Origin of the sequence: Pseudomonas putida (genome assembly GCF_001636055.1) — a bacterium.
In the GTDB taxonomy this organism is placed as follows: Bacteria; Pseudomonadota; Gammaproteobacteria; order Pseudomonadales; family Pseudomonadaceae; genus Aquipseudomonas; species Aquipseudomonas machongensis.
Genome location: NZ_CP011789.1, coordinates 4,436,494 through 4,493,537, shown reverse-complemented (window position 1 = coordinate 4,493,537; position 57,044 = coordinate 4,436,494). Strand labels below are relative to the sequence as shown.

Sequence of the window (57,044 nt, the reverse complement as noted above, 5' to 3'; positions counted from 1 at the left end):
GCCACAACGACTCGAGCGGATCGCGCTGCTCGCGCTGCGAGTCGGCTTGTTGCCGTGGGGTGTCCTCGCGTTGCAGCTTGGCCTGCAGCGGGATGAACTCCTGGCCGTGACGCAAGGGGATCTCGGTTTGCCAGGTGGTCTGCTGGTTGCCGCTCTCGGTGGTACCGGTCTGCTGCAGGCTGGCCAGTTGATGACTTTGTACCCGCGAAATGGCGGCGGCGGCCAGGCGCAGCAGTTGCTGCAGGTCGCCTTTTTCTTCCAGGCTTTGCAGCAGACGTGAGGGCAGGGGGAAGGTGCCGGGCTGCGGGCGGCTGCTGACTTGGTCGAGCATGCCCAGGGCGCTGCGGGCCATGCCCGGCAGGACCTGGGCCAGGGCGGTGGCGGCCAGCGCCGGATTGAATGTAGGGTTGCCCGGAACGCTCGGCAAGACTTGCGCCACCAGGCGCACCAGTTGCGCCTTGAGGTCTGGAGCCACTCCCGCGCCAAGGCCGCCGAGCAGCTTGGCTTCGAGAAACGCGCCACTGTTGTTCAGCGCCTGGGCGATGCTCTTGGCGTCGCCCAGCTGTGCGGGGGTTGGCAGGCTGGCCAGCAGGCGCGCGGCGGTAGCGCTCAGCTCGCTGTTGCCAGCGGGGGCGCTGGCGATCTGCTGCAAGGCGTTGAGCAAGGTTGGCAGCGACGCCTGGCGGCTGGTTTGGGTCAGCAGTTGCTGGGCGATGGTCAGTTGGTCCTGGCGCCCGCTCAGGGGTACGAAGCGCAGCGACTGGTCGCCTTGCACCAGCGCGCTGAGCAGGCTGCCGACCGCCAACGGACGTGGGCTGTCGATGGTCAGGGTGGCGCCGGCCTGGCTGCTGTTGAGCAGACTCACCAGCGAGCGGAACGCTGTGCTCTGCGCCGCGCCGCCGGGCAGTGCCTGGCTGGTCAGCACCTTGCCTTGCAGCAAGGTGCCGATCGGTATCTTGCCGGTGTCGAGCTGAGTGAGGGTGGCGATGTTGCTGGCGCTGGCCTGTTGGAAAACCACCGCCAGGCGGTTGCTATCGGCTTGGCCGAGCGTGATCTGGCTGCCGGGGGGCAGGGGCTGGTTGGCACTGGCCTGCACCTGGGTCTGGTTGCCGTTGGGCAGGCTCAGGCGCAACAGCATCATGAAGTCCTGGCCTACCTGGCGCAGGTTCAGCACTTCGGCCTGGGCAGTCTGGCCCGGGGGGATCAGGCCGGGTTGCGCTTGACTCAGGCGCAGCAGCTCACCGGTCAGGCTGGCCTTGGCCACCTGCGCTGCGAATGCGCTTTGTGCGCCGAGACTATTGATTTCCGTCATGATTGTATACAACCTGTCGAGCCAGCCCTCTTGGCAGCGGGATGGCACATGTAATAATGCCGGTCGCGTTGCCACTGCCAGTATAACGGCCAGTGGCAGGGCGACTTGAGACAAGGGTGTTGATCTGCGGTGTTTCATTCGCGGGCAAGCCCGCTCCCACAGGATCGCTGCTGCCTCTGTGGGAGCGGGCTTGCCCGCGAAGAAGGCGCATTGCTCGACACGCCATGAACAGCATAAGGCGAAACCGTGACCCTCCACCTCCAAGCCGCGAACCTTGCCTGCGAGCGCGACTGGCGACTGCTCTTCGAGCACCTTGACTTCGAACTGCGCCCCGGCGACATGCTGCAGGTCAGCGGCCCCAATGGCAGCGGCAAGACCAGCCTGCTGCGCCTGTTGGCCGGCCTGATGCAGCCGACGGCAGGGCAGATCCTGCTCGATGGCCGCGCCCTCGGCGAGCAGCGCCATGCTCTGGCCAGTATCCTGCTGTGGATCGGGCATGCTGCCGGGATCAAGGAGTTGCTGACGGCCGAAGAGAACCTTGCCTGGCTCTGCGCCCTGCATCGACCCGCGACCCGCGAGGGCATCTGGACGGCTCTCGAGGCGGTCGGCCTGCGCGGATTCGAGGATGTGCCTTGCCACACCCTCTCGGCCGGCCAGCAGCGCCGCGTCGCCCTGGCCCGCCTGTACCTGGACTGCCCGCCACTGTGGATCCTCGATGAACCGTTCACCGCCCTCGACAAGCAGGGGGTGGCCCAGCTCGAAGCGCACCTGGCCGCGCACTGCGAGCAGGGGGGCACGGTGGTGCTGACCACCCATCACAACCTCGAGCACAGACCGTCCGGCTACCGTGAACTCAACCTGGGGCAGTGGGCGGCATGAGCGTATTCCTTCTGTTGCTGCGCCGCGAAGCGCGCCTGTTGTTCCGTCGCCCGGCGGAGCTGGCCAACCCGCTGGTGTTCTTCGCCATCGTCGTGGCGCTGTTTCCGCTGGCGGTCGGCCCCGAGACGCAATTGTTGCAAACCTTGTCGCCTGGACTGGTCTGGGTCGCGGCCTTGCTCGCGGTATTGCTGTCGTTGGACGGCCTGTTCCGCAGCGATTTCGAGGATGGCTCGCTGGAGCAGTGGGTGCTATCACCGCATCCACTGCCATTGCTGGTGCTGGCCAAGGTTCTGGCGCACTGGACCTTTTCCGGGCTGGCGCTGGTATTGTTGGCGCCACTGCTGGCGCTGATGCTGGGTTTGCCAGTCGCCTGCCTGCCGGTGCTGCTCGGCTCGCTGCTGCTCGGCACTCCGGTGCTGAGCTTGCTGGGGGCGGTGGGCGCGGCGTTGACGGTCGGGCTCAAGCGCGGTGGTTTGCTGCTGGCGTTGCTTATTCTGCCGTTGTATATCCCTGTATTGATCCTGGGCAGTGGTGCGTTGCAGGCGGCGTTGCAGAATATGCCCGCGACCGGACACCTGCTCTGGCTGGCCAGCCTGACCGCCCTGGCCGTGACACTGACACCCTTTGCGATAGCGGCCGGCCTGAAGATCAGCGTCGGCGAATAACGAGTCCCGGGCACCGAAGCCCGGCAAAGACCCTGGATGTACCCTGATGAAAATGAGCTGGACGTGGTTCCACAAACTGGGTTCCCCCAAATGGTTCTATGCCATCAGCGGCCGCATGCTGCCGTGGCTGACCATCGCTGCGGTGCTCCTGCTGCTGGTGGGCATCGCCTGGGGCCTGGCTTTCGCCCCGCAGGACTACCAGCAGGGCAACAGCTTCCGCATCATCTATATCCACGTCCCTGCGGCCATGCTCGCGCAGTCCTGCTACGTGCTGCTGGCGGTCGCCGGTGTGGTGGGGCTGGTGTGGAAGATGAAGCTGGCCGACGTCGCCCTGCAGTGCGCCGCCCCCATCGGCGCCTGGATGACCGCAGTGGCGCTGGTCACCGGGGCGATCTGGGGCAAACCGACCTGGGGCAGCTGGTGGGTGTGGGACGCGCGCCTGACCTCGATGCTGATCCTGCTGTTCCTGTACTTCGGCATCATCGCTCTGGGCCAGGCCATCAGTAACCGTGACAGCGCCGCCAAGGCCTGCGCGGTGCTGGCCATCGTCGGCGTGGTCAACATCCCGATCATCAAGTACTCGGTGGAGTGGTGGAACACCCTGCACCAGGGCGCCACCTTCACCCTCACCGAAAAACCGGCCATGCCCGCCGAGATGTGGCTGCCGCTATTGCTGACGGTGCTGGGGTTCTATTGCTTCTTCGGCGCCGTGCTGCTGCTGCGCATGCGCCTTGAAGTGCTCAAGCGCGAAGCGCGTGCCAGTTGGGTGCGCGAAGAGGTGCTCAGCAGCCTGGGCCGGGAGATCGTGCGATGAGTTTCGCCTCTTTCAGTGATTTCCTCGCCATGGGCCATCATGGCCTGTACGTGTGGTCGGCCTATGGCATCTGCCTCACGGTACTGGCGATCAATGTCGCCCTGCCGCTACTGGCCCGCCGCCGCTACCTGCAAGAAGAGGCGCGCCGTCTGCGCCGGGAGAACCACCAGTGAATCCGCAGCGCAAGAAACGTCTGTTGCTCATCCTCGGCCTGCTGGTCGGCGTCGCCGTGGCCCTGGGCTTTGCCCTGAGTGCCCTGCAGCAGAACATCAACCTGTTCTACACGCCCACCCAGATCGCCAACGGCGAGGCACCGCAGGACACACGCATTCGCGCCGGCGGCATGGTCGAGAAGGGCTCGGTGCAGCGCTCGGCCGACTCGCTCGACGTACGCTTCGTGGTCACCGACTTCAACAAATCGGTGCCGATCACCTACCGTGGCATCCTCCCGGACCTGTTCCGCGAAGGGCAGGGCATCGTTGCCTTGGGCAAGCTCAACGCCGAGGGCGTGGTGGTGGCTGACGAGGTGCTGGCCAAGCACGACGAGAAGTACATGCCGCCTGAAGTGACCAAGGCGCTCAAGGAGAGCGGCCAGGCCGCCACTGCCGGCGAGGTCAAGCCATGAACGCTGCCCTGGTGATCCCCGAGCTTGGCCAGTTGGCGATGATCCTGGCGATCTGTTTTGCCGTGGTGCAGGCCAGCGTGCCGCTGCTCGGTGCCTGGCGTGGCGACCGTCTCTGGATGAGTCTGGCGCGCCCTGCGGCCTGGGGCCAGTTCGCCTTCCTCGCCTTTGCCTTCGCCTGCCTCACCCACGCCTTCATGACCGACAATTTCTCGGTCGCCTATGTCGCCCACAACTCCAACACCGCACTGCCCTGGTACTACAAGTTCAGCGCTGTGTGGGGCGCCCACGAAGGCTCGCTGCTGCTCTGGGCGTTGATCCTGGGTGGCTGGACCTTCGCCGTGTCGGTGTTCTCGCGCCAGTTGCCGCAAGTGATGCTGGCGCGTGTGCTGGCGGTGATGGGCATGATCAGCACCGGTTTCCTGTCGTTCCTGATCATCACCTCCAACCCGTTCACCCGCCTGCTGCCGCAGGTGCCTACCGACGGTCGCGATCTCAATCCGCTGCTGCAGGACTTCGGCCTGATCGTCCATCCGCCGATGCTGTACATGGGCTACGTGGGCTTCTCGGTGGCCTTCGCCTTTGCCATCGCGGCGCTGCTCGGTGGTCGCCTGGATGCCGCCTGGGCGCGCTGGTCGCGGCCCTGGACCATCGTCGCCTGGGCCTTCCTCGGCATCGGCATCACGCTCGGCTCCTGGTGGGCCTACTATGAGCTGGGCTGGGGCGGCTGGTGGTTCTGGGATCCGGTGGAAAACGCCTCGTTCATGCCATGGCTGGTCGGCACTGCGCTGATTCACTCGCTGGCAGTGACCGAAAAGCGCGGGGTGTTCAAGAGCTGGACCGTGCTGCTCGCCATCGCGGCGTTCTCGCTGAGCCTGCTGGGTACCTTCCTGGTGCGCTCCGGGGTGCTGACCTCGGTACATGCCTTCGCCGCCGACCCGTCGCGCGGTGTGTTCATCCTGATCTTCCTGCTGTTCGTGGTCGGCGGCTCGCTGACCCTGTTCGCCCTGCGCGCACCGGTGGTCAAGAGCCACGTGGGCTTTGGCCTGTGGTCGCGCGAGACGCTGCTGCTGGCCAACAACCTGGTGCTGGTGGTGGCTGCCTCGATGATCCTGCTGGGCACGCTCTACCCGCTGGTGCTCGACGCCCTGACCGGCGCCAAGCTGTCGGTCGGCCCACCTTACTTCGATGCGTTGTTCCTGCCGTTGATGGCGCTGCTGATGGTAGTGCTGGCGATTGGTGTGCTGGTGCGCTGGAAGGATACGCCTGGCAGATGGCTGTTCGGCATGCTGACGCCGGTGCTGATCGGCAGCGCGATCCTGGCGCCGGTCGCCGGGCTGATCGTCGACGACTTCGACTGGCCGGCGCTCAGCGTCTTCGCCCTGGCCGCCTGGGTGGTGCTCGGCGGGGTGCGCGATATTCTCGACAAGACCCGTCACAAGGGCCTGCTCAAGGGACTGCGCGGCCTGCACCGCAGCTACTGGGGCATGCACCTGGCCCACCTGGGGCTAGTTGTTTGTGCCCTGGGCGTGGTGCTGTCGAGCAACAACAGCGCCGAGCGCGACCTGCGCCTGGCGCCGGGCGAAAGCGTCGAACTGGGCGGTTATCACTTCCTGTTCGAGGGCGCCAGGCACTTCGAGGGGCCGAACTTCATCTCCGACAGGGGCACCATCCGTGTGTCGCGTGAGGGGCGTGAAGTGACCGTGCTGCACCCGGAAAAACGCCTGTACACCGTGCAGCAATCGATGATGACCGAGGCCGGTATCGATGCCGGCTTTACCCGCGACCTCTATGTCGCCCTGGGCGAGCCACTGGAGAACGGTGCCTGGGCGGTACGGGTACACATCAAGCCCTATGTGCGCTGGATCTGGCTGGGCGGCTTGCTGACCGCACTGGGCGGGCTGCTCGCAGCGCTCGATCGGCGTTATCGCGTCAAGGTCACGGCGCGGGTGCGCGATACATTGGGCCTGTCTGGAGCGACGGCATGAAGCGTTGGATCATGGTAGTGCCATTGGCGGTGTTCCTGCTGATGGCCGTGTTTCTGTACAAGGGGCTGTTCCTCAAGCCCGATGAACTGCCGTCGGCGATGATCGGCAAGCCATTCCCGGCATTCTCGCTGCAGAGCGTGCAGGGCGACCGGACCCTGACCCAGGCCGACCTGCAGGGGCGACCGGCGCTGGTCAACGTCTGGGGCACCTGGTGCCCATCGTGCAAGGTCGAGCACCCTTATTTGAACCAACTGGCCGAGCAAGGCGTGGTGATCCACGGCATCAACTACAAGGACGACAACGCCGCCGCGCTCAAATGGCTGGCCGAGTTCCACAACCCTTACCAGCTCGACATCCGCGACGAGCAGGGCACCCTGGGCCTGGACCTTGGCGTGTACGGCGCGCCGGAAACCTTCCTCATCGACGCCAAAGGCATCATCCGCTACAAGCATGTCGGTGTGGTCGATGCCACGGTCTGGCGCGAGCAACTGGCGCCGCTTTACCAGGGGCTGGTCGATGAGGGGCGGCCATGAAGCGCTGGCTTGCCGCCGCCGTACTTGGCTTGAGCCTGGCCGGCATGGCCAGGGCGGCCATCGATACCTATCAGTTCCGCGACGATGCCGAGCGCGAGCGCTACCAGCAACTGACCAAGGAACTGCGCTGCCCCAAGTGCCAGAACCAGGACATCGCCGACTCCAACGCACCGATCGCCGCCGACCTGCGCCGGGAGATCTTCCGCATGCTCGGCGAAAACCAGAGCAACCAGCAGATCATCGACTTCATGGTCGATCGCTACGGCGACTTCGTACGCTACAAGCCAGCGCTGACGGCGCGTACCTGGTTGCTCTGGTTCGGCCCTGGCGTGTTGCTGGCTGGCGGCTTCGTGGTGCTGGCGGTGATCGTCCGTCGGCGCCGCAGCCCGGTGGCGCAGGGCAACTCCGAACTCTCCGTGGACGAACGCGAACGTCTCGCCAAACTGCTGGATAAAGAACAGACCCATGACTGAATTCTGGCTGAGTGCGGGCCTGCTGTTGCTCGCCGCCCTGGCTTTCCTGCTGATCCCGATCCTGCGTGGCCGCCGCCAGCAGCAGGCCGAAGAAGACCGCACCGCGCTCAACGTGGCCTTGTATCAGGAGCGGGTCGCTGAGTTGACTGCGCAGCAGGAGGCCGGGGTGCTCGACGCCGGGCAACTGGCCAAGGGCCGCGACGAGGCGGCCCGTGAACTGCTGTCCGATACCGAATGTAGCGAGGCGCCGCGTCAGGGGCATCTGGGCAAGACCCTGCCGCTGGTGGCTGCCGTGCTGGTGCCGGTAATGGCGCTGGGGTTGTACCTGCATTTCGGCGCCGCCGACAAGGTCGAGCTGACCCGTGAGTTCGCCGATGCGCCGAAAACCATGCAGGAGATGACCACGCGCCTGGAGCGTGCCGTGCAGGCCCAGCCGGACTCTGCCGAGGGCCTGTATTTCCTCGGCCGCGCCTACATGGCCGACCAGCGTCCAGGCGATGCCGCCAAGGCCTTCGAGCGTGCGGTCGCCCTGGTCGGTCGTGAACCCGAGCTGCTCGGGCAGTGGGCCCAGGCGCAGTACTTCGCTGCCGACAAGCAGTGGAGTGCGCAACTGCAGAGCCTGACCGACGAAGCGCTCAAGGCCGACCCGAACGAGGTTACCAGCCTGGGGCTGCGCGGCATTGCTGCCTTCGAGGGCGAGCGCTACCAGGAAGCGATCGATTACTGGCAACGCCTGCTGTCGCAACTGCCCGAAGGCGACGCCTCGCGCGCTGCCTTGCAGGGTGGTATCGACCGTGCCGCCGACAAGCTCAAGGCCGATGGCGGCAAGCCGGTGCAGGCGGCGAGCCTGACCGTGCGTGTCGAGCTGGCCGCAGCGCTCAAGGACAAGGTCAAGCCGGACGACACCGTGTTCATCTTCGCCCGCGCCAGCAACGGCCCGCCGATGCCGCTGGCGGCCAAGCGGGTGACGGTGGCGCAGTTGCCGATCGAAGTACAGCTGTCGGATGCCGACGCGATGATGCCGCAGATGAAACTGTCGGACTTCGCTGAAGTCCAACTGGTTGCGCGCGTATCGCGTGCCGGCCAGCCGACCCAGGGCGAGTGGATCGGCCAGAGCGCGCCGCTGGCTACCCGCGGCCAGCCAACCCAGCAGCTGACCATCGACCGACCCGACCGATAAGAGATTGCCGCCATGAACCGCAGCGTACGCCTGACCCTGATCACCCTGGCCCTGGGGCTTTCTGCCTGTACGGTGCACCAACCAGGCGAGCGCGAGTCGCTGCCACCGATCGAGACCACGCCACCACCGCACCAGGTGCCGGTGGTCAAGCCGCTACCGGGCGGACAGCCCGCACCGCAGCCTGGCGCGCCGTCCGGTATTCCCAAGCCGATGCCACGCACCTCCGCGAGCTTCGCGCCCCCGCCAGGCGGTGCCAGCCACTGGGACCCGAAGCTTGGCGTCTATGTGCTGGAGAAGCAGCCCAACACCTTCTATCGTCAGCGCACCTACTACCGTTATGACAAGGGCTGGAGCTGGTCGCTGAGCCCCAATGGCCCCTGGCAGGAAACCGACAGCAGCGGTGTGCCGGGTGGATTGGGCAGGGCCTTCGCGCAGTAAGTATCCTTCACGTCCCTGTCGTGGGCTCGCCCCCGCGATAGAGGCCCTCGCAGTCTCCCGCCGAACTGGCATAATCCCCCTCTGAATCGAACCGGAGGGTGGCATGAGCAAGACAGTCCTGGTACTGGTGGAAACCGTCGATGATTACCTGCCGCTGCTGGAGCAGGCCGGTTACCGCCTGATTCGTGCCCCATCCCCGCAACAGCGTGCACAAGCCATCGCCCAGCATGCCGAGCAGATCGACGCTGTCCTCACCCGTGGCCCGCTGGGCCTGACCGGTGCTGAAATCCAGGCACTGCCCAAACTCGAAATCATCTGCGTGATCGGCGCAGGCTATGAGCAGGTCGACCTGGCCGCCGCGAAGGCCCGTGGCATCACCGTCACCAATGGTGCTGGCGCCAACGCAGGCCCGGTCGCCGATCACGCCATGGCCCTGTTGCTGGCGATGTTGCGCGACATTCCCCGGGCCGATGCCAGCACCCGGCGCGGTGAATGGAACCGAGTCATCAGCCCATCGGTGAGTGGCAAGCGCCTTGGCATCATCGGCCTTGGCGCCATCGGCCAGGCCATCGCCAAGCGTGCAGCCCAGGGCTTCGACATGAGCGTCAGCTACCACAGTCGCACGCCGCGTGGTGATGTGCCCTACACCTGGTACGACAGCCCGTTGCAACTGGCCCAGGCCGTGGACATCCTGGTGATCGCCACCCCGGGTGGTGCCGGTACCCTGCATCTGGTCGATGCCCCGGTGCTCGAGGCGCTGGGGGGCGAGGGGTATCTGGTCAATATCGCCCGCGCGAGCGTGGTCGATACCCAGGCACTGGTGCAGGCATTGCAGGCAGGCGTCATCGCTGGCGCAGCATTGGATGTCTTCGATGACGAGCCTGCCGTGCCCGAGGCACTCAAGGTGTTGGGCAATACCGTGCTGACCCCGCATGTCGCCGGCCAGTCGCCGGAAGCGGCGCGCGACACCGTGACCCTGGTGCTGCGCAATCTCCAGGCATTCTTCGCTGGCGAACCGGTGCTCACGCCAGTACTGTCGTAATCCCAGCTTTCGATCCCGCCTGACAAGGAGTGTGTGCATGCAACTTGAGATCTTCCAGGTCGATGCTTTTTCGGCCGAACCTTTTGGCGGTAACCCGGCGGCGGTGATTCCGCTGGACAGCTGGCTGCCGGACGATGTGCTGCAGCGCATCGCCGAAGAGAACAACCTGTCCGAGACGGCCTACTTCGTGCGTAACGGCGAAGGCTTCGACCTGCGCTGGTTCACCCCGGCCGTGGAGGTCGATTTGTGCGGCCACGCCACCCTGGCTTCGGCCTGGGTGTTGTTCGAGCAGTTGCATGAGCAGGCCGATGTGTTGCGCTTCAATACCCGCAGCGGTGAGTTGCGCGTCAGTCGCGGTGCAGATGGCTTGCTGGCCATGGACTTCCCGGCCAAGCAACCTGTGGCGGTGGACATCCCCGATGGCCTGCTCGAGGCCCTCGGTCTGCCGAGCGCCCGCGCGCTGTACCGCTCGGATGACTTCGTGGTGGTGATCGACGATGCAGCGTTGATGGATCCGCTCAAGCCCGATTTCGTCGCGCTGTCGGCCTTCGATGTGCGTGGCATTGCCGTGACTGCGCCGGGGCGCGGCTTCGACTTTGTCACCCGCTGGTTCGGCCCTCGAGTGGGGATCAACGAAGATCCGGTGACCGGCTCGGCACACACCTCGCTGGCGCCTTACTGGTCCGAGCGCCTCGGCAAGCGCAGCCTCAGCTGCGAGCAGGGCGGGGTGCGCAAGGGGCAGTTGCAGTGCGAGGTGCCGGGTAACGGCCGAGTGATCATCAGCGGGCGTGGGGCGCTGTATATGCGAGGGACAGTGTTCATCTGACTGGCGAGGGTGGCTTGCGGGCCTCTTGTGGGAGCGGCGGTTCGCCGGTGCGACTTGCCCGCGAAGAGGGCTGTAGCTGCACCGCTATACTTTGCAGCTTCCTCACCCGCCAGGAGCCCCTCCCATGTCTCACACCAAGCACGGCGCGTGCCTCTGCGGCGCCACCCGCCTGACTGCCACGGTCGACAACCTCGAAGTCAACGCTTGCCACTGCAGCATGTGCCGCACCTGGGCCGGAGGCCCGATGTTGGCCGTGCACTGCACCCAGCCGCCCAGTTTCGAAGGCGCTGTTCCCAGCGTCTTCCGCTCCTCCGACTGGGCCGAGCGGGGCTTTTGCGGGCAGTGTGGCACTCACCTTTACTACCGCCTGATCGCCAAGAACGAATACGCGTTGCCGGTCGGCCTGCTCAAAGGCGATGACTGGCAGTTCACGATGCAGATCTACGTCGACGAGCGCCCGAGCTGGTACTGCTTCTCCAATCAGACCCAGGACCTCACCGGCGAGCAGGTCATGCAGCTGTTCAGCTAAGCGCGTTTCGCAACCATTCGGCGAAATTGTGGGATTGCATGCCGGACTGGCCCGACTTGACTGGAGACGGCAGCCATCGTGAAGGTGATCGGCGGCGTCCGGTGGTCGATGCGCCAGCACGACGTCGCCCCCGGACTTGCCAAATCCGTGCATTCCTGAGAAAAGGGCGGCCTCGAAATCTGCCGCAAGGAAATGACCGTGACTCAGGAACTGCACATCACCGAGATCCAGGAAGGCGACGGCAAGGCCGTGGTCAAAGGCGCCCTGATCACCACCCAGTACACCGGCTGGCTGGCCGACGGCAGCGAGTTCGACTCGTCCTGGTCGCGCGGCAAGCCCTTCCAGTGCGTGATCGGTACCGGCCGGGTGATCAAGGGCTGGGACCAGGGTCTGATGGGCATGCGCGTGGGCGGCAAGCGCAGGCTGCAGGTACCCGCGCACCTGGGCTATGGCGAGCGCTCGGTGGGCAGCATCCCGCCGAACTCGGACCTGACCTTCGAGATCGAGTTGCTCGAGGTGCTGACGCGGGATGATTGATGTCCGGTTGTTGCAAGGGTGACGTAATTCGGCAACATCGATGGTCCAACATGGCTGCTGCCAGGGAGGGCCAGCATGGAAGAGCCCATCAGGCGGCCGGTGCCTTGCACCGCCGCCGGCAAGGATGGTGCACAAGCAAGGATGCTCCCCGTCCTTAGCCGAACGAGCCCTGCCATGAAGTGGATGCAATACCTGCGACGCCGTCACCTGTTTCTCGGTCTCACCCTCGCCGCGGTGCTGATACCGCTGACCCTCGATGTGGTGCAAAGTCGCGACCAGCACGGTGATGGAACCCAGACGCTGGTGTTCCTGCGCCATGCCGAGAAGCCCGGCGAGGGGCTGGGGCAACTGAACTGCCAGGGCCTCAACCGCGCCATCGACCTGGCCACGTTGCTGCCGGAGCGTTTCGGCGCTGCCGACTACGTGTTCGCCGCCGACCCCGGTCGGCATGTCGAGGAGGGCAGCGAGGATAAACGCTACAGCTACATCCGTCCGCTCATGACCATCAGCCCCAGCGCCATCCGCCTCGGGCTGCCGGTCAATATCGACTTCGGCGCCAACGACTACGACGATCTCGCCGAAGAACTGCTGCGCGCCAAGTACCGCAACGCCACGGTCTATACCGCCTGGTCGCACGGCTACCTCCCAGACCTGATCAACGCCGTGGCTGGCAAGGCCCTGGGCGAGAAGCGCGTCATCACCTCGGACTGGGACGGCGATGATTTCGACACGCTCTACGTCATCACCCTGACCTGGCATGACGGCAAGGCCACCATGCTCAGCCGCAACGTGCGTCAGGAACTCGATGGTGGGTCCGAGGTTTGCCCGACCTGATTCAGACGTTTCTGACTCGGTCGGGGTGTCCAGACCGACTTATTTCCAGGTGACGACAAGGCACTGTTCACGGGTTTCCGGAAATTCGATACCGGGCGTGAGGAGTGCGGGGTTGCATGGAAATCGATCGGTCTTATCGGTTCATCGGTCATCGCGGCGTGACCTTCGATGTCATCGAGTTCACCGTGAGGGCCGATAACTGCTGCTGGCTCAATACGCTGCATATTCCAACAGCGGGCCGACATCAGTATCGCGTGGTCGGCAAGGTGAAGGAACTGTACGAGCGGATGCAGACCGGGCAGTTGCCCTGCGTGATGGTGGTGGCGGTTTCATTGCCGTTGACGCGTGAGCAGGGGGATGCTCTGAACTCACAGCGCTGGACAGTCGCTGCTCTGGTGTCGGCAGGGGGGGCTGCAGTCACCGGGACGTTCGCCCCGGCGTTGGTAGTTGGTGCGGCAAAGATGGGCACATTCGCTTTTGTCTCCAATCGTCTGCCAACGTTTCACGCGGGTGATGTCTTGGTATCAGTCGAGGCCAAGGTCCAGGGCGGTATTGGTCCGCAACGCAGTTCTACTTCCCTGTTACTGAAAGCTGGGGTTGAACATGTCGTTCGATGATCTGCTGCAGCCGATTTTGATCATGATCATCTGGTGGACACTGGATCGCTGGACCGTATCACCCTGGCGCGGATGGGTAGGGCTGGCCCTTCTAGCGGGGGGCTTGACCAGCTCTTTATGGACCGAAATGTGGAGAGTTTTCGGTCACGAAATAATCATGTGGAAGTCGTCCGCTGTATCCATCGGCATTTTTCTCATGCTGCGCAGCAACCGGCATGTCGACAAGTCGTAAGCATCACTGGGAGAGTGGGTCAGCTTGTGACAAGGCCGCCGCGCCTTCAGGATGACGATACGGCGGCCTCGAGCTGAATTTACCGCCCCAGCCGCATCGGCCAGCCCACCACCTTCTTCACCCGTGGCGTCGCATAGGTGCGCACTTTCGACGTGCTCAACCCCAATCGCACCAGCGATTCGGCGATGGTCACCGCGGCGCTCACGCCATCGACCACCGGCACGCCGGTACGCTGGCGAATCTGTTCGTCGAGCCCGGCCATGCCGCCGCAGCCCAGGCAGATCACCTCGGCCTTGTCGTCACGCACGGCACGCTCGGCCTGTTCGACGATGGCCTCCACGGCGCGCTGCGGATCAGCCTCCAGTTCCAGTACGGCCAGGCCGCTGGCCCGTACCGAGGCGCAGCGGTCGTAGAGTCCGGACAGCTTCAGGCGATCCTCGATCAGCGGCACGGTGCGGTCCAGCGTGGTGACTACCGAGTAGGCATGGCCCAGGTACATCGCGGTGCTGGCGGCGGCATCGGTGATGTCCACCACCGGTACATTGAGCAACTCCTGCAAACCTTCGCGGCCGTGCTCGCCGTACCCGGCCTGGATCACCGCGTCGTAGGGCTGGTCGTAGGCCAGCACCCGGTCCATCACGGCGATGGCGGCCAGATAGCTCTCGAAATTTCCCTCCACCGACTCCGCGCCGAACCAGGGCGTCAGCCCGACGATCTCCGTGCCGGGCGCTGCAACGCTGCGCGCCTGTTCGGCAATGGCCTCGGTGATGGCTTCGGTGGTGTTGACGTTGACGATCAGAATACGCATCAAAGAACTTCCCTTGATCAATGGCTGCTGTGGTCGACGGCGATGGCTTCGCCGCTGACGTCGAGGTACTGGCGATTGCGCGGTGCGATCAGCAGGTAGAGCGCGGCCGCGGTACCTGCGCCGATCAGCCAGGAGAATGGCGCGACGCTGTGGAAGTGCGGTACCAGCGCCAGCACGATCGCCAGCAGGGCCGATGGAATGAACGCCGCGAGCGCCCGAAGGTTGATGCCACGCGAGTAGTGATAGGCGCCGGCCGGGTTCTCGCTGTACAGCTCCGGCACGTTGACCCGGCCTTTGCGCAGCAGCCAGTAGTCGGACATGATCACGCCGTACAGCGGGCCGAGCAGGGCGCCCAGGCCGGACAGGAAGTACACGATCACCAGCGGGCTGTTGTACAGGTTCCACGGCAGGATCAGCACCGCCACGGTGGCACTGATCAGCCCGGCGCGGCGGAAGTTCAGGTGGCGTGGTGCCAGGTTGCTGAGCACGAAGGCCGGGGCGACGAAGTTGGCCATGATGTTCACCGCGACGGTGACGATCAGGAAGGCCATGCAGCCCAGGACCAGGAACAGGGTGTTGGGGATGGTAGCGACGATCTGGGTCGGGCTGTCTATCACCTGGCCGTTGATCTGGAACTGTGCGCCGCACAGCACCACGGTGATCACCGCAAATACCAGGATGTTCACTGGCAGTCCCCAGAAATTGCCGACGCGGATGGTCCTGCGGCATGGCGAGGACCGGGCGAAGTCGCAGAAGTTGAGCACCAGGGTGCCGTAGATTGCCAGCCAGAGCGCGCCACCGGCAAAGATGTTGCGCCACATCTCGTAGCCGGTCAGCGGATCGGCCACCGACCAGGCGATGCGCGCATCGTTCTTGAAGAACATCCAGGCGGCCAGGCTCGCCACGGTCAGCAGGATCACCGGCCCGGCGAAACCTTCGTAACGGCGCACCATCTCCATGCCGTAGGCGAGGATCACCAACTGCACGATCCAGATCGCCACGAAGCATACCCAGCCCAGGCTCGACAATCCGAGAATGCTGTCGTGGTCATAGGCGGCTACCTGTGGCCACACGGCGGTGAGCAGCACGCGCAGTACCACCGAGGCCAGGTAGGTCTGGATACCGAACCAGGCGATCGCGATCACCGCGCGGATCAGCGCGGGAATCTGCGCGCCATGGATACCGAAGGCGATGCGGCTCATGACCGGGAACGGTACGCCGGTCTTCTGGCCCATGTAGCCGGAGAGGTTCATGAAAAAGTAGACAAGCGCGGCACCGATCGCCAGAGAGACCAGAATCTGCCAGCCGCCAAGGCCCAGGGCGAACAGCCCCATGGCGAAAGAGTAGTTGGCGATGTTGTGCACATCGTTGGTCCACAAGGCGAAGATGCTGTAGCCACCCCAGCGCCGACCCTCGATGCGGGTTGGCGCAAGATCACGGTTGTGCAGGCGTGGACTCAGCTCGTACGGTCCGGCGGGGTTTTCCAGCGTGGTGGCGGTGGGGCTGGTGCTGGCAACGGAAAGTTCAGGGGCAAGGTCGAGACTGCTACTCATTCCGGCGGCTCCTGATGCGCTAGGACTGCGATGAGGCGGGCTTGCGCACGGGCTCGCCTTCTCGTCTGTGCAGCATTGGCATCACTGGGTTCAGGGTGCTAGCGGCCTGCGGGGAGGCGCTGCGTGTTCTTGTGTATTTATGTTTTGTTTAAGTTGTATACAAAACACAAGTTCACTTAAGCCAGTTCCATGCCAGAGAGAGCACAGTTTCTGAGTTGCTATTACTTTGACTTTCTCCTTTTGTTTATTAACTTTATGAAAATAAAGAACTATAAATTGACCATTTGATCAGTATTTATTTTGCATTCACTTATTAGTTGATTTTAGAGTCAATTTTTATCGGCTTTCCGGTGTAACGTGCTGGGGCGTTTCCGTAACCAGTGCACACAAAAATGGCACTCTAGGTGACATTCTTGTGTACAAATCTTGGGTCATGCCATCGGTGGCAGGCGCCGCTTGACCGGTGTCTTCTTGATGATCGCGGTGTTGGTCTCGGCCAAGGTGTTGAGCCGGTCAAGCAGGGTGTCCAGCTGTTCCATCGAGCGCACATGCAGGCGTGCGATGAAGCAGTCCTCGCCGGTAACCTTGTCGCATTCGGTGAACTCGGGAATGGCGACGATCTGCCGCTCGACTTCCTGCAATTGCCCCGGCAGCGGCCGGATTCGCACGATGGCCTGTAACTGGTAACCGAAACAGCGTGGGTCGATTTCCACGGTATAGCCGCGAAGCACGCCGCGTTCTTCCAGGCGGCGCAGCCGCTCGCTGACGCTGGGGGCGGAGAGCCCGCTGATCTGCGCCAGGGCCTTGAGCGAGCGGCGCGAATCCTCCATCAGGGCATTGATCAGCAGTTGGTCGATATCGTCGGTCATGCTTGCCTCGTCAGGTAAAAATGGAAATCTGCCTTGATAGTAAAGGCGATTGGTGATTCTGGCCTTGTTTATCCGCTGGAGTGCCCATGTCCGCGCCAGCATACTGTTGCCATCTTCGACAGGAGGCATGAGATGGACAGTTCGATTCGTCGCGGCTCGCTGGAAATGGTCGCCGCCATGCTGATTTCCGGAACCATTGGCTGGTTCGTGCTGGTGTCCGGGCAGCCGGTGCTGGACGTGGTGTTCTGGCGTTGTGTGCTGGGCGCTGGCACCTTGCTGCTGATTTGTGCGGTCATGGGCTTTCTCAAGCCCGGTATCCTGAGCCGCACCACCTTTCTGTTGGCGGTGCTCAGCGGGGTCGCCATCGTCGGCAACTGGTTGTTGCTGTTCGCCTCTTATTCGCGCGCTTCGATCGCCATCGGCACGGCCGTCTACAACGTCCAGCCTTTCCTGCTGGTGGGCCTGGCGGCGGTGTTTCTTGGCGAGCGGATTACCGCAGCCAAGCTGACCTGGCTGACACTGGCCTTCCTCGGCATGTTGGCGATCGTCAGCGCTCACGGGCAAGGGCAGGGCGGCGATGAGTACCTGCTAGGTATCGGCCTGGCATTGGGGGCGGCGCTGCTCTATGCCGTGGCGGCATTGATCATCAAGCGCTTGAGCGGAACCCCGCCGCACCTGATTGCCTTGATCCAGGTAAGTACCGGCGCACTGCTGCTGGCCCCTTGGGTCGGGTTCGGCGGGCTACCGGCAGCGCCTGCCGCGCTGGGTAGCCTGGTGACACTGGGGGTGGTGCATACCGGGTTGATGTACGTGCTGTTGTACAGCGCCATCCAACGCCTGCCCACGGCGCTGACCGGCGCGCTGTCGTTCATCTATCCGATCGCCGCGATCCTGGTAGATTGGGTGGCGTTCGGCCATCGCTTGGCACCGCTGCAGTGGCTGGGCGTGGCGCTGATCCTGCTGGCGGCGGCAGGGATGCAGCAGGGGTGGTGGTTCAGGTCGCGCAGGGCGGCCTCGGCCTCACAAAGCAGGTAGAATGACGGTTTTTCGCTATACGGCCCGCCATGACCTCCCCGATTCACACTCTGGAGCAGCACCTGCTCACCGCCCTCGACCCCGCGCCTGTCGAAACCCGTCGTCTGTTCCATGGCCGTGGCCGTTGCTGGCCGGGCCTGGAGCAGATCACCGTCGACTGGCTCGACGGGGTGCTGTTGGTCGCGCTGTTCCGCGAGCCGCCCGATGGCCAGTTGGCCGAACTCGAGGCGATGCTGCGTGCCCTCGCCGAGCGCCCGCAATGGAGCGGCCAGGCGATCCTGCTGCAGCACCGCTACCTGCCCGACAGCCCTGGTCAGTGGCTGCTCGGCGAGCCCTGCCAGCAGCGCGAGGTGATCGAGGACGGCTTGAAGTACCTGCTGGACCTGGGCGTTCGGCAGAACAATGGATTGTTCCTGGACATGCGCTACGGTCGCCGCTGGGTGCGGGAGCAGGCGGCGGGCAAGCGGGTGCTGAATCTCTTCGCCTACACCTGCGGGTTCTCTGTGGCGGCCATCGCCGGTGGCGCACAGCAGGTGGTGAACCTGGACATGGCCAAGTCGGCGCTGTCGCGTGGGCGCGAGAACCACCGCCTCAATGGCCATGATGCGTCATGCGTCGCTTATCTCGGGCATGAGCTGTTCAAGTCGTGGGGCAAGGTGCGCAAGTACGGCCCGTACGACCTGATCATCATCGACCCGCCGACCTTCCAGCGCGGCAGCTTCGTGCTCACCCAGGACTACGCCAAGATCCTGCGTCGTTTACCTGAACTGCTGAGTGAGGGCGGGACAGTGCTGGCCTGCGTGAACGATCCGGCGATCGGCCCGGAATTTCTCATCGACGGCATGGCGCAGCAGGCGCCGCAGCTGGCCTTTGTCCAGCGTCTCGAGAATCCACCGGAGTTTCCCGATGCCGACCCACAAGGCGGGTTGAAGGCGCTGGTCTTCCAACGGCTGGGCTGAACCCGAGGACTCGGGTTCGGCCCGGTCGCTGATCAGTATTCGGACAGCGAAAACTCGGTCAGGCAGAAGGTCGGCACCCCGGCGGCTTGCAGGCGGCGCGAGCCTTCGAGCTCGGGCAGGTCGATGATCGCTGCAGCCTCGAATACCTTGGCCCCGGTACGGCGCACCAGGTTGGCGGCTGCGAGCAGGGTGCCGCCAGTTGCGATCAGGTCATCGAAGATCAGCACCGAATCGCCGTCGCACAGGCTGTCGGCATGCACTTCCAGGAAGGCTTCGCCGTATTCGGTCTGGTAGGGCTCCGACAGTACGTCGGCCGGCAGTTTGCCCTGCTTGCGGAACAGGATCAGCGGCTTGTTCAATTGGTGGGCGATGATCGAGCCGATCAGAAAACCCCGTGCATCCATGGCACCGATGTGGCTGAACTCGGCCTCGACATAGCGCTCGATGAACTGGTCGGCGACATAGCGCAGCCCGCGTGGCGACTGGAACAGCGGAGTGATGTCACGAAAGATCACGCCCGGCTTGGGGAAGTCCACTACCGGACGGATCAGGGCTTTGAGGTCGAAGGTGTCGCTGTGCATGGGGCGGGTATCCTGGAAAAACGTGGCGTCAGTATACCCTGCCGTGGCAGCGATCAGACCTCCATCGCACCACCGGCCAGCGCGCACAGCTGGATCGGGTCGAGGATGTGCACTTCCTTGCCTTCGGCCTTGAGCAGGCCGTTCTGCTGGAAGCGGGTGAACACGCGCGACACGGTTTCCACCGCCAGGCCCAGGTAGTTGCCGATCTCGTTGCGCGACATGCTCAGGCGGAACTGGTTGGCCGAATAACCGCGGGCGCGGAAGCGTGCCGAGAGGTTGACCAGGAAGGTGGCGATCCGCTCGTCGGCGGTCTTTTTCGACAGCAGCAGCATCATCTGCTGGTCGTCGCGGATCTCGCGACTCATCACCCGCATCAGCTGGCGGCGCAGTTGCGGCAGTTGCACCGAGAGCTCATCGAGGCGTTCGAAGGGGATTTCGCAGACCGAGGTAGTTTCCTGGGCCTGGGCCGAGACCGGATAGGCTTCGGTGTCCATGCCCGATAGCCCGACCAGTTCGCTGGGCAGGTGGAAGCCGGTGATCTGTTCTTCGCCGGCATCGCTGAGGCTGAAGGTCTTGAGGGCGCCGGAGCGTACAGCGTAGACCGAGCCGAAATTGTCACCCTGGCGGAACAGGAACTCGCCCTTCTTCAGTGGGCGGCCGCGCTTGACGATTTCATCCAGTGCGTCCATGTCCTCGAGATTGAGCGACAGGGGCAGGCACAGAGGGGCCAGGCTGCAATCCTTGCAATGGGCCTGGCTGTGAGGGCGCAGTTTGACTGGCTCGGACATTTCTTTCGATCCTTGTGATAAAGCACACATAAGCTGTAAGGGTAACCCACAGCTGGACTAGAGGCCAGCCTGCACTTTTTTGGTGCGGCTTGGCGGCACCCTGCGCGGATGAGTTCGGGCGCCTTCTACCAATCCATGGTGTGCCTGACAAGGCGGACTGTCCATGCGGTGTAACGTCTCGGAAAAACCGACTAGATGACCCGGGAAAAACGTTGGCGATTGTGCAGGTCCAGGTAGGCATCGAACACCATGCAGACCGAGCGCACCAGCAGCCGACCTGCCGGCAGCACCTTGATACCGCGGCTGTCGAGAGTGATCAGACCGTCACGCTGCATGGCCTGCAGTTGCGGCCAGAGCCCTTTGAAGTAACCACGAAAGTCCAGGGTGAAAGCCTGCTCGATCTGCTCGAAGTCCAGTTCGAAATGACAGATCAGTTGCTGGATCACGGCCCTGCGCACACGGTCATCCTGATTGCACAGCAGGCCACGCTGGGTCGCCAGTTGGGCGCTGGAGAGGGTGTCCTGGTAGGTGTTCAGGTCGCTGCTGTTTTGGCAGTAGAGATCGCCGATCTGACTGATAGCCGAAACCCCCAGCCCCACGAGGTCGCAATGACCGTGGGTGGTGTAGCCCTGGAAGTTGCGTTGCAGGGTACCTTCCTCCTGGGCGATGGCCAGTTCATCGTCGGGCAGGGCGAAGTGGTCCATGCCGATATAGCGATAGCCGGCGGCAGTGAGTTGCTCGATGGTGTTGTGCAGCATTTCCAGCTTGGCGGCCGGGGCTGGCAACTCGGCGGCGTCGATGCGTCGCTGGGGCATGAAGCGTTCGGGCAGGTGCGCATAGTTGAACACCGACAGGCGGTCTGGCTGCAGGCGAATCACCTCCTCGACGGTGCGGGCGAAACCTTCCGGGCTCTGGCGTGGCAGGCCGTAGATCAGGTCGAGGTTCACCGAGCGGAATTGCAGGGTGCGTGCGGCTTCCACCAGAGCGCGGGTCTGCTCCAGGCTCTGCAGGCGGTTGATCGCTCGCTGCACGGCCGGGTCCAGGTCCTGCACGCCGAGGCTGACACGGTTGAAGCCCAGCTCGCGCAGCAGGCCCATGGTCGACCAGTCGGCCTCGCGCGGGTCGAGCTCGATGCCGTAGTCACCCGAATCATCATCCAGCAGGTTGAAATGCTGGCGCAGGCAGGTCATCAGCTGGCGCAGTTCCACATGGCTGAGAAAGGTGGGAGTGCCACCGCCGAAATGCAGTTGTTCGACCCGTTGCTTGGGGTCGAGGTGACAGGCGATCAGCTGGATCTCCTGCTCCAGGCGCTGCAGGTAGGGCGCGGCGCGGGCGCGGTCTTTGGTGATGACTTTGTTGCAGGCGCAGTAGTAGCAGATGTTGGCGCAGAACGGCACGTGCACGTACAACGACAGCGGGCGCACCGCACGGCGGCTTTCGCGCAGGGCATGCAGCAAGTCGAACGAACCCACTTCGCCATGCAATTGCACGGCGGTCGGGTAGGAGGTGTAGCGTGGTCCGGCCAGATCGTAGCGACGGATCAGGTCGGCATCCCAACGTAGGTCGTCGAGCATGTGGGCAGTCCCCAGATAGAGCAGCAGTGCCCGGAGTCTAGATATGTCTGTAGGAAGGGGTCTTGACTTGTATCAAGCCGAGTCGGCAGTCACCTGGTGCAACACTCTCAGGCGATCAATGCCCCATCAGCCAGTGCTGGTGCGGCCCAGGTAGCGTCCACAGGCCGAACAGCATCACCAACACTCCGCCCGCCATGCGCACGCTGCGCCGCCGTAGCAGCGCGTTGGCCCGTTCTGCGGCCAGGCCCGTGGCCAGCAACACTGGCCAGGTGCCGATACCGAATGCCAGCATCAGCGCGGCGCTGTGCGCGGCGTTGCCCTGGCTCGCCGCCCACAGCAAGGTACTGTAGACCAGCCCGCAGGGCAGCCAGCCCCACAGTGCGCCGAGCAGCAGGGCCCGCGGCAGGCTCGAGACCGGCAGCAGACGCGACGCCAACGGCTGGATTTGTCGCCACAAGCCTCGGCCCAGGGCCTCGATCCGGGTCAGCCCACTCCACCAGCCGGCCAGGTACAAGCCCATGGCGATCAGCAGCAAGGCTGCCACCACTCGCAGCAGTTGGGCGGCAGGGCTGCTGGCCAGGGCCCAGCCGGCCAGGCCCAGCAGCAGCCCGGCGGCCGCGTAGCTGAGCACGCGGCCGAGGTTGTAGGCGACCAGCAGGCGCAGGCGGCGGGCGCGTTGTTCGGGCGGGATGGCCAGGGTCAGGGCGCCCATCAGGCCGCCGCACATGCCCAGGCAGTGGCCGCCGCCCAGCAGGCCGAGCACCAGGGCGGAACCGAGCAGCGGGAGCAGGTCAGACACGCGGGGTGGGATCCTTGTCGTCGGGCTGTTCGGGCTTGGCTTCTTCGGGTTTCACCGCGGCCTGGTGGCGCGGGTCCTGATCGTCGAACAGGATGCTGTGGGCAGGGCCCTCGAGGTCATCGTACTGGCCGCTGTCCACGGCCCAGAAGAAGATGTATACCGCCACGCCGACGAGCAGCAGGGCGGCGGGGATCATCACATAGAGGGCGGGCATCGGCGATTCCTGCTCAGGCCATGACGGGACGAGGGGCAGCATTAGCAGCCTGCACGGTTGGCATGCGCGTCAAGCGCAGGGCATTGAGCACCACGATCAGCGAGCTCACCGACATGCCGACCGCCGCCCACACCGGCGTGATCCAGCCCAGCGCGGCGAAGGGCAGCATGAGGCCATTGTACAGCGTTGCCCAGAGCAGGTTCTCGAGGATGTTACGGCGCGTGCGGCGCGCCAGGTCGAAAGCCTGTGCCAGTGCCTGCAGGCGGTTGGACAGCAGCACGGCGTCAGCGCTGGTCTTGGCCAGGTCGGTGGCCGAGCCCATGGCGATGCTGATGTCGGCGGCGGCCAGCACCGGCACGTCGTTGACGCCGTCACCGAGCATCAGCACCTTGCGTCCTTCGCTCTGCAGGGCCTTGACCCGGGCCAGCTTGTCGTCCGGACGCAGGCCGCCGATGGCCTGGTCGATGCCCAGTTGCGCGGCGACTTCCCCGACCATCGGCGAGCTGTCGCCCGACAGCAGCAAGGTCTGCCACCCGCGCGTCCTGCACGCGGCCAGCAACTCGCTGGCATCGTCACGCAGGCGATCGTCAAGGCCGAACCAGGCCAGGGGGCCCATGCGGTCACCCAGGAGCAGCCACTGCCCGCGGGGCTCGGGTACCGCCGGCACTTCGGCGCCGCTCAGGGCGCAGACGAAGGCGGCCTGCCCGATGCGCAGCCGCTGCTGGTCGACCTGGCCCTCAAGGCCCAGCCCAGGTACGGCCTGGACATCGTCGGCAGGTTCGGCACTGTGGCCGAAGGCACGGGCGATGGGATGTTCCGAGCGGTTCTCCAGGGCGGCTGCCAGGGCCAGGCAGCGGTCAGGCGCAAGGCTGCCCAGCGGGCGGATGCTGCGCAGGGCCAGGCGTCCTTCGGTCAGGGTGCCGGTCTTGTCGAACACCACGGTGTCGATCTGGTTCAGCCCTTCGAGCACGTGGCCGCGGGTCACCAGCAGGCCAAGTTTGTGCAGGGTACCGGTGGCCGTGGTCAGGGCGGTCGGGGTGGCGAGCGAGAGCGCGCAGGGGCAAGTCGCGACCAGCATCGCCAGGACGATCCAGAACGCGCGCTCGGCATCGAGGTGCCACCACCACAGGCCGATGGCCAGCGCCGCAGCCAGGCTGAACAACAGGAACCACTGCGAGGCGCGGTCGGCAATCTGCGCCAGGCGTGGCTTTTCCGACTGTGCGCGTTCGAGCAGGCGCACGATGGCCGACAGGCGCGAATCCTGGCCGAGGGCGTCGACCTCTACGGTCAAGGCGCTCTCGACGTTGAGCGTGCCACCGGTGACCCGGTCGCCAGCCCGTCGGGCCTGGGGCAGGTATTCACCGGTGAGCAGCGATTCGTCGATGCTCGAACGGCCTTCGAGGATACGACCGTCAGCGGGAATCACCGCGCCCGGCAGGACCTGCACATGATCGCCGCGGACCAGCTCGGCCAGCAGGATGCGTTCGGCACGCCCCTGCTCGTCGAGGCGCAGGCACGAGGCCGGCAGCAGGTTGACCAGTTGCGCGGTAGCCGCTGCCGTGCGTTCGCGGGCGCGCCGCTCCAGGTAGCGGCCGGTGAGCAGGAACAGGGCGAACATGCCCACGGTATCGAAGTACAGCTCGCCGCTGCCGGTGATTGCGGTCCAGATCCCGGCGCCATAGGCCAGGGCGATGGCCAGCGATACCGAGACATCCATTGTCAGATGGCGGGTGCGCAGGTCACGAGCAGCCCCTTTGAAGAACGGTGCGCAGCTGTAGAACACGATCGGCGTGGTCAGGAACAGCGCGACCCAGCGCAGGATGGTGTGCAGTTCGGGCGACAGGTCGATGTTGAATTCCGGCCAGGTCGCCATGGTCGCCATCATCGCCTGGAACCACAGCAGGCCCGCTACGCCGAGCCGTCGCAGCGCCGTGCGGTTTTCCCGGGCCAGTTGCTCGGCGGCCTGGTCGGGCTGGTAGGGGTGGGCGGCGTAGCCGATGCCGCGCAGTTCGGCGATCAGCCGCGAGAGCGGCAGTTGCCCGTCGTTCCAGCTGACGTGCAGGCGGTGGTTGGACAGGTTCAGGCGCGCCTCGCCAACGCCTTCGAGATTACGCAGGTGCTTCTCGATCAGCCAGCCGCAGGCCGCGCAACTGATGCCTTCGATCATCAAGGTGGTTTCGGCCAGGGCGCCCTGGTGCTGCACGAAGTTCTGCTGGACGTCGGCACGGTCGTACAGCGCCAGTTCGTCCTGCAACTGCCGCGGCAGTGCCTCGGGGTTGGCACTGGTCTCGCTGCGGTGCTGGTAATAGTGCTCGAGCCCGCCTGCGACGATGGCTTCGGCGACTGCCTGGCAGCCAGGGCAGCAGAACTGCCGGGGCTGGCCGAGTACCACGGTGCTGAAGCGGTTGCCGGCGGGGACGGGCAGGGCGCAGTGGTAGCAGGGAGTGGGTTGAGTCATCGGGGTCATGCCTGGCCGTGGGCAACAGCGCAAAACCTGTGGGAGCGGGCTTGCCCCGCGATGGCGATCACCTGGACAACATCATTGCCTGGGCTGACGCTATCGCGGGGCAAGCCCGCTCCCACGGGGTCGGTGCTGTTGCAGCGGTTCATTCTTGATGCTCGGCGCCTTGCAGGGCTTCGTCGCCCAACTGCAAGGTCACGCCATGCTCGACCTTCTCTTCCTCGAACAGGCGCCATACCTGGCCGTTCTCGGTACCCAGCAACTCGACGAAGCGTCGGCCTTCGACCTTGTCGTCGAGCTGGCCGACATAGCGCCCGGTTTCGCTACGGGCAAGCTGGACCTTGCGGTCCTTGTCCGGCTGGGTCGGCGAAATCAGGTTCAGCTCCAGGGTCTGCGGATCGCTGTTGCCGGTCAGGCGCAGTTCCACCTCGCCGGTCAGGTCGTCCAGATGCACGCTGGCCTTGAGACCAAGCGTCTGGGCCAACAGCTCGCGGTCCAGCGAGCGGTTGATGCCTTTGCCTGCCTCGTAGTAGTTGTCGTTGACCAGGTTGTCCGGGTTGCGCACGGCGATGCTGACCATGGTCAGGCTCAGGCACACCGAGGTGGTGAGGATGCCGATGATGATCCAGGGCCAGAGGTGCTTGTACCAGGGGCTGTTGGCGGTGGCGGCAGTCATTGTCGAACGTCTCTCTCAGCGGATCTGTGGGCCGATGAAGCGGCTCTTGGCTTCAACCTGGGTGCCGTTGTCGTCGGCATCCTTGAGGATGAAGGTGATGTCGTTGGTGCTCGAGGGCAGTTTCTCGGGGGCGACCGACAGCTGCACCGGCAGGCTTACGATGTCGCCTGCGGCCACGCGGATCTCGCGTTGCCCGGACAGCTGCAGGCCAGGCAGGCCGGCGGCATCGAGCACGTAGACGTGGTCGCGCTGGTCCTTGTTCATCACCTTGAGGCTGTAGACGTTCTCGATCCAGCCTTGGGCGTTCTCGCGGTACAGCACGCGGTCCTTGCTGACGTCGAAGCCGACCAGCGAGCGGGTGGCGAAGGCGGTGGCCAGTGCACCGATCATCACCAGCAGCACCAGGGCGTAGCCAATCAGGCGCGGGCGCAGCATGTGGGTCTTCTGCCCGGAAAGATTGTGCTCGGTGGTGTAGCTGATCAGCCCGCGCGGGTAGTCCATCTTGTCCATGATGCCGTCGCAGGCGTCGATGCATGCGGCGCAGCCGATGCATTCGATCTGCAGGCCGTCGCGGATGTCGATGCCGGTGGGGCAGACCTGCACGCACATCGTGCAGTCGATGCAGTCGCCCAGGCCCTGGGCTTTATAGTCGACGCCTTTCTTGCGCGGGCCACGGGCTTCGCCGCGGCGTGGGTCGTAGGAGACGATCAGCGTGTCCTTGTCGAACATCACGCTCTGGAAGCGCGCGTAGGGGCACATGTACACGCACACCTGTTCGCGCAGCCAGCCGGCGTTGCCATAGGTGGCGAGGGTGAAGAAGCCGACCCAGAAATAGGCCCAGCCATCGGCCTGGCCGGTGAAGAATTCGATGGCCAGTTCGCGGATTGGCGAGAAGTAACCCACGAAGGTCAGGCCGGTGACGAAGCCGATCAGCAGCCACAGGCTGTGCTTGGCCAGCTTGCGCAGGAACTTGTTGCCGCTCATGGGCGCCTTGTCGAGCTTCATGCGCTGGTTGCGGTCGCCCTCGGTGACTTTTTCGCACCACATGAAGATCCAGGTCCACACGCTCTGCGGGCAGGTGTAGCCACACCAGACACGGCCTGCGTACACGGTGATGAAGAACAGGCCGAAGGCGGCGACGATGAGGATGCCCGACAGCAGGATGAAGTCCTGCGGCCAGATGGTGGCGCCGAAGATGTAGAACTTGCGTTCGGGCAGGTTCCACCAGACGGCCTGGTGCCCGCCCCAGTTCAACCATACGGTGCCGAAGTAGAGCAGGAACAGCAATGCGCCGCCGACCATGCGCAACCTGCGGAACACGCCGGTGAAGGCGCGGGTATAGATTTTCTCTCGAGAGGCGTAGAGGTCGACGGAATCCTTTCCTTTGTTGGCAGGCGGGGTGACGTCATGTACCGGAATCTGCTTGCTCATCATCAAGTCCCACGGCAGTGGAGAAATGCCAGGGCCAGTGCATGCCGGCCGTGGTCGCGCGCCTGTGTTGGCGCTCTGCGGCCCATGATACGCCTGTGATGGCAGGGTAGGGCTTGGCTGCGACGTTTAGTCGCGTTGGGTGGTCGTTTGAATCGTGTTATGGCGAGTGTCAATTGATCCAGGTCAGCCAGTGGTGCATTTGCCGGCCTCATCGCGGGCAAGCCCGCTCCTACAAGTACTGCACCAGCCTTGTGGGGGCGGGCTTGTCCCGCGATGAGGCCAGCCCAGGCTTACTCAGCTGGTTGAGTCGGCTCCGCCTGCTGCGACAGGCTGTACACATAAGCCGCCAGCAGGTGCACCTTGTCGTTGCCCTGGATTTCAGCCTGGGCGGGCATCTGTCCCTGGCGACCGTAACGAATGGTCTGCTGCAGCTGGGCGAAGCTCGAGCCGTAGATGAACGCCTGCGGGTGAGTCAGGTTGGGTGCGCCCATGGCGGGGGTGCCCTTGCCTTCAGGGCCGTGGCAGGCCACGCAGTTGGCGGCGAAGAGTTTCTGCCCGTTGGCCGCGTCGGCCTTGATGCCCTCGGGCAGGCTGCGCCCGTCCAGGTTGGTCAGCACGAAGGCGGCAACGTCCGCCACGCCCTGCTCGCCGATCACCTCGGCCCAGGCCGGCATCACACCATGACGGCCATTCATGATGGTGGTCTTGATGGTTTCCGGTTCGCCGCCCCAGCGCCAGTCGCTGTCGGTCAGGTTGGGGAAGCCGTACGCTCCCTTGGCGTCCGAACCATGGCACACCGAGCAGTTGGAGGCGAACAGGCGTGCGCCCATCTTGAGGGCCTGCGGATCCTTGGCGACGTCTTCCAGCGGCATGGCCGCGAACTTGGCGAAGATCGGCCCGAAGCGGGCATCGGCCTTGGCCATTTCCTTTTCCCATTCGTGCACGCCGGTCCAGCCCGACTGGCCATTGCTGAATTCGGTCTGCTTGTCGTTATCCAGGTACGTATAGCCTGGCAGGATGCCTTTCCAGTTGCCCAGGCCCGGATACAGCGCCAGGTAGCCGAGGGCGAAGACGATGGTGCCGACGAACAGCCAGAACCACCATTTGGGCAGCGGGTTGTCGTACTCCTCGATACCGTCGAACGCATGGCCGACGGTTTCATCGGTGATCTCTTCGCGCTGGCCCTTGCGGGTCGACAGCAGCAGCCAGGTCAAGGCGAAGATGGTGCCCAGGGTCAGGACGGTGACGTACAGACTCCAGAAGGTTGTCATTGTTGTTTGCTCCCAGAAGCATTCTTTTGCGCGTGCTCGACATGCCGGCTGGCCTCGGGATCATCCGCGAAGGGCAGTTGCGTGGCCTCGTCGAAATCCTTCTTGCGCCGCGGGCTGAACACCCACAGCGCCAGGCCCACGAAGGCCACCAGCACGACGACGGTGCCCAGGCCGCGAATCATCCCGATATCCATCAGCGTCACCGTTTGCTCTTGATGAGGGTGCCAAGGCCTTGCAGGTACGCCACCAGGGCGTCCATCTCGGTCTTGCCCTTGACCGCATCGCGGGCACCGGCGATGTCTTCGTCGGTGTAGGGCGTGCCGAGGGTGCGCAGCACTTCGAGCTTCTTGGCCGTATCCTTGCCATCGAGGTGGTTTTCCACCAGCCATGGGTAAGCGGGCATCTTCGATTCCGGCACCACGTTGCGCGGGTTGTACAGGTGCGCGCGGTGCCAGTCGTCGGAGTAGCGTCCGCCGACGCGGGCCAGGTCCGGGCCGGTGCGCTTGGAGCCCCAGAGGAAGGGGTGGTCCCACACGCTTTCACCGGCCACCGAGTAGTGGCCATAGCGTTCGGTCTCGGCACGGAACGGACGGATCATCTGCGAATGGCAGCCTACGCAGCCTTCGCGGATGTAGATGTCGCGCCCTTCGACCTCCAGCGCGGTGCGCGGCTTCATGCCCTCGACCGGCTTGTTGGTGACGTCCTGGAAGAACAGCGGGACGATTTGCGTCAGGCCGCCGATGCTCACGGCGATGACCATGAAGAAGGCCAGCAGGCCTATGTTCTTCTCGACTGCTTCATGCTTCATCAGTGCGCTCCCACGACGACGATCTTGGCGGCTTCATCGGCCTGCGCCGGATTGGCAGCGCGTACCGTGCGCAGCACGTTGTAGGCCATCAGCAGCATGCCCGAGGCGAAGAAGGCGCCGCCCAGTGCGCGGACGATATAGCCCGGATGGCTGGCCTGCAGCGCTTCGACGAAGGAGTAGGTGAGGGTGCCGTCATCGTTGATCGCGCGCCACATCAGGCCTTGGGTGATGCCGTTGACCCACATCGAGGCGATGTACAGCACGGTGCCGATGGTCGCCAGCCAGAAGTGCGCATTGATCAGGCCGACGCTGTGCATCTGCTCGCGGCCGTACAGCTTCGGAATCATGTGGTACACCGCGCCGATGGAGATCATCGCCACCCAGCCCAGGGCGCCGGCGTGGACGTGGCCGATGGTCCAGTCGGTGTAGTGCGACAGCGAGTTGACCGTCTTGATCGCCATCATCGGCCCTTCGAAGGTCGACATGCCGTAGAACGCCAGCGACACCACCAGGAAGCGCAGGATCGGGTCGGTGCGCAGTTTGTGCCAGGCACCGGAGAGGGTCATCATGCCGTTGATCATGCCGCCCCAGCTCGGGGCCAGGAGAATGATCGACATCACCATGCCCAGCGACTGCGCCCAGTCGGGCAGGGCGGTGTAGTGCAGGTGGTGGGGGCCGGCCCAGATGTACAGGGTGATCAGCGCCCAGAAGTGCACGATCGACAAGCGGTAGGAGTAGATCGGACGCTCGGCCTGCTTGGGCACGAAGTAGTACATCATCCCCAGGAAGCCGGTGGTGAGGAAGAAGCCCACGGCGTTGTGGCCATACCACCACTGGATCATCGCGTCAGTGGCACCGGCGTAGGCCGAGTACGACTTGAACAGGCTGACCGGCAGCGAGATGTGGTTGACGATGTGCAGCATCGCGGTGACCACGATGAAGGCGCCGTAGAACCAGTTGCCCACGTAGATGTGCTTGGTCTTGCGCTTGACGATGGTGCCGAAGAACACCACTGCATAGGTGACCCAGACGATGGCCAGCAGGATTGCGATGGGCCATTCGAGCTCGGCGTATTCCTTGGTGGTGGTGTAGCCCATCGGCAGGGTGATCAGCGCGCCGAGGATCACCGCCTGCCAGCCCCAGAAGGTGAAGGCGGCCATGCCGTCGGAGATCAGCCGGGTCTGGCAGGTGCGCTGCACCACGTAGTAGCTGGTGCCGAACAGGGCACAGCCGCCGAAGGCGAAGATCACCAGGTTGGTGTGCAGCGGTCGCAGGCGTCCGAAGCTGGTCCAGGGCAGGTCGAAGTTGAGCTGCGGCCACACCAGCTGCGATGCGATGAAGACGCCGAGGCCCATGCCAAGGATCCCCCAGACCACCGTCATGATGGCGAACTGGCGGACGACCTTATAGTTATAAGCAGTCGGACTGATTGCTGTGCTCATGCTAAGGTTCCACGGTTTAGGTGTTCTTGTTGGTGGAAAAATCGGCGCCAGTCTCGATAGCCGCAATGGCTATGGCAACGCAAGGTACCCTGCGCCGACCCGTGTCCATACCCTTCCCACCACCGTCCCGTGGCGTTTCGGGTCGAACGATTGTACACAAATAAATATCTGTAATGTGTACCGTTTTTCACCTTTTTCTGATCGATCGGTCAAGCTTTTTTTCGATGTCTTTTTCGCGCGCGGCGTCAGGCAATGCGCCGCGTCGAGGCCATCGCTGCAACGCGAGGCCACTGTGGCAACAAGCTTAGTTCCGTTCGGAGGGGGTGCAAGGGAGGGGGAGCGGCGCACCCCTGTGGGAGGGCGAGTCGCCGCTCCCACAGGGGGGATTTGCAGGGGTACTTACTTGGTTGTCAGCGTTTCAGCGTTTTCATCATGGGACAGGCTGTACACGTAAGCCGCCAGCAGGTGCACCTTGTCGTTGCCCTGGATCTCGGCCTGAGCCGGCATCTGGCCCTGGCGACCATAGCGGATGGTCTGCTGCAACTGGGCGAAGCTCGAACCGTAGATGAACGCCTGCGGGTGAGTCAGGTCGGGTGCGCCCATGGCGGGGGTGCCCTTGCCTTCCGGCCCATGGCAGGCCACGCAGTTGCTGGCGAAGATCTCCTTGCCCTTGGCCACGTCGGCCTTGGCCCCTTCAGGCAGGCTGCGGCCATCGAGGTTGGTGAGCACGAAACCTGCGACATCCGCCACGCCCTGTTCGCCGATGACCTCGGCCCAGCCTGGCATCACGCCATGGCGGCCGTTCATGATCGAGGCCTTGATGGTCTCGGGTTCACCGCCCCAGCGCCAGTCCTTGTCAGTCAGGTTGGGGAAGCCGTAGGCCCCTTTGGCGTCCGAGCCATGGCACACCGAGCAGTTGGAGGCGAACAGGCGTGCGCCCATCTTCAATGCCTGCGGATCCTTGGCCACTTCCTCCACCGGCATGGCGGCGAACTTGGCGAAGATCGGCCCGAAGCGGGCGTCGGCCTTGTCCATTTCTTTCTGCCATTCGTTGACCTGGGTCCAGCCATTCTCGTAGCCGGGCAGGATGCCTTTCCAGTTGCCCAGGCCCGGGTAGAGGATCAGGTAGCCGACCGAGAACACCAGGGTGCCGACGAACAGCCAGAACCACCATTTGGGCAGCGGGTTGTCGTACTCCTCGATGCCGTCGAAGCTATGGCCCATGGTCTGGTCGGTGGTGTTGTTGCTCTGGCCCTTGCGGGTGCCGAGCAGCAACCAGGTCAGGCCGATCAGGCTGCCGATGGTCAGTACGCTGATGTACGTACTCCAGAAGGTGGTCATTGCCCGTTACTCCTCATGGCAGGTTCCTGCCCGGCAGGGGGCAGGCGGTCGTCGTCGAAGGGCAGCAGGCGCGCTTCGGCGAAATCACGGTCGCGGCGGCGGTTGAACACCCAGAGCGACAGGCCGATGAAGGCGATCATCACCACCAGGGTGCCGAGGCCGCGGATCATGCCGATGTCGAATTCCATCGTGCTTACCTCTTGTTCTTGATCGAGGTGCCCAGCACCTGCAGGTAGGCGACCAGCGCATCCATCTCGGTCTTGCCCTTGACCGCGTCGCGGGCACCGGCGATGTCTTCGTCGGTGTAGGGCACGCCGAGGGTGCGCAATACGCGCAGCTTGGTGTCGGTGTGGCTGTTGTCGACCGGCTGTGCGACCAGCCACGGGTAGGCCGGCATCTTCGATTCCGGTACCACGTTGCGCGGGTTGTACAGGTGTGCGCGGTGCCAGTCGTCGGAGTAGCGTGCGCCGACGCGGGCCAGGTCCGGGCCGGTGCGCTTGGAGCCCCAGAGGAAGGGGTGGTCCCACACGCTTTCACCGGCCACCGAGTAGTGACCATAGCGTTCGGTCTCGGCGCGGAATGGGCGGATCATCTGCGAATGGCAGCCCACGCAGCCTTCGCGGATGTAGATGTCGCGGCCTTCCAGTTGCAGCGCGGTGTAGGGCTTCATGCCCTCGACCGGCTTGTTGGTGACGTCCTGGAAGAACAGCGGGACGATCTGCGTCATGCCGCCGATGCTGACGGCGAACACCATCAGCAAGGCCAGCAGGCCGACGTTTTTCTCGATGACTTCATGTTTCATCAGGCGTGTCTCCTCAAGCCAGCTGGGCGTTCGCAGGGGCGGCGTCAAGCGCTGGCGAACGCACGGTGCGCCAGGTGTTCCAGGCCATCAGGAACATGCCGCTGAGGAAGATCGCCCCGCCGACGAAGCGCACGATGAAGCCGGGGTGGCTGGCCACCAGGGTTTCGACGAACGAGTAGGTGAGCGTGCCGTCGCTGTTGACCGCACGCCACATCAGGCCCTGGGCGATGCCGTTGACCCACATCGAGGCGATGTAGAGCACGGTGCCGATGGTTGCCAGCCAGAAGTGCGCGTTGATCAGGCCGATGCTGTGCATCTGCTGCTTGCCGAACACCTTCGGAATGGTGTGGTACAGCGCGCCGATGGAGATCATAGCCACCCAGCCCAGGGCGCCGGCGTGGACATGGCCGATGGTCCAGTCGGTGTAGTGAGAGAGGGCGTTGACGGTCTTGATCGCCATCATCGGGCCTTCGAAGGTCGACATGCCGTAGAACGCCAGCGACACCACGAGGAAGCGCAGGATCGGGTCGCTGCGCAGTTTGTGCCAGGCGCCGGAGAGGGTCATCATGCCGTTGATCATCCCGCCCCAGCTCGGTGCGAGCAGGATCAGCGACATGATCATGCCCAGTGACTGGGCCCAGTCGGGCAGGGCGGTGTAGTGCAGGTGGTGCGGGCCGGCCCAGATGTACAGGGTGATCAGCGCCCAGAAGTGCACGATCGACAGGCGATAGGAATACACCGGACGCTCTGCCTGCTTGGGCACGTAGTAGTACATCATCCCCAGGAAGCCTGCGGTCAGGAAGAAGCCTACGGCGTTGTGGCCGTACCACCACTGCACCATGGCGTCGGTGGCCCCGGCGTAGACCGAGTACGACTTGGTCAGGCTGACCGGCATCTCCAGGTTGTTGACGATGTGCAGGATCGCCACGGTGAGGATGAAGGCACCGAAGAACCAGTTGCCCACGTAGATGTGCTTGGTGGTGCGTTTCATCAGCGTGCCGAAGAACACGATGGCGTAGCAGACCCAGACGATGGTGATCAGGATGTCGATCGGCCATTCCAGTTCGGCGTATTCCTTGGAGCTGGTGTAGCCCAGTGGCAGGCTGATCGCTGCCAGCAGGATCACCAGTTGCCAGCCCCAGAAGGTAAAGGCCGCCAGTTTTGGCGCGAAGAGGATGGTCTGGCAGGTGCGCTGCACCGAATAATAGGAGGTGGCGAACAGGGCACAGCCACCGAAGGCGAAGATCACCGCGTTGGTGTGCAGCGGTCGCAGACGACCGAAGCTGGTCCACGGAAGGTCGAAGTTGAGGCTCGGCCAGACGAGTTGCGCGGCGATGAAGACGCCGAGCCCCATGCCGACGATGCCCCACACCACCGTCATGAGGGCGAATTGGCGGACCACCTTGTAGTTGTAGGCGGTACTGCTGGTTGTGTTCATGTATGGGTTCCCATCCACGGTTATAGGCAGGCTAAACAGCGAGGCAAGCATGAAAGATGGGCAATGTGCCGGTATTGACGGGGATCAATGGGCCCAAGTGGGAAATGTCCCAGGCTTGCGCGTCGATCCTCCGCAAATCCGGGGCGATCAGGGGCGTTCCTGCAGCCTGATCCTGGCCCACGGCGCCGGTGCGCCGATGGACAGCGCGTTCATGGACGAGATCGCGCAAAGGCTGGCGGGGCTTGGGGTCGGGGTGATCCGCTTCGAATTTCCCTACATGGCCGAGCGCCGGATAAACGGCGGGAAGCGTCCGCCCAATCCGCAGAAGGTGCTGCTCGAGTGCTGGCGCGAGGTGTATGGGCAGGTGCGACCATTGGTCACGGGCACCTTGGCCATTGGCGGCAAGTCGATGGGCGGGCGCATGGCCAGTTTGCTGGCCGATGAGCTGCAGGTGGATGCGCTGGTGTGCCTTGGGTATCCGTTCTATGCCGTGGGCAAGCCGGAGAAGCCGCGGGTCGAGCATCTGGCCGAGCTGAAGACTCCGACGCTCATCGTGCAGGGCGAGCGGGATGCGCTGGGGAATCGGGAGGCGGTTGAGCGATATGCGCTGTCACCGGCAATCGAGGTGAACTGGCTGGTGGCGGGGGATCATGATCTGAAGCCGCTGAAAGCTTCAGGGTTCAGCCATGAGCAGCATCTGCAGGCGGCGGCTGAGAAGGTGGCGGGGTTTCTGAAGGGTTAGCGCTGGATTCTTCGCGGGCAAGCCCGCGAAGAGCCTGATGCTTAGTCGCGATACTCGCACAGGTAGGCGGTATCGACCTTGACCTGCAGCTGGAACTTGCTGTCGGCAGGCACATTGAACTTGTCGCCGGCGTTGAAGGTTTCCCAGTTGTCGCTGCCTGGCAGCTTGACGATCAGGGCGCCGGAGACCACGTGCATGATCTCGCGCTTGGCGGTGCCGAACTCGTATTCGCCCGGGGCCATCACGCCCACGGTGGCCGGACCTTCTTCGCCTGCGAAGGCGATCGACTTGACGGTGCCGTTGAAGTACTCGTTGACCTGGAACATGGGCGACTCCTGAACAGAAGGGCTGAAAAAAGGCTGGCCAGTATGCCCAAGCCCTGCGCGGTCGTCATCTGCTTTCAGGTGAGGCTCAAGGGCAGCAACCGCGCGGTATTGCGTGCATCCTCCAGCGCCCGGTGCTGCTGGCCGACGAACTGCATGCCCGCCAGTTGCAGCGCACCGTTCAGGCCGGTGGGGCGCTGCAGGTGGCGGGCCTTGGCAAAGCGCTGCTTGAGGTTGATGTGCGGCAACTGCGCCAGCAGGCTGCTGACCTGATGCTGCTGCCATTCCTGCAACAACTGCTGGCGGTCGTAGTCGCCCCAACTGACCCAGGCCTGCAACTGCGCCTGGTGATGACCGAGCCAGCGCTCGAACTGCGCCCAGATTTCGGCGAACGGTGCGGCGCTGTCGATACTGGCCTGGCCGATGTGCGTCAGCTCGCGGCAGAACGGTGTCAACTGCGGACGCCGCCGCGGCTTGACGAAGCGCTGGAAGTGATCGACCTCGCGGCCTTCGCGGGTGACCAGGCTTGCGCCGATTTCAATGATTTCCATCTCGGTGACCGGCCAGCCACCGTCGTCGGTCGTAGCTTCCAGGTCGATGACCAGCCAATGGCCCATACCAGGCTCCCTTGCAAGACGCTGTGGTCCGCGGCGTTAGGCATGGGCCAGGGCCGCGGGCCCCTAGGGTCTGTCTGAAATGTATCTGCACTCGCCCATACTGCGTTGAAACGGGGCTCGGAATGCTCATGTACTCCAGTACACTCCGCTTCCTCCCCCCGTTTCGCCTTGTCTGGCCTTCGCGCAGACACATTTCAGACAGACCCTAGAGCGTAGCCAATCCAGAACCCTTACGGCATCCCCTGGCAGAATGCCGCTATTTTGGCATAACCAGCGGTTGTGCCCTGACAGGAAAACGCCTAGCTTAGGCGCATCAAGGTCCACGCCCGTGATTTGAGTGCCTCACTTGACGCCACTGCCCGCCCTCAAGGCCCTGTCATCCCTGATGATGCTCGCTGCACTGTGGCTGGCGGGCTCGGCCCGTGCCGCCGAAATGGTGGAGGTGCGGATCGGGGCCGCGCATTTCCCGCCTTATACGGTGCGTCCGGAGCAGGGGGCCGATACGGGGCTGTTGCCGCAGCTCGCCGAGGCACTGAACCAGCTCCAGGCCGGTTACCGTTTCGTTCTGGTGCCGACCTCGATCCCGCGTCGTTTTGGTGATTTCCAGCAGGGTCGCACCGACATGGCGATCTTCGAGAACCCGCAATGGGGTTGGCAGCAGATCCCGCACACGGTAGTCGACATGGGCCTGGAAGATGCCGAGATCTTCGTCGCCCATCGTCAGGCAGGGCGTGACCAGCATTATTTCGATGACCTCAAAGGCAAGCGCCTGGCGTTGTTCAATGGCTATCACTACGCGTTTGCCGATTTCAATCCCGACCCTGAATACCTGAAGAAGACCTTCCGGGCCATCCTCTCCTATTCCCACGACAGCAACCTGTCGATGGTGCAACGCGAGCGTGCGGACATTGCCCTGGTGACCCGCTCGTACCTGAGTGACTACCTCAAGCGCAACCCGGCCAAGGGCAGCGAGCTGCTGGCCTCGGATCGGGTCGATCAGGTCTACCATCACTACGCGCTGCTGCGTCCTGGTGCGCCGATCCGCGCTGAAGTCTTCACCCAGTTGATGCAGCGCCTGCGCGACAGCGGTGAGCTGGCAGCGCTTTTCGCCCCTTATCGGATCACCGTGCAAACGCCGAACAATTAAATTCGCGGGCTGCGATCACGTTCAGACACTTGAGTGTGATTCCATTTTTCCGTGAGCCATGACCATGCCTTTCGACGCTGCTTCGACGCCGCTTTCCCTTCCTCGATGGCACAGCCTGCAAGGCGACGAGACCGGTTCCCGGTTGAGTCTGACCCTGGAGGGGCGCCCGCTGATCCAGGTACGCCTGGTTCCCGCCGACCCTGTGCAGGTTCACCTGGAAACCGTCTGCCCGGATCGCGGCGTCCAGGCCCTGTGGGCTGCCTGCTACTGGCTGCTGTCGCGCGATCCTGCCTGCCAGCGCCTGGCCTGGCATTTGCCGGAGGCGCCAGCGTGGGTGCCGACGTTGCTGGCGAGCGGCCTGCTGGTAGCCAGCGAGCAAGCGCACGTGTTGATCTGCGAGCGAGCGCTGTTCTGGCAGTTGCCGCAGCCCTGGCTTGGCGAGGTACAGAGCGGTGTCTACCCGCAGCAGATGCAGATCAGCAACGGCAAGCGCCATCCACGCCGCGCCCCCAAACCCCGGGGCGAGGTGTATCGCCGTTTCGATGCGCGCCTGGGGGCGTGGGTGTCGCTACGCACTCTGGAAGTCGAGCAGGACCTGGCGCGTTTCAACCGTTGGCAGAACGAGCCCCGTGTCGCGCACTTCTGGCAGGAGCAGGGCAGCCTGGAGCAGCACCGCGAATACCTGAGCAAGCTCGAGGCAGACCCGCACACCCTGACACTCATCGGCTGTTTCGACGATGAGCCGTTCGCCTACTTCGAAGCCTACTGGGCCAAGGAAGACCGCATCGCGCCGTTCTATCCGGCCGACGACTACGACCGCGGTATCCATATGCTCGTGGGCGAACAGGCGCACCGTGGCCCGCACAAGGTGGCGAGCTGGATGTCGGCGCTGGTGCACTACCTGTTCCTCGACGACCCGCGCACCCAGCGCGTCGTCGCCGAGCCGCGCGCCGACAACGGCAAGATGATCGGCTACATGCACGATCAGTGCTTCCACTGCGACAAAGAGTTCGATTTCCCGCACAAGCGGGCGGCGCTGATGATCCTGGGGCGTGAGCGTTTCTTCGATCGTTGCACGCTGGTCTAGCGGCGCGCAGGGCGTGGGCCGCTGTGCGGCCCGATCACGCTGACAGGTGCCGTGCGGTGCGCGCGATACCTGTGAGGCGGTCAGCCCTCGGCCTGGCGGCTGTTCTTGCGGCAGTGGATCAGCGCGTCGCGGATCATGAAGTTGACCAGCGTTGGTGAGACCCCGAGCTCCTTGGCGATGTCTTTTTGCGGCACGCCGTGCAGGCGGTACATCTCGAACGCGTAGCGAGTGCGCTGGGGCAGCTCGTTGAGCGCTTCGGCGATGTGCTCGAGGGTCGCCAGGTTGATGTGGGTGGCTTCTGGCGAGGCATTCTGGATCACCACGTTCATGCCTTCTTCCTCGCTGCCCGAGTACTTCAGCTCCATCGCCTGCTTGCGGTAGTGGTCGATGGCCAGGTTGCGCACGATCTGGAACAGGTAGCTGAGCTGGGCCTTGAACGATGACGTGATCTGCGGCGCGGAACCGAGCCGGAAGAAGGCATCCTGCACCACATCCTCGGCGCGCGACCGACAGCCCGTGATACGGGCGGCAATCTTGACGAGGATGCTGCGATTGTCGACGAACGCCTGGAGTAATGGTGAATCGCACTTACTTGTGGATAGTTGTTCCGCCATGGAAATCACCTTGTCTCTGTGAGGAAAGGGAGCACACCGATTAGTCATGCTTCCTACAACGTGCGACAAACTATTCAGAATGATAATGATTGTCAAATACAGAAGTAAGTGAGTCTCTATTCGATTGTGGTCTAAGCTGCACCCCCTCCATGGCCCCTGTGTGAACGTCGTTCGCAGGCCCGCGACGTTTCTAATTATTTCTCCGGCCCATCCGTTCCCCTGTGTACATCCGGCCGCCGACTGCCGCCCGCCCGACGTGCCTTGCGCACCTGGCCCGGCTCCGGCCCGACTTACCCAGACACTGGCAGGAACACTCCATGATGGACGCCTTCGAACTCCCGCTCACGCTGGTCCAGGCCCTGGCGCAACGCGCCGCGGCGACCCCGGACCGGATCGCCTTGCGCTTTCTGGCCGACGATCCCCGCGAACAGGCGGTGCTCAGCTACCGCGAGCTGGACCTGCGCGCCCGTACCATCGCCGCCGCCCTGCAGGCCCGTGCCACGTTCGGCGATCGGGCGATCCTGCTGTTTCCCAGCGGTCCGGACTATGTCGCGGCATTCTTCGGCTGCCTGTATGCCGGAGTGATCGCAGTGCCGGCCTATCCGCCGGAGTCTTCGCGCCAGCACCATCAGGAGCGGCTGCTGTCGATCATCGACGATGCCCAGCCGCGTCTGCTGCTGACGGTAGAAGCGCTTCATGACAGTTTGCAGGGCCTCGATGCTCTGGCGACGGATGCCGCCCCGGGCCTGCTGGCGGTGGACCGCCTGGCCCCTGAGCTGGCCGACGACTGGCGTGAACCGGCGCTGGCCGGCGAGCACATCGCCTTCCTGCAGTACACCTCTGGCTCCACCGCGCTGCCCAAGGGTGTGCAGGTCAGCCATGGCAACCTGGTGGCTAACGAGCAACTGATCCGCCAGGGTTTTGGCATCGACCTCAACCCTGACGATGTGATCGTCAGCTGGCTACCGCTGTACCACGACATGGGCCTGATTGGCGGCCTGCTGCAACCGATCTTCAGCGGTGTGCCCTGTGTGCTGATGTCGCCGGGCTACTTCCTCGCCCGGCCCCTGCGCTGGCTGCAGGCGATCAGCGAATACGGTGGCACCATCAGTGGCGGCCCGGATTTCGCCTACCGCCTGTGCAGCGAACGGGTCAGCGAAGCGGCCTTGGCCGGGCTCGACCTCAGCCGCTGGCGGGTGGCCTACTCCGGTTCCGAGCCGATCCGCCAGGACAGCCTCGAGACGTTTGCCGGCAAGTTCGCCGCCTGCGGCTTCCAGGCGAGCAGCTTCTTCGCCAGCTACGGGCTGGCCGAAGCCACTCTGTTCGTCAGCGGCAGCCGACGCGGCCAGGGCATTGGCGCGCTGGAGCTCGATGCCGAGGCCTTCGCCGCCAACCGCGCCGAGCCTGGCAAGGGCAGCGTGCTGATGAGCTGCGGCTATCCGCAGCCGGGCCATGCGGTGCGTATCGTCGAACCGCAGCAACTGGCGGTGCTGGGCGATAACCGGGTGGGCGAAATCTGGGCCGGCGGCCCGAGCATTGCGCGGGGCTATTGGCGCAACCCCGAGGCCACGGCGCGTACCTTTGTCGAGATGGACGGCCAGATCTGGCTGCGTACCGGCGACCTGGGCTTCATGCGCGATGGCGAGGTGTTCGTCACCGGGCGGTTGAAGGACATGCTGATCGTGCGCGGCCAGAACCTCTATCCGCAGGATCTGGAGAAGACCCTCGAGCGTGAGGTCGATGTGTTGCGCAAAGGGCGCGTGGCGGTGTTCGCCGTGGACGATCGAGGCGAAGAGGGCATCGGCGTGGCGGTGGAAGTCAGCCGCAATGTGCAGAAGGCGATGCCTGCGCAAGCGCTGATCAAGACCCTGCGCCAGGTCATCGCCGACGCCTGCCGCCAGGCGCCGGCCGTGGTCTTGCTGCTCAACCCGGGGGCGCTGCCCAAGACCTCCAGTGGCAAGCTGCAGCGTTCGGCCCGCCGTCTGCGCATGAGCGACGGCAGCCTCGATTGCTATGCTCGCTTCCCGGCAGATGCCGCGTCCTCCGAGCGGGGTGCCAGCGGCGATGCCCTGCAGATGCGCATTGCGGCGGTATGGCGCGACCTGCTCAAGGTCGAGGCGGTGACGGCGGACGATCATTTCCTGCTGCTGGGCGGCAACTCCATCGCCGCCACCCAGGTCACCGCGCGGCTGTCCGACGAGCTGGGTGTCACGCTCAGCCTGCGTACCCTGTTCGAAGCGCCTGTACTGGCCGACTACAGCGCGGCAGTGGCCTGCGTGCTGGAGCTAGGCGGGCAGGGCACCGGCGCCATCGCCGCCCTCGATCGCGCCAAGGCATTGCCGCAGTCGCTGGCGCAGAACCGACTGTGGTTGCTGTGGCAACTGGAGCCGCAGTCCGCTGCCTACAACATCCCTGCCGGCCTGCACCTGCGTGGCGAACTGGACGAGGCAGCGCTGCAGGCGAGCTTCCAGGCGCTGGTCGAGCGTCACGAATCCCTGCGCACGCGCTTCAGCGAAGTGGATGGCGAGGCCCTGCAGCATGTGCTGGCGCATGCCGACTTTGCCTTGCAGCGTGTCGATCTCGAAGGGGTGGACGCCAGCGAGGTCGCCAATCGTCGCGAGCATGAGGCCCGCCAACCCTTCGACTTGCTCCAAGGGCCGCTGCTGCGCGTGACCTTGGCGCGCCTGGACGATGAAGAACACCAGTTGTGGGTAACCCTGCATCACATCGTCGCCGACGGCTGGTCGCTGAATATCCTGCTCGAGGAGTTCGCCCGACTCTACACCGCCCACTGCCAGGGCCAGCAACCCAATCTCGCGCCCCTCGCGCTGGGCTACGCCGACTACGGCACCTGGCAGCGCCAGTGGCTGGCAGAAGGTGAGGCTGCACGTCAGCTGGAATACTGGAAGGCGCAACTGGGCGACGAATTGCCGGTACTCGACCTGTGCACCGACCATCCACGCTCGGCGCTGGGCGAGCAGCGCGCTGCGCGCCTGAACATGAAGGTGCCCGCCAAACTCGGCGAAGCTCTCAAGGGCCTGGCCCGTGACCAGCAGGCCAGCCTGTTCATGGTCCTGCTGGCGGGCTGGCAAGCCTTGCTGCAGCGCTACAGCGGCCAGTCCGACATCCGCGTCGGCGTCCCCAACGCCAACCGCCCGCGCCTGGAAACCCAGGCCATGGTCGGCTTCTTCATCAACACCCAGGTCATGCGTGCCGAGTTCGACGGCCGTACGCCGTTCGACCAGTTGCTGGCCCAGGTGCGTGAGCGCACCCTTGGTGCCCAGGCGCACCAGGACCTGCCGTTCGAGCAACTGCTCGAAGCGCTGCCCCAGGCCCGTGAGCAGGGCCTGTTCCAGGTCATGTTCAACCACCAGCAGCGCGACCTGTCCGCGCTGCGCCGCCTGCCCGGACTGCTTGCCGAAGAGCTGCCGTGGCACAGCCGCGAGGCCAAGTTCGACCTGCAACTGCACAGTGAGGAAGACCACCAGGGCCGGCTGACACTGGCCTTCGACTACGCCGCCGAGCTGTTCGACGCCAGCACCGTCAAGCGCCTGGCCCAGCACCTGCTGGCGCTGCTCGAACAGGTCTGCGCGCAACCGCAGCTGGCCGTGGGCGAAGTGCAACTGCTGGATGAGCCAGGCCGCGCGCAACTGCTCGCCTGGGGGCAGGCCCCTGCCGAGCCCGCCAGAGCCTTGCTGGTCGAGCAGCTCAACGAGCAGGCACGCCTGACACCGGAGCGCGTCGCCCTGGTGTGGGAGGGCGGTCAGCTCGACTACGCCAGCCTGCACCAGCAGGCCAACCGCCTGGCTCACTACCTGCGCGACAAGGGCGTCGGCCCGGACACATGCGTGGCCATCGCGGTCGAGCGCTCGCCGCAACTGCTGGTCGGCCTGCTGGCGATCCTCAAGGCGGGCGGCGCCTATGTACCGCTGGATGTCGACTACCCGGCCGAACGCCTGGCCTACATGCTCGCCGACTGTGGTGCGGGCCTGCTGCTGAGCCAGAGCACCCTGCTCGAGCGCCTGCCCCAGGTCGAGGGCGTCAGTACCATCGCGCTGGACCAGTTGCACCTGGACACCTGGCCCAGCCAGGCCCCGGGCCTGCGCCTGGAAGGCGAGCACCTGGCCTATGTGATCTATACCTCCGGCTCCACCGGCCAGCCCAAGGGCGTGGGCAACACCCATGCTGCCCTGGCCGAACGCCTGCAATGGATGCAGGCCACCTATGCGCTGGACGACCGCGACGTGCTGATGCAGAAGGCACCGATCAGCTTCGACGTGTCGGTGTGGGAATGCTTCTGGCCGCTGGTCACCGGCTGCCGCCTGGTACTGGCAGGCCCTGGTGAGCACCGCGATCCGCAGCGCATCGCCGCACTGGTGCAGCAGCATGGCGTGACCACGCTGCACTTCGTGCCGCCGCTGTTGCAGGTGTTTGTCCAGGAGCCGCTGGCCGCAGGTTGCACCAGCCTGCGTCGGCTGTTCTCCGGCGGCGAGGCGCTGCCTGCCAGCCTGCGCGACCGGGCCCTGGCCTTGCTCCCCCAGGTGCAGTTGCACAACCGTTATGGCCCGACCGAGACCGCGATCAACGTCACCCACTGGCACAGCCAGCGCGAGGATGGCGAGCGCTCGCCCATCGGCCGTCCACTGGCCAATGTGCTGTGCCGTGTGCTGGATGATGAATTCGAACTGACCGCACCGGGCGTGCCGGGCGAACTGTGCCTGGGCGGCGCGGGCCTGGCCCGTGGCTATCTGGGACGTCCGGGACTCACCGCCGAGCGTTTCGTGCCGCAACCCGATGGCGACGGTCAGCGCCTGTACCGCAGCGGCGACCGCGCGCGCTGGCTGGTGCACGACGGTGCGCTGGAATACCTCGGGCGCCTCGACCAGCAGGTCAAGGTGCGCGGCTTCCGCGTCGAGCCTGAAGAAGTCCAGGCCGTGCTGCTGGCCCAGCAAGGTGTCGAGCAGGCGTTGGTGCTGATCCACCGCGACGCTGTCGGCGCGCAGTTGGTCGGTTACTACAGCGGCGTCGAGCAGAGCGCCGCCTTGCTGGCGACCCTCGGCGCGCAACTGCCCGCCTACATGGTGCCAGCGCAGTTGGTTCACCTCGCGCAGATGCCCTTGGGCCCGAGCGGCAAGGTCGATCGCAAGGCGCTGCCGGCGCCGGTCTGGCAGCAACGCCAACACGTCGAGCCGCAGTCCGCGCTGGAGCGGCAAGTGGCGGCGATCTGGCGCGAGGTGCTGAACCTGCCCCAGGTAGGCCTGCAGGACGACTTCTTCGCCCTCGGTGGCCACTCGCTGCTGGCCACCCAGATCGTTTCGCGCTGCCGCCAGGCCTGTGACGTCGAGCTGCCGCTCAAGGCGCTGTTCGAGGCCAGTGAGCTGGGTGCCTTCTGTGCCGAGATCGCGCGGATCCGCGCCAGCGGTGGTTGCAACCTGCAGGGGGCGATCACCCGTGTCGATCGCCGTCAGGCCGTGCCGCTGTCCTACTCGCAGCAGCGCATGTGGTTCCTCTGGCAGATGGAACCGGACAGCCCTGCGTACAACGTCGGCGGCATGGCGCGTCTATGCGGCGCGCTGCATGTGGACGCTTTCGAACGTGCCCTGCAGGCGTTGATCGTCCGCCACGAGACCCTGCGCACCACCTTCCCCAGCATCGATGGCAAGCCCTACCAGTGCGTGGCCGACGACAGCGGCCTGCACCTGGACTGGCAGGACTTCAGCGCGCTGCCGGCCGACAATCGCCAGCAGCGCCTGCAGCAACTGGCCGACGAGCAGGCGCACCAGCCGTTCGACCTGGAGCGTGGTCCGTTGCTGCGTGCCTGCCTGGTCAAGGTGCAGGAGCGTGAGCACTATTTCGTCCTGACCCTGCACCATATCGTCACCGAAGGCTGGGCGATGGACATCTTCGCCCGTGAGCTGGGCGAGCTTTACGAAGCCTTCGTCGACGAGCGCGAATCGCCGCTGCAGCCGCTGCCAGTGCAGTATCTGGACTACAGCGTCTGGCAGCGCCAGTGGCTCGAAGGCGGGGAGGGCGCGCGCCAGCTCGACTACTGGAAAGCGCGCCTGGGCGACGAGCATCCGGTCCTGGCACTGCCGACGGACCGCCCGCGCCCAGCGGTGCAGAGCCATCGCGGCGAGTTGTATCGCTTCGACCTCGATCCGGCGCTGGTCGAGCGTGTGCATGCGTTCAACAGCCAGCGCGGGCTGACCCTGTTCATGACCATGACCGCCACGCTGGCCGCACTGCTGCACCGCTACAGCGGCCAGCGCGACCTGCGTATCGGCGCGCCGGTGGCCAACCGCATCCGCCCGGAAAGCGAGGGGCTGATCGGTGCCTTCCTCAACACCCAGGTGCTGCGCTGCGAACTGGATGGGCAGATGAGCGCCGCCGCACTGCTCGAGCAGATGCGTCAGACCATCATCGACGGCCAGTCGCACCAGGACCTGCCGTTCGAACAACTGGTCGAAGCCCTGCAGCCGCCGCGCAGCAGTGCCTACAACCCGCTGTTCCAGGTAATGTGCAACGTGCAGCGCTGGGCCTTCCAGCAAAGCCGAACCCTGGCAGGCATGCAGGTGGACTACCTGGTCAACGACGCCAGCGCCACCAAGTTCGACCTGTACCTGGAAGTCACCGACCTGGACGGCCGGCTCGGCTGCTGCCTGACCTACAGCCGCGACCTGTTCGATGAGCCGCGCATCGCGCGCATGGCCGAACACCTGCAGCAGTTGCTGGCGGCGATGCTCGAAGATCCGCAGCAACGCCTGTGCGAGCTGCCGATGCTGTCGGGTGCCGAGCAGCAGGAGCTGGTCGGGCAGCTTCAGGGCGAACAGGATTTCGATCTTGACCAGACCCTGCACGGGCTGTTCGCCGCCCAGGTGGAGCGCACGCCGCAGGCGCGGGCCTTGACCTTCGCCGGCCAGCACCTGAGCTACGCCGAGCTCGATCAGCAGGCCAACCGTCTGGCCCGAGCCCTGCGTGAGCGCGGAGTTGGCCCGCAAGTGCGGGTGGGCCTGGCGCTGGAGCGCTCGTCGCAGATGGTGGTCGGCCTGCTGGCGATCCTCAAGGCCGGTGGCGCCTATGTGCCGCTCGATCCGGAATACCCGCTCGAGCGCCTGCACTACATGATCGAGGACAGCCGCCTGGACCTGCTGATCGGCCAGCGCGAGCTGCTCGCGACCCTTGGCGAACTGCCGGCCGGTGTCGTCACCTGGAGCCTGGAGGACGACGCAGCGTCGCTGTCCGCCTACAGCGATGCGCCACTGGACAACCTCAACCTGCCGCAGCACCAGGCCTACCTGATCTACACCTCCGGCTCCACCGGCAAGCCCAAGGGCGTGGTGGTCAGCCATGGCGAGATCGCCATGCATTGCCAGGCGGTGATCGCCGACTTCGGCATGCGCAGCGACGATTGCGAGCTGCATTTCTATTCGATCAACTTCGATGCGGCCAGCGAACGCCTGCTCACGCCGCTGCTGTGCGGGGCACGTGTGGTGCTGCGCGCCCAGGGGCAATGGGGCGCCGAAGAGATCTGCGACCTGGTGCGCGAGCAGCAGGTGAGCATTCTCGGTTTCACCCCGAGCTATGGCAGCCAGCTGGCGCAGTTCCTGGCCGGGCGTGGCGAGCAACTGCCTGTGCGCCTGGTGATCACCGGCGGCGAAGCGCTGACCGGCGAGCACTTGCAGCGCATCCGCCAGGCCTTCGCCCCGCAGCAATTCTTCAATGCCTACGGCCCGACCGAAACAGTGGTCATGCCGCTGGCGTGCCTGGCCCCCGAAACCTTGTCGGCCGATGCGGGCAGCGTGCCGATTGGCCGCATGATCGGGGCGCGCACCGGCTACATCCTCGACGAGGACCTGGCGCTGTTGCCCCAGGGCGGCATCGGTGAGCTGTATGTCGGTGGCGCGGGCCTCGCCCAGGGCTATCACGATCGCCCGGGGCTGTCGGCCGAACGTTTCGTCGCCGACCCCTTCAGCCATGACGGTGGCCGGCTGTATCGCACCGGCGATCTGGTGCGCCTGCGCGCCGACGGGTTGGTCGAGTACATCGGCCGCGCTGACCAGCAGGTGAAGATCCGTGGTTTCCGCATCGAGCTGGGCGAGATCGAAAGCCGCCTTCAGGAGCACGCCGATGTCGAGGAGGCCGTGGTTCTGGCCCTCGATCTGCCGGGCGGCAAGCAACTGGTGGGCTACCTGGTCTGCGCTCAGGCCAAGGCGAGCAGTGATGCCCAGGCGCACCTGCGCGAGGCGGTCAAAGCCCATGCACGGCAACACCTGCCCGACTACATGGTGCCTGCGCACCTGGTACTGCTCGATCGCCTGCCGCTGATGGGCAATGGCAAGCTCGACCGTCGTGCGCTGCCAGCGCCGGATCTCGAGCAGGCACACCAGCTGTACCAGGCGCCGGCCAATGAGTTGGAGGCGCAGTTGGCGCAAATCTGGCGCGAGGTGCTCAATGTCTCGCGCGTGGGTGTGCAGGACAATTTCTTCGAACTGGGCGGTGACTCGATCCTGTCGATCCAGGTGGTCAGTCGCGCCCGTCAGTTGGGCCTGCAGTTCACCCCGCGCGACCTGTTCCAGCACCAGACCATCCAGACCCTGGCAACCGTGGTCACCCACGGCGCGGGGCCAACGCATGTGGAGCAGGGGGCGCGTCAGGGCCGTATCGGCCTGACGCCGATCCAGCATTGGTTCTTCGACAGCGAAGTGCCGCAGCCGCAGCACTGGAACCAGGCTGTGCTGCTCGAAGCACGCAAACCGCTGCTCGCTGACCGGCTTGAGGCCGCGCTGGCGGCGCTGGTGCAGCATCACGACAGCCTGCGCCTGCGCTTCACCCAGGTGGCTGGCCGCTGGCAGGGTGAATACGACCAGGCCGGCGCCCAGCCGCTGCTGTGGACGGCGACCGTCGCTGACTTCGACGATTGCCAGGCGCTCTATACCGACGTGCAGCGCAGCCTCGACCTGCAGCAAGGGCCCCTGTTGCGCGGCCTGCTGCTGACCGATGGCGCAGGCGCGCAACGCTTGCTGCTGGCCATCCATCACCTGGTGGTCGACGGCGTGTCCTGGCGTGTAGTGCTGGAGGACCTGCAGGCGCTGTACCGCGGTGAAACCCTGACGGCCAAGACCCATGCCATGGGCGACTGGTCGGCGCGTCTGGCCAGCTATGCCGGCAGCGACTCGCTGCGTGACGAGCTGGGCTGGTGGGAGGGACAGCTGGGTCGTGTACGCCGCGAGCTGCCGTGCGATCACCCGCAGGGCGGCAACCTGCACCGCCATGCGCGCACCTTGGCCATCGAGCTCGACACCGAGCAGACCCGCCAACTGTTGCAGCAGGCGCCAGCGGCCTATCACACCCAGGTCAACGACCTGCTGCTGACCGCTCTGGCGCGCACCCTGAGCCACTGGAGCGGCGATGAGCAGGTGCTGGTACAGCTCGAGGGGCATGGACGCGAAGGGCTGTTCGAAGATATCGACCTGACCCGCAGCGTCGGCTGGTTCACCAACGCCTATCCGCTGAGCTTGAACCCGGTAACCGGCGACGACGATGCCGCGCGCAGTGCGTCGATCAAGGGCATCAAGGAACAACTGCGCCAGGTGCCGCACAAGGGGCTGGGTTATGGTGTGCTGCGCTACCTGGCCGATTCTGCGGGGCGTGAGCGCATGGCGGCGTTGCCACAGGCGCGCATCACCTTCAACTACCTCGGGCAGTTCGACCAGCAGTTCGACGCCAATGCCGTGTTCCAGCCGCTGGATGCCCCTGCGGGGCTGGCCCATGACCCGGACGCGCCACTGCCCAACTGGCTGAGCGTGGATGGCCAGGTCTATGGCGGTGCCTTGCAACTGCGTTGGACTTTCAGTACAGAGCGCTACGACGAGGCGACCATCGCCGAACTGGCCGAAGCCTATCGCCAGGAACTGCTGGCGCTGGTCGCCCACTGCCTGGTCGAGGGCAACGGCAGCTTCACGCCGTCGGACTTCCCGCTGGCCCAACTGACCCAGGAGCAGATCGACACGCTGCCGGTGCCGGCTGGCGAGATCGAGGATGTCTACCCGCTGACGCCAATGCAGGAAGGGCTGCTGCTGCACACCCTGCTGGAACCCGGCACCGGCATCTACTACATGCAGGACCGCTACCGCATCAACAGTGCGCTGGAGCCGGAGCGCTTCGCTCAGGCCTGGCAGGCGGTGGTGGCGCGCCACGAGGCGCTGCGTGCATCGTTCAGCTGGAATGCGGGCGAAGCGATGCTGCAGATCATCCACAAGCCAGGCAAGACCGCCGTCGACTACCAGGACTGGCGCGACCTTGACGAGGCCAGCCAGGAAGCCCGCCTGCAAGCGCTGCACAAACAGGAGCGTGAAGCCGGATTCGAGTTGCTGCGCGAGGCGCCGTTCCACCTGCGTCTGGTGCGCGTGGCCGATGAGCGCTACTGGTTCATGATGAGCAACCATCACATCCTCATCGATGCCTGGTGTCGCTCGTTGCTGATGAACGACTTCTTCGAAATCTACCAGGCACTGGGCGAAGGCCGTGCCGCGCACTTGCCGGTGCCGCCGCGCTATCGCGACTACATCGGCTGGCTGCAGCGCCAGGACCTGGACGAAGCACGCCAGTGGTGGCAGGCCAACCTGGCCGGCTTCGAACGCGCCACGGCGATCCCCAGCGACCGCCCGCTGCGCCATGACCACGCCGGGGACGGCATGATCGTCGGCGATTGCTACACCCGCCTCGAGGTGAGCGAGGGGGCGCGTCTGCGTGAACTGGCGCAGGCTCATCAACTGACCGTCAACACCTTCGCCCAGGCGGCCTGGGCACTGGTACTGGCCCGCTACAGCGGCGAGCGCGACGTAGTGTTCGGGGTGACCGTTGCCGGGCGCCCGGTGAGCTTGCCGCAGATGCAGCGCACGGTCGGGCTGTTCATCAACAGCATCGCCTTGCGCGTGCAGCTGCCGGCGGCCGGCGAGCGCCAGAGCGTGCGTCAGTGGCTGCAAGGCCTGCTCGATCGCAACATGCAGTTGCGTGAGTACGAGTACCTGCCGCTGGTGGCGATCCAGGAGTGCAGCGAGCTGCCCAAGGGGCAGGCGCTGTTCGATAGCCTGTTCGTGTTCGAAAACGCGCCGGTCGAGAGCAATGTGCTTGACCACGCCCAGCACTTGAACGCCAGCTCCGACTCGGGCCGTACCCACACCAACTTCCCGCTGACGGCGGTGTGCTATCCGGGCGACGACCTGGGCCTGCACCTGTCGTTCGACCAGCGCTACTTCGACTACCCGACCGTCGAGCGGCTGCTGGCTGAATTCAAGCGCCTGCTGCTGGCGCTGGTCGAAGGCTTCGAGGGTGAGGTCCAGGCACTGCCACTGCTGGGTGCCGACGAGCAGCGCTTCCTGCTCGAGGACTGCAACCGCACCGAGCACGCCTATACCTTGGAGCAGAGCTATGTCGAGCTGTTCGAGGCACGCGTTGCGGCGCACCCCGAGCGTATCGCCGCCCGTTGCCTGGAGGCGTCCTACGACTATGCCGGGCTCAACCTGGCCGCCAACCGCCTGGGACATGCGCTGGTCGCAGCCGGAGTGAGCATCGATCAGCCCGTTGCCCTGCTGGCCGAGCGTGGTCTGCCGCTGCTGGGGATGATCGTTGGCAGCTTCAAGGCCGGTGCGGGTTACCTGCCGCTGGATCCGGGCCTGCCCTCGGCGCGCCTGCAGCGTATCGTCGAGCTCAGCCGCACACCAGTGCTGGTGTGCAGCGCCGCCTGTGCCGAGCAGGCGGGTCAGTTGCTCGACGAGTTGAGCGGGGCGGTACGGCCGAAGCTGCTGGTGTGGGAGGATATCCAGGCCAGCCAGGTCGCTGGCCACAACCCGGGTATCCACAGCGGGCCGGACAACCTGGCCTACGTGATCTACACCTCGGGCTCCACCGGGCTGCCCAAAGGCGTGATGGTCGAGCAGCGCGGCATGCTCAACAACCAGCTGAGCAAGGTGCCGTACCTGGCGCTGGACGAACACGATGTTATCGCCCAGACCGCTTCGCAGAGCTTTGACATCTCGGTGTGGCAGTTCCTGGCAGCACCACTGTTCGGGGCCCGTGTCGAGATCGTGCCAAATGCCATTGCCCACGATCCCCAGGGCTTGCTGGCGCATGTCCAGGCCAGCGGTATCACCGTGCTGGAAAGCGTGCCTTCGTTGATCCAGGGCATGTTGGCCAACGATCATCAGGCATTGGATGGCCTGCGCTGGATGCTGCCGACCGGCGAGGCGATGCCTCCGGAGCTGGCCGCCCAGTGGCTGGAGCGCTATCCGCAGATCGGCCTGGTCAACGCCTATGGTCCGGCCGAATGTTCGGACGATGTGGCGTTCTTCCGTGTCGATGCCGACTCGACCCGCGGCAGCTACCTGCCCATCGGCACCCCGACCGACAACAACCGCCTGTACCTCTACGGCGAAGAGCAGACGCTGGTACCGTTGGGCGCGGTGGGCGAGCTGTGCGTGGCCGGCACGGGTGTCGGTCGTGGTTATGTTGGCGACCCGGTGCGTACGGCCCTGGCCTTCATCCCGCATCCGCATGGCGCGCCGGGCGAGCGCCTGTATCGCACCGGCGACCTGGCGCGCCGCCGTGCCGATGGTGTACTCGAATATGTCGGGCGCATTGACCACCAAGTGAAGATCCGCGGCTACCGTATCGAGCTTGGCGAAATCGAAGCGCGCCTGCACGAGCAGCCGCAGATTCGCGATGCGGCAGTCGGTGTCCAGGAGGGCGCCAATGGCAAGCATCTGGTTGGCTACCTGGTAGCCCACCAGGGCGTGGTGGCCGATGCCGGTCTGCTCGAGCAGATCAAGCAGCGTCTGCGTGCCGAGTTGCCGGAGTACATGGTGCCGCTGCACTGGGCCTGGTTCGATAACCTGCCGCACAATACCAATGGCAAGCTCGATCGCAAGGCGCTGCCGGTCATCGAGATCGGTGCCCAGCACAGCCAGGACTACCTGGCGCCGCGCAGCGAGCTGGAAGAGACCCTGGCCGCTATCTGGGGCGAGGTGCTCAAGGCTGAGCGGGTCGGGGTGCGCGACAACTTCTTCGAACTGGGCGGGCACTCGTTGCTGGCCACGCAGATTGCCTCACGCGTGCAGAAGCGCCTGCAACTGAATGTGCCGCTGCGGGCGATGTTCGAGTGCAGCACCGTGGAAGAGCTGGCGGCGTATGTCGAAGGGTTGCAGGGCAGTGCGTTGGATGAGGATAAGGTGGATCGGTTGAGTGATCTGATGGCGGAGTTGGAAGGGTTGTAACAGGCACGACACCAGCGCGGGCAAGCCGCGCTGGTGTCGTGCTGTATTTAACGCGGTACTTTGTTGATGCTCTTTCTACGTTTGGGTTCGCCCATGTTTTTTCTTACCGTCGAAGAGTTACTTGACAGCGTCGAAGAGTTACTTGATAGGCTTGAGCGCCGGCTGGAGTTTGAATCATCGTCGGAGGTGTCAGGAAACAGTGTCTCCAGGTTGAGAGTATTCTCTTCGCTCGATGTGCTGTGCGTGCGAGCTAGCGTCGGTACTTGTTGAGTATCATTTGTATCTGGGTCGTCAATATTGATGGCGAGGTGCTGCGGTGCAGAGAAGTCCTCTCCTGCGTTGGTATGTGCCGATGGAGCGGGCAAGGCGACCCTCTCTATAGCGTCGTGCGTATCCGGGCGCTGTTCCCCAAGTCTGGGAGAGTGTGGTCTGCTAGGGGCGTATTGGTGAACACAGTTTTCGCCGCCCGCGGAGTTTTGATTATCGGGTGATTGAGCATCATTTCTGAACGGGGGAGCCTCTTCAGATTCCAACTGAGCACGGCGAATTTGTTCAGCTGTACGTTGTTTCATAAACACCCGATATTGTGCAAGATTTTGGGTTCCGACCGATGTGATGGCGCCAAACATGGTTAAATATCGCGCGGAGGAATCATCGGGGGAGATCCAGCCCAAGAACATTAAAGTAATCGCATTAAGGATGTTAAGCACCCTGAGTCCGCTGGATGCAGCATGGAGGCGGCCACCCGGTTCTCTCCAGTGCTTCCATAAGGGAGCTGTCAGTGATGTTCCGTTTCTCTCTGCATCTTTCACCTGGTAGTAGAGGGGTTGGTTGTTCGTAATAAGCGTCGCTATGTTCAGCAGAAGCAGCCAGATGGCAAATATTTCTATGGCTATAGTCATAACGGTCTCTGCTGGAGACATCCCCGTAGCGTCACGAAAGCGCAGAGGATTATTTCTATTCGTCCGATACAGATTCGGGCCATCAATAAGCCTACCGGGATCGGCACTCAGCCATCGGCCCAACCCCGTCTGATAGTATCGCCAGCCGTAGTAGTAAAGACCGCTGGCATCGAGCTCCTTGCCGGCATGACGCGACGTACGTTGGGTTAATCCGCCGACTTCCGCTGCTTGCTCATCCAGGCCAACTGTTTCGCCATAGGGGGCGTATTCCTCACGCGAGACGATGTTTCCCACCTCGTCCGTTTCTCCCGCACTGCTGCCCAGATGGTCGCTAAACCCATAGCGCAGGTGAACCTCGGTACTCAGGCGATTTTCAATCCAACGCGTCTCCTCGACTTCGCTGATCACGACGTGCTTGAGCGCCTGGGGCTGGCCTTCGAGCGTGCGCAGGCGTACTTCGCAGTCATCGAGGTAGGTCGTCAGAGTGGTCTGGATTGCGTTGGCCATGCGCACCGTACTGATTTTGCGACGGCGGGTGCCGCCATTGGCGTAGCGGTATTGCTCGATATCATCCGCCGCTCCGTTGGCGCGTTTGACCAGCGACACCTGGCCCAACTGGTGATCGGCCAACCAAGCCAGTGCCCGGCCATCGATCAGTTGTTTCTGCAGGCCGCCAGGCAGAAAGTCGTTGTCTGGTGCCAGCCCGTGGCCCTCGGGCATTGCGCGGTTGCTCTGGGTCGACACACGAAGGTGCTGGGTGCGCTGACCGGCACCACCGTTGTGACTCAAGGTGATCAGGTTGTCACCGTCGTCGTATTCGTAGCGTTCGCTGTAAGGTGTCCAGACCATGCCGCCCTGGCGGTCGGACGTTCCGAACGAGGGCGACCAGTAGGCACCGACCGGGCTGCGCTCGCGCCCGCTGGCCTCGACCAGGCGGTAGAGGGTGTCGTAGGCGTATTCGCGCAGGCCGTCGGACTCGTGGTTGTCATGCCACTGAGGGTCGGCACCTTGGTCATCGAGGGTGAGGATGTTGCCTGCGGGATCGTAGCCATAGTGCAGGTCGCTGATCAGCAGATAGCCCAGCGCATGGTCACTTGGGCGCTGCGTACGATGTTGAATCAGGCGCTGACTGGTGGGCGAGTAGCCATAGAGGTCGACCACGCCATTGCCAGACGTCTGCGCCATGACCATGCCATCGGCCCTGCGCGTGACTGCCGCGAGCGCCATGGCCTCCTTGGCACCCTGGCGCAAATGTATCTGGCGTACTGCGCCACTGACGTCCAGTGTCTTCGAACTCGTGACCCCGGCTGCGTTGGTGCGTACCAGCACATCGCCCACTGCGTTGTATCGGTTAACGGTGATCAGTATGTTCTCTTCCAGATCACCCTCACTGCTGCCAGCCCAATCGGGTTGTTCGGCGTGAGGCTGCAACAACTGTTGCCGGGTTTCGAGAGGTTTGCTGGTGAGCGATAGCAAGGCTGTGTGGGTCAGGCCTGCGTTGTCGAAATGCTTGAGCGTGGCACCTGCCAGGTTGCGCTGGCGGTCGGCAGCAGTGGCTGGGGCATACACCAGGCGCTCGCGCATACGTGCGATGCCGGCGGCTGGGTGCTCGAAGATCGCGCTCTTGCGCCCGCCTTGTTCTGGGGTTTCATAGGTGTGCGTGTGGTGGGTGCCCTGGGCGTTGCAGGTCCACAGCGGTCGACCAGTGGCATCATCAAGCGACAGTGAGGTATCGCCGTCGGTGGTGTGCAGCTTCAACTGTCGGCCGCCGAGGCTGGCGACCGTCGTGGCATCGGCCAGCGTCGTTGCGCCTGCCGATACTTGCAATGCTCGTGCACCGAACTGGCGGACGGTGCGGGTCAGTGCTTCTGCATGGGTGCGGTTACGCAGCAGTTTTGCTGCGGGTATGTCTGCTCCATCCTGTGGGGAGCGCAGCAGGCGCAGCGTCACCGTAGCGCCTGCTGCACCGGACAGCACCGTCACGTCCGGTGTTTCGGCATGGTAGCGTGCAGCCTTGATGGCAGGCATCGGCGATCCCTCTTCTCATCGCATCCTGCGCACCGATCGCGTGGCCGCGAGGGTGCGATAAGAGGAGTCTAGGGAGACTGCGTCGGTCTCGCACCTGACAGATTTATCAGGTCAGCGCTTGCCCAGAATCTTGCCGAGCATTTCCGGGCGTGGCGCGCCTTGTTGGCTTTGCAGTTGTCCCTGTTCATCCTGGTAGAAGATCGCAGGCGTTGCGCCCAGCCCCATTTCTTCCATCAACGCCTGGTTGGCTGCGAGTTGCTTCTGTGTGGGTTCGGGAATGGTGTCCAGTGCCTTGAGCGTGCTGGCCTTGCCAGCGCTTTCGTGATCTTGCAGTGCCTTGGCAGGGTCTTTTGCCGACAACAGCGCGGCGGACTTGCCCGGGCTGTCCGGACGGATGATGCCGACCATGATATGGCGCAATTGCACCTTGCCCGAGTCGACCCAAGGCCGCGCCTGTTGCCAGAACATGTTGCAGTACGGGCAGTTGGGGTCGCTGAACAGGTAGACGATGCGTGGCGCATCAGCCTTGCCGTCCTGGATCCAGGCGGTCTTTTCCATCTTCGCCCAGATTTCCTTGCTCATCGGTGTGTAGACCAGCTTGTCCAATGGCTCGGCGCTCAGGTCCTGGCCTTGTTCATCGAACAGGCTGCCAACCAGCACGTGCTTGCCGTCGGGGGTCAGATACAGGGCGATGCCGTTGCTATGGTACTCGGCGGCATAGCCGCGCAGGCCATTGGGCGCGTCGAACGTGCCCTTGATCACCGCGCCCTTGGCCTCCATCTGCTGGATCGGCTTGGGCCAGGGCTCTGCTTGGGCCAGGGGCGCGACGAGCAGGGCCAGGGAGAGGGGCAGGAGAGCAGTCAGTCGCATGTCATTTTCCTTGTACGGCGGGGGCGGGCGCCACGGCCCGCTTCAAAGGTTCCAGGGCGTTGTGCAGGCTGGCGCGGGACAGCTCGCCGAGATGGCTGCCGACCAGGCGGCCCTCGGCGTTGTAAAACAAAGTGGTGGGCAGGGCCATGGAGCCGACCCGTTGCGCCAGTTGCCCACTGCCGTCGAACAGCACGTGGTTCAGGCTCAGGCCGGTCGTGGCAAGGAAGGTACTGACGCTTTCGGGTGTTTCGCCTTGGTTGACGAACAGGAAGGTCACGTCGGGGTAGTCGCTCTGGGCCTGCTGCAGCACGGGCATCTCCCGTCGGCACGGTGGGCACCAGGTGGCCCAGATGTTGATGACCAGGGGTGTGCCGCGGTAGCTGTGCAGGGCCACCGACTCGCCGCTGGCGTTGCGCAGGCTCAGATCGGGCAGTTCGGTGCCTTTGCTGTACAGGTGGCTGCCCAGGCTTGCCAGCCCCCAGAACAGGGCGCCGCTGAACAGTGCCCAGCCCAGTGGCCGGCGCAGGCCCGGACGGCGTCGACCTTGCCACAAGGCAGCAGCGACGATGCCCGCCAGGCCGCTCCAGAGTTGGAAGCCGCCATCGCGAATGTCGATGATCTGCAGTGGCTCGTCGCGGTACATCGCCCAGTACTCCAGGACGAAGCCTGCACGGGCGCTGAGGACTCCGACCAGAAACAGATTGAACAGTGCCGACTCGGGGCTTTCGCCGCCACGGCGGGCCACCCACCAGCCGACCAGGCAAGCGATGCCCAATGCACTGAGCAGCAGCAGGTGGTTCAGGGCCATCGTCAATGGCCCCAGGGTTACCGTCAGCATCAACCTTGACTCCTGGTCTGGGCCCAGTGTTGCAGGAACGCTGCCGCGTCGATTTCGCCGGTGATGCGTCGGGCACGGCGCTCGTCACCTTCCGGGCCGATCCAGATCAGGCTGGGCGGGCCTGGAACCTGGTAGCGCTGCAGCAATGCGCGGCTGGCGGGGGTGTCGGCAGTGACATCCAGGCGCAGCAATTGCACGCCGTCGAGGCTGGCCTGCACGTCGCTGCGGGCAAAT

At 64.5% G+C, this 57,044-nt stretch carries 50 protein-coding genes (2 of these 50 only partly in view); 23 read left to right on the top strand and 27 right to left on the bottom strand.

All coding sequences use genetic code 11. From position 1 onward, the window contains the following. Positions 1-1,312: the 5' portion of a flagellar hook-length control protein FliK gene (locus AB688_RS20110; RefSeq protein WP_063545671.1), read on the bottom strand. It extends 257 nt beyond the left edge of the window; 1,312 of the gene's 1,569 nt are visible here — the first part of the coding sequence; the start codon lies at positions 1,310-1,312; its stop codon lies beyond the left edge, outside the window. Positions 1,313-1,558: 246 nt separating this feature from the next. Between AB688_RS20110 and ccmA the strand changes: the two genes are divergently transcribed. The 17 genes from ccmA (at position 1,559) to AB688_RS20025 (ending at position 13,521) form a co-directional block, all read left to right on the top strand. Further along, positions 1,559-2,191 (top strand): cytochrome c biogenesis heme-transporting ATPase CcmA, encoded by a 633-nt coding sequence (ccmA, locus tag AB688_RS20105; protein WP_063545670.1) that lies wholly within the window; start codon positions 1,559-1,561, stop codon positions 2,189-2,191. After that, positions 2,188-2,856, top strand: coding sequence for a heme exporter protein CcmB (gene ccmB, locus AB688_RS20100; RefSeq protein ID WP_063545669.1), 669 nt, complete (start codon positions 2,188-2,190; stop codon positions 2,854-2,856). Before ccmA ends, ccmB begins: the two co-directional genes overlap by 4 nt. A gap of 46 nt (positions 2,857-2,902) precedes the next feature. Continuing rightward, positions 2,903-3,670, top strand: a complete 768-nt coding sequence (locus tag AB688_RS20095; RefSeq protein ID WP_063545668.1) for a heme ABC transporter permease — start codon at positions 2,903-2,905, stop codon at positions 3,668-3,670. Then, a complete protein-coding gene (gene ccmD / locus AB688_RS20090) occupies positions 3,667-3,843 on the top strand; it encodes a heme exporter protein CcmD (RefSeq protein WP_063545667.1) in 177 nt (58 codons plus the stop codon). Before AB688_RS20095 ends, ccmD begins: the two co-directional genes overlap by 4 nt. Continuing rightward, positions 3,840-4,295 carry a cytochrome c maturation protein CcmE gene (gene ccmE / locus AB688_RS20085; protein WP_054895613.1) on the top strand — a complete coding sequence of 152 codons (456 nt, stop codon included), beginning with the start codon at positions 3,840-3,842 and terminating at the stop codon, positions 4,293-4,295. Before ccmD ends, ccmE begins: the two co-directional genes overlap by 4 nt. A gap of 11 nt (positions 4,296-4,306) precedes the next feature. Further along, positions 4,307-6,280, top strand: coding sequence for a heme lyase CcmF/NrfE family subunit (locus AB688_RS20080; protein ID WP_196759908.1), 1,974 nt, complete (start codon positions 4,307-4,309; stop codon positions 6,278-6,280). After that, positions 6,277-6,813: a DsbE family thiol:disulfide interchange protein gene (locus tag AB688_RS20075; protein ID WP_063545665.1), complete on the top strand. Its 537-nt coding sequence runs from the start codon at positions 6,277-6,279 to the stop codon at positions 6,811-6,813. The genes AB688_RS20080 and AB688_RS20075 overlap by 4 nt, the downstream gene beginning before the upstream one ends. Next, positions 6,810-7,286 carry a cytochrome c-type biogenesis protein gene (locus tag AB688_RS20070; RefSeq protein ID WP_063545664.1) on the top strand — a complete coding sequence of 159 codons (477 nt, stop codon included), beginning with the start codon at positions 6,810-6,812 and terminating at the stop codon, positions 7,284-7,286. The genes AB688_RS20075 and AB688_RS20070 overlap by 4 nt, the downstream gene beginning before the upstream one ends. Further along, on the top strand, positions 7,279-8,466 hold the full coding sequence (gene ccmI, locus AB688_RS20065) for a c-type cytochrome biogenesis protein CcmI (RefSeq protein ID WP_063545663.1): 1,188 nt from the start codon (positions 7,279-7,281) through the stop codon (positions 8,464-8,466). Before AB688_RS20070 ends, ccmI begins: the two co-directional genes overlap by 8 nt. A gap of 12 nt (positions 8,467-8,478) precedes the next feature. Then, complete coding sequence (locus AB688_RS20060) at positions 8,479-8,904, top strand: hypothetical protein (RefSeq protein WP_063545662.1); 426 nt, start codon at positions 8,479-8,481, stop codon at positions 8,902-8,904. 103 nt (positions 8,905-9,007) lie between these two features. Next, entirely contained in the window at positions 9,008-9,946 is a 939-nt protein-coding gene (locus AB688_RS20055) for a 2-hydroxyacid dehydrogenase (RefSeq protein ID WP_063545661.1), read from the top strand. Between the two features lie 37 nt (positions 9,947-9,983). Continuing rightward, positions 9,984-10,772 (top strand): PhzF family phenazine biosynthesis protein, encoded by a 789-nt coding sequence (locus AB688_RS20050; RefSeq protein ID WP_063545660.1) that lies wholly within the window; start codon positions 9,984-9,986, stop codon positions 10,770-10,772. Positions 10,773-10,896: 124 nt separating this feature from the next. Further along, positions 10,897-11,301: a GFA family protein gene (locus AB688_RS20045; protein WP_063545659.1), complete on the top strand. Its 405-nt coding sequence runs from the start codon at positions 10,897-10,899 to the stop codon at positions 11,299-11,301. A gap of 198 nt (positions 11,302-11,499) precedes the next feature. Then, a complete protein-coding gene (locus tag AB688_RS20040) occupies positions 11,500-11,838 on the top strand; it encodes an FKBP-type peptidyl-prolyl cis-trans isomerase (protein WP_054894778.1) in 339 nt (112 codons plus the stop codon). A gap of 174 nt (positions 11,839-12,012) precedes the next feature. Beyond that, positions 12,013-12,672 (top strand): hypothetical protein, encoded by a 660-nt coding sequence (locus AB688_RS20035; RefSeq protein WP_054894750.1) that lies wholly within the window; start codon positions 12,013-12,015, stop codon positions 12,670-12,672. A gap of 116 nt (positions 12,673-12,788) precedes the next feature. Next, entirely contained in the window at positions 12,789-13,289 is a 501-nt protein-coding gene (locus AB688_RS20030; RefSeq protein ID WP_063545658.1) for a hypothetical protein, read from the top strand. Beyond that, a complete protein-coding gene (locus AB688_RS20025) occupies positions 13,276-13,521 on the top strand; it encodes a hypothetical protein (RefSeq protein WP_063545657.1) in 246 nt (81 codons plus the stop codon). The genes AB688_RS20030 and AB688_RS20025 overlap by 14 nt, the downstream gene beginning before the upstream one ends. Positions 13,522-13,600: 79 nt before the next feature. On the opposite strand, the gene AB688_RS20020 is transcribed toward AB688_RS20025, so the two are convergent. The 3 genes from AB688_RS20020 to AB688_RS20010 form a co-directional block, all read right to left on the bottom strand. Then, positions 13,601-14,329, bottom strand: coding sequence for an aspartate/glutamate racemase family protein (locus tag AB688_RS20020; protein WP_054894753.1), 729 nt, complete (start codon positions 14,327-14,329; stop codon positions 13,601-13,603). Positions 14,330-14,346: 17 nt separating this feature from the next. After that, positions 14,347-15,882 carry an NCS1 family nucleobase:cation symporter-1 gene (locus AB688_RS20015; protein WP_063545656.1) on the bottom strand — a complete coding sequence of 512 codons (1,536 nt, stop codon included), beginning with the start codon at positions 15,880-15,882 and terminating at the stop codon, positions 14,347-14,349. Between the two features lie 431 nt (positions 15,883-16,313). Further along, positions 16,314-16,751: an Lrp/AsnC family transcriptional regulator gene (locus AB688_RS20010; RefSeq protein ID WP_063545655.1), complete on the bottom strand. Its 438-nt coding sequence runs from the start codon at positions 16,749-16,751 to the stop codon at positions 16,314-16,316. Between the two features lie 132 nt (positions 16,752-16,883). Here AB688_RS20010 and AB688_RS20005 point away from each other — a divergent pair, with 132 nt between their 5' ends. Both AB688_RS20005 and AB688_RS20000 read left to right on the top strand, forming a co-directional pair. Then, complete coding sequence (locus tag AB688_RS20005) at positions 16,884-17,786, top strand: DMT family transporter (protein WP_054894756.1); 903 nt, start codon at positions 16,884-16,886, stop codon at positions 17,784-17,786. 29 nt (positions 17,787-17,815) lie between these two features. Then, positions 17,816-18,745: a class I SAM-dependent methyltransferase gene (locus tag AB688_RS20000; protein ID WP_063545654.1), complete on the top strand. Its 930-nt coding sequence runs from the start codon at positions 17,816-17,818 to the stop codon at positions 18,743-18,745. A gap of 32 nt (positions 18,746-18,777) precedes the next feature. Here the strand turns inward: AB688_RS20000 and AB688_RS19995 are convergent, their stop codons facing one another. From AB688_RS19995 to ccoN (AB688_RS19920), 16 genes are all read right to left on the bottom strand, one after another. Beyond that, positions 18,778-19,326, bottom strand: a complete 549-nt coding sequence (locus tag AB688_RS19995; protein ID WP_063545653.1) for an adenine phosphoribosyltransferase — start codon at positions 19,324-19,326, stop codon at positions 18,778-18,780. 53 nt (positions 19,327-19,379) lie between these two features. Then, positions 19,380-20,114: a Crp/Fnr family transcriptional regulator FnrA gene (gene fnrA, locus AB688_RS19990; protein WP_054894758.1), complete on the bottom strand. Its 735-nt coding sequence runs from the start codon at positions 20,112-20,114 to the stop codon at positions 19,380-19,382. A 191-nt stretch (positions 20,115-20,305) separates the two neighbouring features. Further along, positions 20,306-21,688: an oxygen-independent coproporphyrinogen III oxidase gene (hemN, locus tag AB688_RS19985; protein WP_063545652.1), complete on the bottom strand. Its 1,383-nt coding sequence runs from the start codon at positions 21,686-21,688 to the stop codon at positions 20,306-20,308. A gap of 115 nt (positions 21,689-21,803) precedes the next feature. Beyond that, positions 21,804-22,487, bottom strand: coding sequence for a sulfite exporter TauE/SafE family protein (locus AB688_RS19980; protein WP_063545651.1), 684 nt, complete (start codon positions 22,485-22,487; stop codon positions 21,804-21,806). After that, positions 22,480-22,701, bottom strand: a complete 222-nt coding sequence (gene ccoS, locus AB688_RS19975) for a cbb3-type cytochrome oxidase assembly protein CcoS (protein ID WP_054894761.1) — start codon at positions 22,699-22,701, stop codon at positions 22,480-22,482. Before ccoS ends, AB688_RS19980 begins: the two co-directional genes overlap by 8 nt. A gap of 13 nt (positions 22,702-22,714) precedes the next feature. Continuing rightward, the gene (locus AB688_RS19970) at positions 22,715-25,159 is read right to left on the bottom strand and encodes a heavy metal translocating P-type ATPase (protein WP_063545650.1); all 2,445 of its coding nucleotides are present in this window, start codon (positions 25,157-25,159) and stop codon (positions 22,715-22,717) included. A 148-nt stretch (positions 25,160-25,307) separates the two neighbouring features. Continuing rightward, positions 25,308-25,838, bottom strand: coding sequence for a FixH family protein (locus tag AB688_RS19965; protein WP_054894763.1), 531 nt, complete (start codon positions 25,836-25,838; stop codon positions 25,308-25,310). A gap of 15 nt (positions 25,839-25,853) precedes the next feature. Continuing rightward, entirely contained in the window at positions 25,854-27,269 is a 1,416-nt protein-coding gene (gene ccoG, locus AB688_RS19960) for a cytochrome c oxidase accessory protein CcoG (RefSeq protein WP_063545649.1), read from the bottom strand. Between the two features lie 290 nt (positions 27,270-27,559). After that, positions 27,560-28,540, bottom strand: a complete 981-nt coding sequence (gene ccoP / locus AB688_RS19955; RefSeq protein ID WP_063545648.1) for a cytochrome-c oxidase, cbb3-type subunit III — start codon at positions 28,538-28,540, stop codon at positions 27,560-27,562. After that, complete coding sequence (locus tag AB688_RS19950) at positions 28,537-28,734, bottom strand: CcoQ/FixQ family Cbb3-type cytochrome c oxidase assembly chaperone (protein ID WP_054894780.1); 198 nt, start codon at positions 28,732-28,734, stop codon at positions 28,537-28,539. The genes ccoP (AB688_RS19955) and AB688_RS19950 overlap by 4 nt, the downstream gene beginning before the upstream one ends. Before the next feature lie 5 nt (positions 28,735-28,739). After that, a complete protein-coding gene (ccoO, locus tag AB688_RS19945; RefSeq protein WP_054894766.1) occupies positions 28,740-29,348 on the bottom strand; it encodes a cytochrome-c oxidase, cbb3-type subunit II in 609 nt (202 codons plus the stop codon). Next, positions 29,348-30,790 carry a cytochrome-c oxidase, cbb3-type subunit I gene (gene ccoN / locus AB688_RS19940; protein ID WP_054894767.1) on the bottom strand — a complete coding sequence of 481 codons (1,443 nt, stop codon included), beginning with the start codon at positions 30,788-30,790 and terminating at the stop codon, positions 29,348-29,350. Before ccoN (AB688_RS19940) ends, ccoO (AB688_RS19945) begins: the two co-directional genes overlap by 1 nt. 399 nt (positions 30,791-31,189) lie before the next feature. Beyond that, complete coding sequence (ccoP, locus tag AB688_RS19935; RefSeq protein WP_063545647.1) at positions 31,190-32,131, bottom strand: cytochrome-c oxidase, cbb3-type subunit III; 942 nt, start codon at positions 32,129-32,131, stop codon at positions 31,190-31,192. Beyond that, positions 32,128-32,319 carry a cbb3-type cytochrome oxidase subunit 3 gene (locus AB688_RS19930; protein ID WP_054894769.1) on the bottom strand — a complete coding sequence of 64 codons (192 nt, stop codon included), beginning with the start codon at positions 32,317-32,319 and terminating at the stop codon, positions 32,128-32,130. Before AB688_RS19930 ends, ccoP (AB688_RS19935) begins: the two co-directional genes overlap by 4 nt. A gap of 5 nt (positions 32,320-32,324) precedes the next feature. After that, positions 32,325-32,933: a cytochrome-c oxidase, cbb3-type subunit II gene (ccoO, locus tag AB688_RS19925; RefSeq protein WP_063545646.1), complete on the bottom strand. Its 609-nt coding sequence runs from the start codon at positions 32,931-32,933 to the stop codon at positions 32,325-32,327. 13 nt (positions 32,934-32,946) lie between these two features. Next, the gene (gene ccoN, locus AB688_RS19920; RefSeq protein ID WP_063545645.1) at positions 32,947-34,371 is read right to left on the bottom strand and encodes a cytochrome-c oxidase, cbb3-type subunit I; all 1,425 of its coding nucleotides are present in this window, start codon (positions 34,369-34,371) and stop codon (positions 32,947-32,949) included. Positions 34,372-34,420: 49 nt separating this feature from the next. Between ccoN (AB688_RS19920) and AB688_RS19915 the strand changes: the two genes are divergently transcribed. Further along, positions 34,421-35,113 (top strand): alpha/beta family hydrolase, encoded by a 693-nt coding sequence (locus tag AB688_RS19915; protein ID WP_063546847.1) that lies wholly within the window; start codon positions 34,421-34,423, stop codon positions 35,111-35,113. A gap of 41 nt (positions 35,114-35,154) precedes the next feature. Here AB688_RS19915 and AB688_RS19910 read toward each other — a convergent pair whose 3' ends face one another. Further along, positions 35,155-35,439 carry a pyrimidine/purine nucleoside phosphorylase gene (locus tag AB688_RS19910; RefSeq protein ID WP_054894773.1) on the bottom strand — a complete coding sequence of 95 codons (285 nt, stop codon included), beginning with the start codon at positions 35,437-35,439 and terminating at the stop codon, positions 35,155-35,157. Between the two features lie 74 nt (positions 35,440-35,513). Beyond that, positions 35,514-36,053, bottom strand: a complete 540-nt coding sequence (locus AB688_RS19905; protein ID WP_063545644.1) for an exonuclease domain-containing protein — start codon at positions 36,051-36,053, stop codon at positions 35,514-35,516. Positions 36,054-36,399: 346 nt separating this feature from the next. Between AB688_RS19905 and AB688_RS19900 the strand changes: the two genes are divergently transcribed. Further along, entirely contained in the window at positions 36,400-37,200 is an 801-nt protein-coding gene (locus AB688_RS19900; protein ID WP_063545643.1) for a substrate-binding periplasmic protein, read from the top strand. Between the two features lie 64 nt (positions 37,201-37,264). Then, entirely contained in the window at positions 37,265-38,287 is a 1,023-nt protein-coding gene (locus AB688_RS19895; protein ID WP_063546845.1) for a GNAT family N-acetyltransferase, read from the top strand. An 80-nt stretch (positions 38,288-38,367) separates the two neighbouring features. On the opposite strand, the gene AB688_RS19890 is transcribed toward AB688_RS19895, so the two are convergent. Beyond that, entirely contained in the window at positions 38,368-38,901 is a 534-nt protein-coding gene (locus AB688_RS19890) for an RNA polymerase factor sigma-70 (RefSeq protein WP_054894776.1), read from the bottom strand. Between the two features lie 317 nt (positions 38,902-39,218). Between AB688_RS19890 and AB688_RS19885 the strand changes: the two genes are divergently transcribed. Then, complete coding sequence (locus tag AB688_RS19885; protein ID WP_063545642.1) at positions 39,219-52,172, top strand: non-ribosomal peptide synthetase; 12,954 nt, start codon at positions 39,219-39,221, stop codon at positions 52,170-52,172. A 47-nt stretch (positions 52,173-52,219) separates the two neighbouring features. On the opposite strand, the gene AB688_RS19880 is transcribed toward AB688_RS19885, so the two are convergent. The 4 genes from AB688_RS19880 to dsbD form a co-directional block, all read right to left on the bottom strand. After that, positions 52,220-55,102 (bottom strand): RHS repeat-associated core domain-containing protein, encoded by a 2,883-nt coding sequence (locus tag AB688_RS19880; protein WP_063545641.1) that lies wholly within the window; start codon positions 55,100-55,102, stop codon positions 52,220-52,222. Positions 55,103-55,213: 111 nt separating this feature from the next. Continuing rightward, positions 55,214-55,972: a thiol:disulfide interchange protein DsbG gene (dsbG, locus tag AB688_RS19875; RefSeq protein ID WP_054894457.1), complete on the bottom strand. Its 759-nt coding sequence runs from the start codon at positions 55,970-55,972 to the stop codon at positions 55,214-55,216. A gap of 1 nt (position 55,973) precedes the next feature. Continuing rightward, positions 55,974-56,810, bottom strand: a complete 837-nt coding sequence (locus AB688_RS19870; protein WP_063545640.1) for a TlpA disulfide reductase family protein — start codon at positions 56,808-56,810, stop codon at positions 55,974-55,976. Further along, positions 56,810-57,044, bottom strand: partial view of a protein-disulfide reductase DsbD gene (dsbD, locus tag AB688_RS19865; RefSeq protein ID WP_063546843.1) — the final stretch only. It continues 1,496 nt past the right edge of the window; 235 of the gene's 1,731 nt are visible here — the last part of the coding sequence; the start codon falls outside the window, past its right edge — the gene reads right to left on this strand; it ends in the stop codon at positions 56,810-56,812. The genes AB688_RS19870 and dsbD overlap by 1 nt, the downstream gene beginning before the upstream one ends.

What these genes read in the sequence shown, in the direction of transcription:
- AB688_RS20010 (WP_063545655.1), bottom strand. Translation starts at nt 16,751, where the DNA reads ATGACCGACGATATCGACCAACTGCTGATCAATGCCCTGATGGAGGAT.
- AB688_RS20015 (WP_063545656.1), bottom strand. Translation starts at nt 15,882, where the DNA reads ATGAGTAGCAGTCTCGACCTTGCCCCTGAACTTTCCGTTGCCAGCACC.
- hemN (WP_063545652.1), bottom strand. Translation starts at nt 21,688, where the DNA reads ATGCTCGACGACCTACGTTGGGATGCCGACCTGATCCGTCGCTACGAT.
- AB688_RS19890 (WP_054894776.1), bottom strand. Translation starts at nt 38,901, where the DNA reads ATGGCGGAACAACTATCCACAAGTAAGTGCGATTCACCATTACTCCAG.
- AB688_RS19970 (WP_063545650.1), bottom strand. Translation starts at nt 25,159, where the DNA reads ATGACTCAACCCACTCCCTGCTACCACTGCGCCCTGCCCGTCCCCGCC.
- AB688_RS20005 (WP_054894756.1), top strand. Translation starts at nt 16,884, where the DNA reads ATGGACAGTTCGATTCGTCGCGGCTCGCTGGAAATGGTCGCCGCCATG.
- ccoS (WP_054894761.1), bottom strand. Translation starts at nt 22,701, where the DNA reads ATGCCCGCCCTCTATGTGATGATCCCCGCCGCCCTGCTGCTCGTCGGC.
- AB688_RS19880 (WP_063545641.1), bottom strand. Translation starts at nt 55,102, where the DNA reads ATGCCTGCCATCAAGGCTGCACGCTACCATGCCGAAACACCGGACGTG.
- AB688_RS19895 (WP_063546845.1), top strand. Translation starts at nt 37,265, where the DNA reads ATGCCTTTCGACGCTGCTTCGACGCCGCTTTCCCTTCCTCGATGGCAC.
- ccoO (WP_054894766.1), bottom strand. Translation starts at nt 29,348, where the DNA reads ATGAAGCATGAAGCAGTCGAGAAGAACATAGGCCTGCTGGCCTTCTTC.
- AB688_RS20000 (WP_063545654.1), top strand. Translation starts at nt 17,816, where the DNA reads ATGACCTCCCCGATTCACACTCTGGAGCAGCACCTGCTCACCGCCCTC.
- AB688_RS20050 (WP_063545660.1), top strand. Translation starts at nt 9,984, where the DNA reads ATGCAACTTGAGATCTTCCAGGTCGATGCTTTTTCGGCCGAACCTTTT.
- AB688_RS20020 (WP_054894753.1), bottom strand. Translation starts at nt 14,329, where the DNA reads ATGCGTATTCTGATCGTCAACGTCAACACCACCGAAGCCATCACCGAG.
- AB688_RS20070 (WP_063545664.1), top strand. Translation starts at nt 6,810, where the DNA reads ATGAAGCGCTGGCTTGCCGCCGCCGTACTTGGCTTGAGCCTGGCCGGC.
- AB688_RS20060 (WP_063545662.1), top strand. Translation starts at nt 8,479, where the DNA reads ATGAACCGCAGCGTACGCCTGACCCTGATCACCCTGGCCCTGGGGCTT.
- ccoN (WP_054894767.1), bottom strand. Translation starts at nt 30,790, where the DNA reads ATGAGCACAGCAATCAGTCCGACTGCTTATAACTATAAGGTCGTCCGC.
- AB688_RS19870 (WP_063545640.1), bottom strand. Translation starts at nt 56,810, where the DNA reads ATGCTGACGGTAACCCTGGGGCCATTGACGATGGCCCTGAACCACCTG.
- ccoN (WP_063545645.1), bottom strand. Translation starts at nt 34,371, where the DNA reads ATGAACACAACCAGCAGTACCGCCTACAACTACAAGGTGGTCCGCCAA.
- AB688_RS19995 (WP_063545653.1), bottom strand. Translation starts at nt 19,326, where the DNA reads ATGCACAGCGACACCTTCGACCTCAAAGCCCTGATCCGTCCGGTAGTG.
- AB688_RS20025 (WP_063545657.1), top strand. Translation starts at nt 13,276, where the DNA reads ATGTCGTTCGATGATCTGCTGCAGCCGATTTTGATCATGATCATCTGG.
- AB688_RS20030 (WP_063545658.1), top strand. Translation starts at nt 12,789, where the DNA reads ATGGAAATCGATCGGTCTTATCGGTTCATCGGTCATCGCGGCGTGACC.
- AB688_RS20075 (WP_063545665.1), top strand. Translation starts at nt 6,277, where the DNA reads ATGAAGCGTTGGATCATGGTAGTGCCATTGGCGGTGTTCCTGCTGATG.
- AB688_RS20035 (WP_054894750.1), top strand. Translation starts at nt 12,013, where the DNA reads ATGAAGTGGATGCAATACCTGCGACGCCGTCACCTGTTTCTCGGTCTC.
- AB688_RS19885 (WP_063545642.1), top strand. Translation starts at nt 39,219, where the DNA reads ATGATGGACGCCTTCGAACTCCCGCTCACGCTGGTCCAGGCCCTGGCG.
- fnrA (WP_054894758.1), bottom strand. Translation starts at nt 20,114, where the DNA reads ATGTCCGAGCCAGTCAAACTGCGCCCTCACAGCCAGGCCCATTGCAAG.
- AB688_RS19930 (WP_054894769.1), bottom strand. Translation starts at nt 32,319, where the DNA reads ATGGAATTCGACATCGGCATGATCCGCGGCCTCGGCACCCTGGTGGTG.
- ccmI (WP_063545663.1), top strand. Translation starts at nt 7,279, where the DNA reads ATGACTGAATTCTGGCTGAGTGCGGGCCTGCTGTTGCTCGCCGCCCTG.
- dsbG (WP_054894457.1), bottom strand. Translation starts at nt 55,972, where the DNA reads ATGCGACTGACTGCTCTCCTGCCCCTCTCCCTGGCCCTGCTCGTCGCG.
- AB688_RS20055 (WP_063545661.1), top strand. Translation starts at nt 9,008, where the DNA reads ATGAGCAAGACAGTCCTGGTACTGGTGGAAACCGTCGATGATTACCTG.
- AB688_RS19910 (WP_054894773.1), bottom strand. Translation starts at nt 35,439, where the DNA reads ATGTTCCAGGTCAACGAGTACTTCAACGGCACCGTCAAGTCGATCGCC.
- ccoP (WP_063545648.1), bottom strand. Translation starts at nt 28,540, where the DNA reads ATGACAACCTTCTGGAGTCTGTACGTCACCGTCCTGACCCTGGGCACC.
- ccoG (WP_063545649.1), bottom strand. Translation starts at nt 27,269, where the DNA reads ATGAGCAAGCAGATTCCGGTACATGACGTCACCCCGCCTGCCAACAAA.
- AB688_RS19950 (WP_054894780.1), bottom strand. Translation starts at nt 28,734, where the DNA reads ATGGATATCGGGATGATTCGCGGCCTGGGCACCGTCGTCGTGCTGGTG.
- AB688_RS20045 (WP_063545659.1), top strand. Translation starts at nt 10,897, where the DNA reads ATGTCTCACACCAAGCACGGCGCGTGCCTCTGCGGCGCCACCCGCCTG.
- AB688_RS19915 (WP_063546847.1), top strand. Translation starts at nt 34,421, where the DNA reads ATGAAAGATGGGCAATGTGCCGGTATTGACGGGGATCAATGGGCCCAA.
- ccmD (WP_063545667.1), top strand. Translation starts at nt 3,667, where the DNA reads ATGAGTTTCGCCTCTTTCAGTGATTTCCTCGCCATGGGCCATCATGGC.
- ccoO (WP_063545646.1), bottom strand. Translation starts at nt 32,933, where the DNA reads ATGAAACATGAAGTCATCGAGAAAAACGTCGGCCTGCTGGCCTTGCTG.
- AB688_RS20095 (WP_063545668.1), top strand. Translation starts at nt 2,903, where the DNA reads ATGAAAATGAGCTGGACGTGGTTCCACAAACTGGGTTCCCCCAAATGG.
- AB688_RS19905 (WP_063545644.1), bottom strand. Translation starts at nt 36,053, where the DNA reads ATGGGCCATTGGCTGGTCATCGACCTGGAAGCTACGACCGACGACGGT.
- AB688_RS19965 (WP_054894763.1), bottom strand. Translation starts at nt 25,838, where the DNA reads ATGACTGCCGCCACCGCCAACAGCCCCTGGTACAAGCACCTCTGGCCC.
- ccmB (WP_063545669.1), top strand. Translation starts at nt 2,188, where the DNA reads ATGAGCGTATTCCTTCTGTTGCTGCGCCGCGAAGCGCGCCTGTTGTTC.
- ccoP (WP_063545647.1), bottom strand. Translation starts at nt 32,131, where the DNA reads ATGACCACCTTCTGGAGTACGTACATCAGCGTACTGACCATCGGCAGC.